Origin of the sequence: Flexithrix dorotheae DSM 6795, assembly GCF_000379765.1 — a bacterium.
Lineage (GTDB): Bacteria > Bacteroidota > Bacteroidia > Cytophagales > Flammeovirgaceae > Flexithrix > Flexithrix dorotheae.
Genome location: NZ_KB903458.1, coordinates 1 through 56,246, shown reverse-complemented (window position 1 = coordinate 56,246; position 56,246 = coordinate 1). Strand labels below are relative to the sequence as shown.

51 protein-coding genes and 2 pseudogenes are annotated in these 56,246 nt (G+C 36.5%); 15 read left to right on the top strand and 38 right to left on the bottom strand.

Going from position 1 to position 56,246, the window contains the following annotated elements:
• Positions 1-16 precede the first annotated feature (16 nt).
• A complete protein-coding gene (locus A3EM_RS0125615; RefSeq protein WP_425402073.1) occupies positions 17-439 on the top strand; it encodes a putative collagen-binding domain-containing protein in 423 nt (140 codons plus the stop codon).
• A gap of 679 nt (positions 440-1,118) precedes the next feature.
• Here A3EM_RS0125615 and porU read toward each other — a convergent pair.
• From porU to A3EM_RS0125545, 11 genes are all read right to left on the bottom strand, one after another.
• Positions 1,119-4,559 carry a type IX secretion system sortase PorU gene (gene porU, locus A3EM_RS0125605; protein WP_020531103.1) on the bottom strand — a complete coding sequence of 1,147 codons (3,441 nt, stop codon included), beginning with the start codon at positions 4,557-4,559 and terminating at the stop codon, positions 1,119-1,121.
• 135 nt (positions 4,560-4,694) lie between these two features.
• Positions 4,695-5,192, bottom strand: coding sequence for a DUF3347 domain-containing protein (locus A3EM_RS0125595; RefSeq protein ID WP_026210589.1), 498 nt, complete (start codon positions 5,190-5,192; stop codon positions 4,695-4,697).
• Between the two features lie 141 nt (positions 5,193-5,333).
• Positions 5,334-7,091, bottom strand: a complete 1,758-nt coding sequence (locus A3EM_RS0125585; protein WP_020531099.1) for an efflux RND transporter periplasmic adaptor subunit — start codon at positions 7,089-7,091, stop codon at positions 5,334-5,336.
• Between the two features lie 5 nt (positions 7,092-7,096).
• Positions 7,097-9,124: a copper-translocating P-type ATPase gene (locus A3EM_RS0125580; protein WP_020531098.1), complete on the bottom strand. Its 2,028-nt coding sequence runs from the start codon at positions 9,122-9,124 to the stop codon at positions 7,097-7,099.
• Between the two features lie 15 nt (positions 9,125-9,139).
• Positions 9,140-9,892, bottom strand: a complete 753-nt coding sequence (locus tag A3EM_RS0125575) for a PepSY domain-containing protein (protein WP_044239801.1) — start codon at positions 9,890-9,892, stop codon at positions 9,140-9,142.
• A 13-nt stretch (positions 9,893-9,905) separates the two neighbouring features.
• On the bottom strand, positions 9,906-11,138 hold the full coding sequence (locus A3EM_RS0125570) for a TolC family protein (RefSeq protein WP_020531096.1): 1,233 nt from the start codon (positions 11,136-11,138) through the stop codon (positions 9,906-9,908).
• Positions 11,135-14,959 (bottom strand): efflux RND transporter permease subunit, encoded by a 3,825-nt coding sequence (locus tag A3EM_RS0125565; RefSeq protein WP_020531095.1) that lies wholly within the window; start codon positions 14,957-14,959, stop codon positions 11,135-11,137. The genes A3EM_RS0125570 and A3EM_RS0125565 overlap by 4 nt, the downstream gene beginning before the upstream one ends.
• Positions 14,960-15,081: 122 nt before the next feature.
• Positions 15,082-15,504 carry an HYC_CC_PP family protein gene (locus A3EM_RS0125560; RefSeq protein ID WP_020531094.1) on the bottom strand — a complete coding sequence of 141 codons (423 nt, stop codon included), beginning with the start codon at positions 15,502-15,504 and terminating at the stop codon, positions 15,082-15,084.
• 105 nt (positions 15,505-15,609) lie between these two features.
• Entirely contained in the window at positions 15,610-16,182 is a 573-nt protein-coding gene (locus A3EM_RS0125555) for a helix-turn-helix domain-containing protein (protein WP_020531093.1), read from the bottom strand.
• A 59-nt stretch (positions 16,183-16,241) separates the two neighbouring features.
• Positions 16,242-16,451, bottom strand: a complete 210-nt coding sequence (locus tag A3EM_RS0125550; RefSeq protein ID WP_020531092.1) for a heavy-metal-associated domain-containing protein — start codon at positions 16,449-16,451, stop codon at positions 16,242-16,244.
• A 108-nt stretch (positions 16,452-16,559) separates the two neighbouring features.
• On the bottom strand, positions 16,560-18,806 hold the full coding sequence (locus A3EM_RS0125545; protein ID WP_020531091.1) for a heavy metal translocating P-type ATPase: 2,247 nt from the start codon (positions 18,804-18,806) through the stop codon (positions 16,560-16,562).
• A gap of 618 nt (positions 18,807-19,424) precedes the next feature.
• On the opposite strand from A3EM_RS0125545, the gene A3EM_RS0125540 reads away from it, so the two are divergent.
• From A3EM_RS0125540 to A3EM_RS0125515, 8 genes are all read left to right on the top strand, one after another.
• Positions 19,425-19,799: an ArsR/SmtB family transcription factor gene (locus A3EM_RS0125540; RefSeq protein WP_020531090.1), complete on the top strand. Its 375-nt coding sequence runs from the start codon at positions 19,425-19,427 to the stop codon at positions 19,797-19,799.
• Positions 19,796-20,449, top strand: coding sequence for a mercuric transport protein MerTP (gene merTP / locus A3EM_RS0125535; protein WP_020531089.1), 654 nt, complete (start codon positions 19,796-19,798; stop codon positions 20,447-20,449). The genes A3EM_RS0125540 and merTP overlap by 4 nt, the downstream gene beginning before the upstream one ends.
• A 2-nt stretch (positions 20,450-20,451) precedes the next feature.
• The gene (locus A3EM_RS0125530; RefSeq protein ID WP_052323388.1) at positions 20,452-20,787 is read left to right on the top strand and encodes a heavy-metal-associated domain-containing protein; all 336 of its coding nucleotides are present in this window, start codon (positions 20,452-20,454) and stop codon (positions 20,785-20,787) included.
• Positions 20,787-21,008, top strand: a complete 222-nt coding sequence (locus A3EM_RS47140; RefSeq protein WP_083925304.1) for a GDCCVxC domain-containing (seleno)protein — start codon at positions 20,787-20,789, stop codon at positions 21,006-21,008. Before A3EM_RS0125530 ends, A3EM_RS47140 begins: the two co-directional genes overlap by 1 nt.
• Entirely contained in the window at positions 21,005-21,127 is a 123-nt protein-coding gene (locus A3EM_RS48400; protein WP_281169838.1) for an FAD-binding protein, read from the top strand. Before A3EM_RS47140 ends, A3EM_RS48400 begins: the two co-directional genes overlap by 4 nt.
• Before the next feature lie 313 nt (positions 21,128-21,440).
• Positions 21,441-22,643 carry a di-heme oxidoredictase family protein gene (locus A3EM_RS0125525; protein ID WP_020531087.1) on the top strand — a complete coding sequence of 401 codons (1,203 nt, stop codon included), beginning with the start codon at positions 21,441-21,443 and terminating at the stop codon, positions 22,641-22,643.
• A 1-nt stretch (position 22,644) separates the two neighbouring features.
• On the top strand, positions 22,645-23,073 hold the full coding sequence (locus A3EM_RS0125520) for a QcrA and Rieske domain-containing protein (protein WP_020531086.1): 429 nt from the start codon (positions 22,645-22,647) through the stop codon (positions 23,071-23,073).
• The gene (locus A3EM_RS0125515) at positions 23,048-24,265 is read left to right on the top strand and encodes a hypothetical protein (RefSeq protein WP_020531085.1); all 1,218 of its coding nucleotides are present in this window, start codon (positions 23,048-23,050) and stop codon (positions 24,263-24,265) included. Before A3EM_RS0125520 ends, A3EM_RS0125515 begins: the two co-directional genes overlap by 26 nt.
• Before the next feature lie 58 nt (positions 24,266-24,323).
• On the opposite strand, the gene A3EM_RS0125510 is transcribed toward A3EM_RS0125515, so the two are convergent.
• The 8 genes from A3EM_RS0125510 to A3EM_RS47130 all read right to left on the bottom strand — a co-directional run bounded on the left by A3EM_RS0125510 (position 24,324) and on the right by A3EM_RS47130 (position 33,612).
• Complete coding sequence (locus tag A3EM_RS0125510) at positions 24,324-25,211, bottom strand: cation diffusion facilitator family transporter (protein WP_020531084.1); 888 nt, start codon at positions 25,209-25,211, stop codon at positions 24,324-24,326.
• 2 nt (positions 25,212-25,213) lie between these two features.
• Complete coding sequence (locus A3EM_RS0125505; protein WP_026210585.1) at positions 25,214-26,014, bottom strand: cation efflux transmembrane domain-containing protein; 801 nt, start codon at positions 26,012-26,014, stop codon at positions 25,214-25,216.
• Positions 26,014-26,613: a methyltransferase family protein gene (locus tag A3EM_RS0125500; protein ID WP_044239810.1), complete on the bottom strand. Its 600-nt coding sequence runs from the start codon at positions 26,611-26,613 to the stop codon at positions 26,014-26,016. The genes A3EM_RS0125505 and A3EM_RS0125500 overlap by 1 nt, the downstream gene beginning before the upstream one ends.
• A gap of 10 nt (positions 26,614-26,623) precedes the next feature.
• Entirely contained in the window at positions 26,624-27,799 is a 1,176-nt protein-coding gene (locus A3EM_RS0125495) for an efflux RND transporter periplasmic adaptor subunit (protein WP_026210584.1), read from the bottom strand.
• 14 nt (positions 27,800-27,813) lie between these two features.
• Positions 27,814-32,184: a CusA/CzcA family heavy metal efflux RND transporter gene (locus A3EM_RS0125490; protein ID WP_020531080.1), complete on the bottom strand. Its 4,371-nt coding sequence runs from the start codon at positions 32,182-32,184 to the stop codon at positions 27,814-27,816.
• 78 nt (positions 32,185-32,262) lie between these two features.
• Positions 32,263-32,592, bottom strand: a complete 330-nt coding sequence (locus A3EM_RS47720; protein WP_157638084.1) for a DUF6660 family protein — start codon at positions 32,590-32,592, stop codon at positions 32,263-32,265.
• A 45-nt stretch (positions 32,593-32,637) separates the two neighbouring features.
• A complete protein-coding gene (locus tag A3EM_RS0125485) occupies positions 32,638-33,039 on the bottom strand; it encodes a Fur family transcriptional regulator (RefSeq protein ID WP_020531079.1) in 402 nt (133 codons plus the stop codon).
• A gap of 399 nt (positions 33,040-33,438) precedes the next feature.
• On the bottom strand, positions 33,439-33,612 hold the full coding sequence (locus A3EM_RS47130; RefSeq protein WP_157638083.1) for a hypothetical protein: 174 nt from the start codon (positions 33,610-33,612) through the stop codon (positions 33,439-33,441).
• Positions 33,613-33,683: 71 nt separating this feature from the next.
• Between A3EM_RS47130 and A3EM_RS0125475 the strand changes: the two genes are divergently transcribed.
• Positions 33,684-34,391, top strand: a complete 708-nt coding sequence (locus A3EM_RS0125475) for an ArdC family protein (protein ID WP_020531077.1) — start codon at positions 33,684-33,686, stop codon at positions 34,389-34,391.
• 132 nt (positions 34,392-34,523) lie between these two features.
• Here the strand turns inward: A3EM_RS0125475 and A3EM_RS0125470 are convergent, their stop codons facing one another.
• From A3EM_RS0125470 to A3EM_RS0125460, 3 genes are all read right to left on the bottom strand, one after another.
• On the bottom strand, positions 34,524-35,573 hold the full coding sequence (locus A3EM_RS0125470; RefSeq protein ID WP_020531076.1) for a tyrosine-type recombinase/integrase: 1,050 nt from the start codon (positions 35,571-35,573) through the stop codon (positions 34,524-34,526).
• The gene (locus A3EM_RS47715; protein ID WP_157638082.1) at positions 35,557-36,312 is read right to left on the bottom strand and encodes a tyrosine-type recombinase/integrase; all 756 of its coding nucleotides are present in this window, start codon (positions 36,310-36,312) and stop codon (positions 35,557-35,559) included. The genes A3EM_RS0125470 and A3EM_RS47715 overlap by 17 nt, the downstream gene beginning before the upstream one ends.
• A gap of 545 nt (positions 36,313-36,857) precedes the next feature.
• Positions 36,858-38,099, bottom strand: coding sequence for a tyrosine-type recombinase/integrase (locus A3EM_RS0125460; protein WP_157638081.1), 1,242 nt, complete (start codon positions 38,097-38,099; stop codon positions 36,858-36,860).
• Positions 38,100-38,286: 187 nt separating this feature from the next.
• On the opposite strand from A3EM_RS0125460, the pseudogene A3EM_RS47125 reads away from it, so the two are divergent.
• The 3 genes and pseudogenes from A3EM_RS47125 to A3EM_RS0125445 form a co-directional block, all read left to right on the top strand.
• Positions 38,287-38,463 (top strand): annotated as a pseudogene (locus tag A3EM_RS47125) (zincin-like metallopeptidase domain-containing protein); the annotation flags it as partial.
• Positions 38,464-38,586: 123 nt separating this feature from the next.
• Entirely contained in the window at positions 38,587-38,787 is a 201-nt protein-coding gene (locus A3EM_RS0125450) for a hypothetical protein (RefSeq protein WP_020531072.1), read from the top strand.
• A 154-nt stretch (positions 38,788-38,941) separates the two neighbouring features.
• Positions 38,942-39,307 (top strand): hypothetical protein, encoded by a 366-nt coding sequence (locus tag A3EM_RS0125445; RefSeq protein ID WP_020531071.1) that lies wholly within the window; start codon positions 38,942-38,944, stop codon positions 39,305-39,307.
• A gap of 6 nt (positions 39,308-39,313) precedes the next feature.
• On the opposite strand, the gene A3EM_RS0125440 is transcribed toward A3EM_RS0125445, so the two are convergent.
• The 12 genes from A3EM_RS0125440 to A3EM_RS0125380 all read right to left on the bottom strand — a co-directional run bounded on the left by A3EM_RS0125440 (position 39,314) and on the right by A3EM_RS0125380 (position 51,702).
• Positions 39,314-39,880, bottom strand: coding sequence for a hypothetical protein (locus A3EM_RS0125440; protein ID WP_020531070.1), 567 nt, complete (start codon positions 39,878-39,880; stop codon positions 39,314-39,316).
• A 4-nt stretch (positions 39,881-39,884) separates the two neighbouring features.
• A complete protein-coding gene (locus A3EM_RS0125435) occupies positions 39,885-40,583 on the bottom strand; it encodes a PKD domain-containing protein (protein WP_020531069.1) in 699 nt (232 codons plus the stop codon).
• The gene (locus A3EM_RS0125430) at positions 40,580-45,238 is read right to left on the bottom strand and encodes a T9SS type A sorting domain-containing protein (RefSeq protein WP_020531068.1); all 4,659 of its coding nucleotides are present in this window, start codon (positions 45,236-45,238) and stop codon (positions 40,580-40,582) included. Before A3EM_RS0125430 ends, A3EM_RS0125435 begins: the two co-directional genes overlap by 4 nt.
• Positions 45,239-45,256: 18 nt before the next feature.
• Complete coding sequence (locus tag A3EM_RS0125425) at positions 45,257-45,835, bottom strand: outer membrane beta-barrel protein (protein ID WP_020531067.1); 579 nt, start codon at positions 45,833-45,835, stop codon at positions 45,257-45,259.
• A gap of 119 nt (positions 45,836-45,954) precedes the next feature.
• Positions 45,955-47,397, bottom strand: coding sequence for a hypothetical protein (locus A3EM_RS43665; protein WP_020531066.1), 1,443 nt, complete (start codon positions 47,395-47,397; stop codon positions 45,955-45,957).
• 44 nt (positions 47,398-47,441) lie between these two features.
• Positions 47,442-47,681 (bottom strand): hypothetical protein, encoded by a 240-nt coding sequence (locus tag A3EM_RS0125415; protein WP_020531065.1) that lies wholly within the window; start codon positions 47,679-47,681, stop codon positions 47,442-47,444.
• Between the two features lie 223 nt (positions 47,682-47,904).
• Positions 47,905-48,366: a hypothetical protein gene (locus tag A3EM_RS0125405; RefSeq protein ID WP_020531063.1), complete on the bottom strand. Its 462-nt coding sequence runs from the start codon at positions 48,364-48,366 to the stop codon at positions 47,905-47,907.
• A complete protein-coding gene (locus A3EM_RS0125400; RefSeq protein WP_020531062.1) occupies positions 48,356-48,718 on the bottom strand; it encodes a hypothetical protein in 363 nt (120 codons plus the stop codon). The genes A3EM_RS0125405 and A3EM_RS0125400 overlap by 11 nt, the downstream gene beginning before the upstream one ends.
• Before the next feature lie 21 nt (positions 48,719-48,739).
• Positions 48,740-49,243 carry a hypothetical protein gene (locus A3EM_RS0125395; protein ID WP_020531061.1) on the bottom strand — a complete coding sequence of 168 codons (504 nt, stop codon included), beginning with the start codon at positions 49,241-49,243 and terminating at the stop codon, positions 48,740-48,742.
• The gene (locus tag A3EM_RS0125390) at positions 49,222-49,935 is read right to left on the bottom strand and encodes a hypothetical protein (protein ID WP_020531060.1); all 714 of its coding nucleotides are present in this window, start codon (positions 49,933-49,935) and stop codon (positions 49,222-49,224) included. The genes A3EM_RS0125395 and A3EM_RS0125390 overlap by 22 nt, the downstream gene beginning before the upstream one ends.
• Positions 49,936-50,089: 154 nt before the next feature.
• Positions 50,090-50,725 carry a hypothetical protein gene (locus tag A3EM_RS0125385; RefSeq protein ID WP_020531059.1) on the bottom strand — a complete coding sequence of 212 codons (636 nt, stop codon included), beginning with the start codon at positions 50,723-50,725 and terminating at the stop codon, positions 50,090-50,092.
• Positions 50,726-50,832: 107 nt separating this feature from the next.
• Positions 50,833-51,702, bottom strand: coding sequence for a hypothetical protein (locus A3EM_RS0125380; RefSeq protein WP_020531058.1), 870 nt, complete (start codon positions 51,700-51,702; stop codon positions 50,833-50,835).
• Between the two features lie 194 nt (positions 51,703-51,896).
• Here A3EM_RS0125380 and A3EM_RS46255 point away from each other — a divergent pair, with 194 nt between their 5' ends.
• Positions 51,897-52,226, top strand: coding sequence for a helix-turn-helix domain-containing protein (locus tag A3EM_RS46255; protein ID WP_020531056.1), 330 nt, complete (start codon positions 51,897-51,899; stop codon positions 52,224-52,226).
• A 17-nt stretch (positions 52,227-52,243) separates the two neighbouring features.
• Here the strand turns inward: A3EM_RS46255 and A3EM_RS0125365 are convergent, their stop codons facing one another.
• The 3 genes from A3EM_RS0125365 to A3EM_RS47710 form a co-directional block, all read right to left on the bottom strand.
• The gene (locus A3EM_RS0125365) at positions 52,244-53,158 is read right to left on the bottom strand and encodes a hypothetical protein (RefSeq protein WP_020531055.1); all 915 of its coding nucleotides are present in this window, start codon (positions 53,156-53,158) and stop codon (positions 52,244-52,246) included.
• Between the two features lie 7 nt (positions 53,159-53,165).
• Positions 53,166-53,369, bottom strand: a complete 204-nt coding sequence (locus A3EM_RS0125360) for a hypothetical protein (RefSeq protein WP_020531054.1) — start codon at positions 53,367-53,369, stop codon at positions 53,166-53,168.
• A gap of 1,443 nt (positions 53,370-54,812) precedes the next feature.
• A complete protein-coding gene (locus A3EM_RS47710) occupies positions 54,813-55,175 on the bottom strand; it encodes a hypothetical protein (protein ID WP_157638080.1) in 363 nt (120 codons plus the stop codon).
• Between the two features lie 18 nt (positions 55,176-55,193).
• Here A3EM_RS47710 and A3EM_RS0125350 point away from each other — a divergent pair, with 18 nt between their 5' ends.
• Entirely contained in the window at positions 55,194-55,646 is a 453-nt protein-coding gene (locus tag A3EM_RS0125350) for a JAB domain-containing protein (RefSeq protein WP_020531052.1), read from the top strand.
• Positions 55,647-55,770: 124 nt separating this feature from the next.
• Here the strand turns inward: A3EM_RS0125350 and A3EM_RS0125345 are convergent.
• Positions 55,771-56,154 (bottom strand): annotated as a pseudogene (locus tag A3EM_RS0125345) (tetratricopeptide repeat protein); the annotation flags it as partial.
• Positions 56,155-56,246 lie beyond the last annotated feature (92 nt).

Sequence of the window (56,246 nt, the reverse complement as noted above, 5' to 3'; positions counted from 1 at the left end):
ATTTTGGGAGGAAGCTATTGAGGCAGCCGGAAGTTTTCAAGTCATTCATCTAAAGAATTTATTCTTATCGCGTCCTTTTCTTTCCCGCATCCCCGATAATTCTGTTATTCTGGGTGATAATTTTTCCATTGCCGACTATAAAATAGCCACAAGGNATGGAACNCNAGGAAAAAATGACGCTACNTATATTATNGCTTATTTCCCAATTGTTAGGGATTTAAAATTAAAAACGGATGTTATAAATTCGGATACAATAAAGGCTTGGTATTATGACCCTAGAACAGGTCTTGCCTATTTTATAGGAGAATTTAAAAATACAGGAACATTTTCCCCACAATGGAAGGATAGGTTGCGTAAATCAATGGGTGGTCCTGATTGGGTTATAGTTATTGATGATGCAAATACTGATTATCCTACTCCAGGGACGGTTTATGACTAAATTGGTAGATATTTAGAGTATCATTTTAGAGTTTTGAAAAATTTGAGACAGATGATTATTTGGCTAAATTGACAGAAACAACGGAAAAGTTGTGTTTGATTATGGTAAAAATATAGAAGCTAATCAGAATATAGATTTTTTAGAATGGAGAAATTATGATTTTTCATTGAAAAAGGAATTTCTTGTTTACAAAAAATGGCCAGGGTTCAAGGAAATTCCATTTGATTTAATAGGATTACTAACAAAAAAGAGGAGGATAATCATCTTTCGCTTATTTTTAGAACTAGATTGCTGGACTGGAATTATTGGCATTGAATACGATGATTAATGTATAGGAAGTGAATAGGCACCATTCGGATAACAATGTATTTAAGATTTTATTAATACAATAGAAAAAGGAATTTATTTCATTTCGATCGTATCCAGGGATAGAAGGACAAGTAGACTTTTGTGTAAAAAAATTTATCAGAGGAATTTTTAGTTAAACAGTTATTTTGAGGAAAAATGCCTCATCGGGATATTGACATGATAGGAGTTATGTTGTACTTAACATAAGTAAAGTTATAAACTTTTAAAATTATTTGAATAATTATGTTTTTTATCGGATTATTTATATTTCTGATTCAGATGATTTTTCTCTAAAATTATAGTAAACACCAAACTAGTCTAAAATTAAAATTTAATCAGTAATTACAAATTTACCACCTTTTGAGGAAGAAGTCCCATCTTTTGGAAGGTAAATATACAATTTATAAAAATATATACCACTTTTAAAATTGTCATTAATATCCTCAGAACGGTTCCATTGGATATTATTAACATCCTCGGTGGCAAACGGAATTTCATGTTGCAATTCTTTTACCAATTTTCCATTCTGGTCATAAATAAATATTGTAACATCTATTTCTTCCCCAGCTCTATTGTGGGAAAAGCTAAATTCAGTCTGTTCTTTAAATGGATTTGGGTGATTTATTACGTCACTAAGCACTACTTCTTTTTGAGCTGTTACATAAAATGATATCTCCGTTTGGGAAGAATTATTATGTGTATCCCATGCTTTTACCCAAAGCGTATGCTCTCCAGGCTCAATATTATTTAACGGAAAATTAATCTTCCCATTTTTATAATCATCCTTTTCAGCCTGGTAATAACTATTCAAAACAAACCTGGTTTCATCATCTAAAATCATCTCAATATCATGACCAGGACTTATTCCAGAGGAGTTTATACCATTTTCATCAAATAATTTCACTATTAATTCTGCATCAGTATTTACGATACCTCCACTTTCAAAACTTTCATTATCCAAATAAAGTTGCAGGTCGGGAGGTGTATTATCCTGCTCAAAGGCTGTTTCACTTCCTCCAATAACCAATTTGCTTTCATGACCAGAAGCATCTCTTAATTCAGTTGCATGCTTTGCATAAAAGCTGATTTTACCATAATCAAATTGATAAGAAATATCTTTAGGTATGACAAATGAAAACTCAAATTTACCATCAACAACTGAAGCCTCTCCCCTAAAAATCATATCCTTAAAAGTTTGGTAATTCATTTTGGTATGAGAACCATCTTCACCTAAGGTTGTTTTTGTTGTCTTCTTATCCAATACTTTCACATATAAAGTCCCATTGAAATCCTGGGACAATACATCACTATTCTGTATTTCTCCTGAAAGTTTTACAGTAGATAAGGCTTTAATTGTATCACTTTCGGTAAGTTCAATATCATTAACTTTTTTCACCACCACACTCTCATTCGAATAGGCCAGTTGCATTGAAGGATCACCTAAAAGCGTGAAGTTTCTATTATTTACACCACTGATACTATTGTTTTTAGTGATTCTTATAATATCTCCTAAACTGGCTTTTCTTCCATTATAAGGTTCAAATACGGTATTGAAAAAGGCTTGATTTACAGTGAAATTGGTATTGGAGAATACAGGTCGAGTAGTGGTAAGAAGACCAATAGCACCACCTCTTGGATTTAGCAAAGCGAACTCAGCACCAGATTTGGTAAAAGGACTATCAAAACGACCGAATTCACAAGTAGCAGTTACAAACAATGGCATTCTGGTGAAATTATCCCACTCAACAATTTGATTCAAGCCAAGAATATCTTTTTTGGACCAGCCATTTTCGGACCCATGTCCGGTATAATTCACTATTAAGGTACCCTTGTCAACGAATTCATTAATTTTTTCTCTTACAATAGGTGAAATACGCTTTCCATTAGTAGTAGAGGTTATTTGAGGATAATCATCAATAAATAAGCGATTTACATCAAACTGTTGATATTTACTTTCTACCAGCCTTGCAAGCCGGTCTGCATGGATTTGATGTGTATTATTATCTCCATCATCAGCTACAAAAACAATTTCCTTTTTCCAATCCCCAATAGCCAATTCATTCGTTGCATAATTGATAAGTTTATCAACTAGATTTTTCGCTTCTGAAACATGTCCTATTGGCAAACGTCCTATTCCCAATTCCAAATTATGAATTACATCAGTTGATTTCTCTGACCAGTCTCCCTCATCCTCATCCAAAAATCCATAAAAATCATCAGAAGAATAGCTGTAAATAGGATGTAATGGTTCATCTGATTCATACACCGGGATGAAGTTGGTATTTCTTGTAGGGCTGGTGCCTTTTTCCATTTTATCCTTGTAATCAAAAGAACCATCCCCAAATAATAACACATACCTTAACCCGGACTCCTGATCACTATTTCTCAGGTATAACATTCTTAAAAAATCTCTAATCGCAGAAATATCCTGTTTACCTGAAGAAAACTCATTATATATTTGAGGCGGAGTAACTACTTCAACAGTTAGTCCATCATGGTTTCTTCTGAATTCAGCAAGTCTTTGCGCCTCTGCTTCAAATTTTGGATAGGAAATAATTATTAAATTAGGTGTGGTTAATCCATGAAGGTTTTGATTATTAATTTTCCCTATACTAATTGGATTGGGAAAACCTGAACCAGAAAAGGCTATAAATTCTTTTAAGCCTTTCGTTTCAGTACTAAAAATTACATCATTCCCAGATAGGGAAAAAAGTTGATTTTTTGGATTTACCGGATTGGAAATATCCCATACAACTGTAGCTTCTCCTCCACCCTTTATTTTGAATGCGGCTTTATCAACAGAAAGACTTTCAAAGTTTCGGAATTGCACCAGATTACTGTAAAGTTTCAAATCCCGTTTGAAATTAACCCCTATATAATCAAGATACCCAACATGGTTTACAGAATTCCCGGTTTTATTGTAAGTCAACTTTGCTTTAAAACCACTTTCCAGATTCAGTTTATCTTCGGGAATAGTTTCCTGCACATTATTTATTCTTCCTTTTATACCATATTGCGTTTCAGCAGTAGCGGCAATGTTCGCATCGGGAAGTTTAAAACCATTTAAAGTTAAAGAGAAAGAACTGGCTGAAGGCGAAGTAGACATCAGTGAAGAGGACACTTTCACAGGATATTGCTTTAATGCTCCCTCCAGTTGAAATTCAAATTCCATTTCATTCAGGAAATCAAACTTTTCCCCAAACCATCTTTTTCCTGCCTTTATTATATTATAAGTTTCCTCTTCATGATACACATAATCGTCAAATGAGGTTATTTCTAAAGCTCCTCCTCCCAAATCGGCAACATCTTCCAGGTCTTTTGCCCTTGTATTTGCTATTTCAATAAAATAGTAATTGGTATCGGCATAGATGTTTTTTTGATGGGAAATCTGATTGTTCAGTGTATCAAAAAGAATTTTATCAGATCCTTCAGCATAAAACAGGATATAGTCGCCATTCTGAAAGTTCCCATCTCCTCCCCCATTTTTTAAAGTTGGATTTTCAACAAGATCATCATATCGAAAACTTGCATTGGCTTGTGGTAAAATTCCTCCTCCGTTTCCATAAACTTTCACATTTTCAGGATCGATTGAACTGGCATTTACCCCAAGAGTATTCAAAAATTCCACATCTATCTTGTAGATCCCATTTTCAGTAATACCAATTTTATAGATCTCTCCCTCTGCCAAAACCGAAGTATTGGCAAATTCCTGTGAGAACCCCACACCTGAGAGAAGCAATAAACCAAAAAGTAGTAATAATCGATTTCTCATATTAGAGACTGGATTTTTGAAAAAAAAACAAGTTGGTGGGTTAAAGTTCCATTAGGAGCAAAAAACTCAAGTTTTTGATCTACACCCACTCCCTGACTTTCCAAATGGCTCTATTTGACATTTTTTTTATCCAGTTTAATTAATAGTTTCTTTTACCATTCCACATTTTAGCATTTTATCTCCAAAATATGGGTTTTTAATATCCTTTTCGCTAGATAACCATGCTCCGCCTGTATTTCCATTTGCCATTGGACAGAATTCAAGATAAACATTACCTTTAGTCATTTTCCCATTTTTCACTAAAACTGTAATTTCGTCACTTAAAGCTGAAAATAACTTTCTCTGATCCTTCAAGGTAGTCACAGTCCTTACTTTATTTGCAATCGAATAAGCTTTTTCTCCTGATTTATAGGAATCTAGAGCTGTAGCCAATGCAGTAGCCCCTTTTTTTGCCTCATCATATTCTGAAGCCACCAACGCATTTTTCAAATGGATGTAATGACCATAAATATCCCCCAGTGTTTTATCTTCAAAAACAGGGTTATCTTTATTCATTTGTGAATGATGATTGTGTTGGGCTAATACACTAAAACTTAAAATAAGACCCATAAAAATAACAATTGAATTTTTCATTTTTTTAAAATTTAAATACATCTATAATTAAAACATAAAATACTATTAAAACAGCAAGGGTAACCATAACTCTATACATCCACTTCTGGATATTTGAAGGAGGCTTTTCATCTCCAGTTTTACAACAGCTTTTCATAGGAGTCAGAATTTCTTTTTCACTTCACCACAGCCAAGCATGGCTGCACCAAAATACGGATTTATAATGCTGTCATCTAGACTAAGCCAATCAGCACCTTTATCGCTGTTGGCCATAGGGCAATGTTGCAAATACAGTGTTTTAGAATAGGGGTTAAATGTGTTTGTTATATTGACCATTACCTTCGAAAGTTGGAAAAATGCAGTTCTGAGTTCCTCAATATCTTTAAAATGATCAAGATGTTCCAAGGCTTTGTTCATGAGTCCACTTTGATCCATCCAAAACTGGTGGGATTTGTTCTTAAATTGCTCCATTGGTACTTTTTGCAATGCTGATTTTAGTTTGGAACCAGCTTTTTGAGCATCATTAAAATCATCTTTAGCCAGGGCATCCTTCATCGCTAAATAACTTTGGTAAACTGGTTCAAGACTTTTTTGAGTCGCCTTGTCAATCGAAAGGGAGGATTGGGTTTGAGATTCCTGAGTCATTTCCCCATGTCTATGACCTGTCATTACAGTGCCACCTTCAGGGTTCATCATACTGGGTTTTCCTGCTAACTGTGCTGCTGCATCAATACTAAAAGTACCATTAACCACAATTTCTTCACTTTCTTCTAATCCTTCCTCTACAATAAAACCTTCCCCTAGAGCGGGTCCCAATTTTACACTTCTCATGACAAAGTTAAAAGCATCCTCCTGACCTGATTTTACATATACTACAGACCTTTCCCCAGTCCACATTACGGCACTTTTGGGTACTACCAATGCATCAGGATATTGTTTTAATTTTTCTTCTACAATACCAGAAACAAACATTTCAGGTTTTAATTTTTGACGGTTATTTGTCATTTCCACTCTGGCTTTTGCTACCCTTGTTTTGGGATCAATTACAGGATCGATGTAACTAATTTTACCTTTAAATTCTTCTCCTGGATATGATTGTACAGTAAATGAAATTTCAGCTCCGGTTTTTATCCATACAACATCCGATTCATAAACATCAAACATCACCCAGACTCTTGAGAAATCAACGATATCAAACAAAGCACTTCCTTCCATAATATAATCACCCAAATTGACTTTTTTTGCGATTACCACTCCATTTAAATCAGAAAGAATAGGAAAACTATTGATAGGAGTACCAGTTTCAATGATATTATCAATCTGGTCGCTGGTTAGCTTCCAGTTCTTCAATTTTCCTCTTGCTGCTGTATAAAGAGCAGGCTGAACATCCATTATTTTATATGCCTCAAATAACTCTTTTTGAGCAAGGACCAATTCAGGAGAATAGATATAAGCAATCACCTGACCTTTTCTTACATACTCCCCTGTATAATTGACTGGAAGTTGCTCTATTCTTCCGGCAATATGAGAAGTTTGAGTCGAAACATTTCGTTCATCGGCTTCAACTTTTCCATTAAGTCTTATTTCCTTTTTTATATTTCCTTTCTGCACCTTTACCGTCTGTATATCTGCCAGCATCATAGCGGTTGGCGACATACTGACTGCCATTGGATCAATTGATCCTGCATCACTTTCCAGAGGAATTAAATCCATTCCACAAATAGGACAATCTCCAGGTTCGTTTTTCCTGATTTGCGGATGCATTGAACAGGTCCAAATCGTTGCTTTCGCTATTTCAGCATCATGATCATGGGTTGAATGAGCATCTTTTGATTCACCAAAAATGATCCAGCCCAGTATAATTCCTACAACTAGAATTATTCCTCCGAAAACGAATTTATTATCCAGTATTTTTTTCATCTTTATTATTTCATTTGTTTTTTTAGAAGCTGTGCATTAACCGCCACAATTACAGTACTTAAACTCATTAGTACTGCACCAACTGCCGGACTAAGAATTATTCCAATAGGAGCTAAAACTCCAGCAGCCAAAGGAACAGCTATAATATTATAACCAGCCGCCCAGAAAAGGTTTTGCATTATTTTCTTATAAGTAGCTGTACCAAAAAGGATAAGGTTTGCGATATCTTTAGGGTTGCTATTAACCAATACGATATCAGCTGTTTCAGCGGCTACATCTGTACCTGATCCAACAGCTATTCCTACATTGGCCTGAGCCAATGCAGGAGCATCATTTACACCATCCCCAGTCATGGCTACAAATTCACCTTTATCCTGTAATTCCTTAATTATTTTTTGCTTATCCTCTGGCAATACCTCCGCATGATAGCCATCTAGCTTAAGAGATTCACTAACCGTTTTAGCTACCTTTTCATTATCACCAGTAGCCATAATTACTTTAATTTGATGTGATTTAAGTGTTTCAATTGCCTCTTGAGATTCTTCCCTAATTTCATCAGCAAGTGCAATATATCCCAAAACAGTATGGTCTTTTAAAATAAAAATCACTGTTTCAGACTCATCCTTAAAAGCTCCCTCAGGTGTAGTCAACTGATTTTCTTTTAAGTAGCCAGGGCTTACAACACTGATGCTCTCCCCATTTAATTTTCCTGTAATTCCTTTGCCAGTAATATTTTGAAAATCATTAGGTTCATCCAATTTCATTTCTAGCTCCCTGGCCTTTTTCAACACCCCTACTGCAATGGGATGTTCAGAATTATTTTCTAAAGACGCAGCAATTTTTAAAATTTCATTTTTGTCATAATCTTCATTTGTGGAAGCAAAACGTGTTACTCCAAACGCTCCTTTTGTTAAGGTTCCTGTTTTATCAAATATGATGTAGGAAAGTAATCTTGCATTTTCAAAGGCAGTTCGATTTCGAATTAATAACCCTTTTTTGGCTGATACAGCAGTAGAAATAGCAACAACCAAAGGTACTGCTAAACCAAGAGCGTGAGGACATGAAATTATCATTACTGTTACCATTCTTTCTAAAGAATATTCAAATTCTTTTCCTAATGAATACCATACAAAAAATGTTACGAATCCTGCACTTAGAGCAATATAAAACAACCACCCTGCTGCCCTGTTAGCTAAGTTTTGCGTTTTCGAATTGGTTTTTTGGGCTTCCTTTACCATATTAATTACCTTGGAAAGATAGGAGTCCTCTCCTGTATGTTTTACAAGAATTTTTAAAGAACCATTATCATTAATTGAACCTCCAATTACTTCATCTCCAGCCTTTTTAGCCACAGGTTTAGATTCTCCTGTAAGCATGGATTCATTCAGGTGACTTTCTCCTTCTTTAATTTCACCATCTGCTGGAATTTTTTCCCCCGGTTTTACAAGTATTAAATCATCCCCTCTTAATTCTCTAACATTTACGTCTTCTATATCTCCATTTTTTTTAATTCTGTGGGCTTCTGAAGGCATCATTTTAGCCAATTCCTGAAGGGCATTTGAAGCACCCATAACTGATTTCATTTCTATCCAATGCCCTAAAAGCATGATATCTATTAGACTGACCAATTCCCAGAAAAATATTTTACCTTCCAGACCAAAAACTACCCCGGAACTATAAAAATAGGCTACCGATATTGCCAGCGCTATTAATGTCATCATCCCTGGAGACTTGTCTTTTAGCTCATCTACCAGTCCTTTCAAAAAAGGCCATCCCCCATAAAAAAAGACTATAGTTGACAATACAAACTGAATATATCGATCACCTTCAAAGCCAAATTCATATCCCAGTATTTCCTGGATCATTGGCGCCATCACCACTATTGGTAAAGTAATGACCATGGAAACCCAGAATCTTTTTTTAAAATCTTCAATCATATGGGCATGATGATCACCATGATTCTCTTTATGATCAGAATGACTCATGGTATCCTCATGATTGTGGTTATGATGATGTTCTTCTTGATTTTTCATTAGTTTTCAGTTAGGTTAAAGTTGTTTTTTTATTTTATAAAATGTTTTTGATGATATCATATAAAGCATAAATCCGGAAAGGATAGTAAACAATCCAAACAAGGAAAAAAGCTTCAACAACCAATTGTTGAAATTATCCCTGCCAGCATAATCCATAGTATGAAACATCCATAGAAAATCAAAAACCCTCCACTGATTATGCCTTATCGTCTGGTATGTACCCATTTCAGCACTTAGGTATACTGTGCAGGCTGGTTTACTAAAAGTGACTGCCCAGGCGGGTAATCTTCTTTCTCTATATTCATGGTGGTTGCCAACTTCAGTCAGGTATTCTATCTTTTCAATACTTGCAGGTGCTTTTACCAAATCAGTCGCCATTTTTTCTGCTTCTACCTTTACTAAGGGCGTCCTTAATTCTCCATTTTTAGCATCGACCAAGACAAAATGTAACATTGAATGGTTGCCATGCTGTACAAAATAGGCTACCTGATAATAAAAGTTTTCTAACACCCGAATTAATTGCACTGATTTTAAGGAATCCACAGGATGGCTTTTCTTCAAATTTCCCAAAACCACTGTTGGAGAAACTAGGTCCAAATTTGCCGGAATAGCCTTTTGAGGTTTTCGTAAATGATCCCCATGAACGCGATCAAGGTCATTCCAACTGAAAAACAAACCACTTATGGTCCATCCTAAAAACTGAATTCCAATAAACAAACCCAGATAGCGATGAATTTTTCGGGTAAAATATTTAAAACTTCGTCTCATAATTCTGGGAGCTTTAGTAGTTTTTAGTGGTGAGATAGTTAATTTTTGCTACACCTACCTGGTATTTAGAAATCGCGATTACTTTCAATTGCTCATATTTTAAAAGTTCCTGCTGCATGCGCAAAACTTCCTCAAATTCTTTCCCTGAAGTTCCATAAGAGGTTAAAAGCAGGTCTAATGCCTGTCTGGTCTCTCTAATCTGTTTTTCATACAAATTAATTAAGTCTTGTTGGCTAATGAGTTCAAAAGTGCTCATCTGATAATTTGCCTGAAGAGCATTGATATAATCCTGCTTTTTAAGAGTAAAACTTTCTTGCATTAGTTTTGCTTCCCGTTTGGATCCATCATATTTTCCCTGATACAAGGGAATACTTACCGAAACCATAGGCATAAATACATTTTTCCCGTTATCAGCTATTTCCATATCACTTCTTTTATCCACCAAAACATAATCAAGCCCTAAACCAATTTTGGGAAGTGCTTGTCGGTTAGCCACCTCAACTTTCGCTTCATAGGCCTGTATTTGCAGATCAAGTTTATTTAAGTAAGGATTATTCTCCATTAGGGAGTCTCTTCTGTAATTCAGGGAAACTGGTTCAAAAATGACGGAATCCCTTATGATCACTTCCTCCTCGGGACCTCTATTTAAAAGAGCGTTAAAAGCAACACGCGATGGTTCCCATTTGGCATGAAGAATTTTCAGGTTTGTTTTGGAATCATTTATCATTAGATCCACCCTTAAAACATCCACCATAGCCCCAGTTCCATTTTCAAATTTAGTTGTGGCAATACGCTTGTAAGTTTCCAGAATTTGCAAATTTTCTTCTTCAAGTTTTATTAATTGCATGAGTTCTTCGAGGGGATAATAAGCTGCAGCTACCTGAAAGAATAATTGACTTTTACTATCCAAAAACTCTTGATATTTTGCTTCTGCCATTAAGGTAGCAGCAGCATCTTGGGCTTTTAAAGTGCCGAACCATGGGAACATTTGTGTCAAAGAAAACCTTGCTCTTTGAGGTCCCACTCGTGTTTCCACTGGAGACACGAAGTAACCAAAGGAAAGATTGGGGTCTGGTAAGCTGCTAACTTGTGTCACCTTTTGTATGGCTGCTTCAAAGGATTTGTATTTAGCCTGCAAGCCTGGATTGTTTTCTGACGCTAACTTGAAATAGTCGTCTAACGACTGAGCATTTGTCAATGTGGAAAAGCCAAATGCCGCGAATATGATTATGATGATTTTTTTCATGATTGGCCTTTTAAAATTTTACGTTCTTCTCTCCAGCAGTAAATCACCGGGACAATGAAATAAGTGATGGCAGCAAATAGCATCCCACCAACAGCAGGCAATGCCATCGGTATCATTATATCTGACCCTCTTCCAGTCGAAGTCAGGATAGGTAGTAAAGCAATGATTGTGGTAGCAGTTGTCATTACTGCAGGCTTTATTCTGCGCTGTCCTGCTTCCACTGTTGCCGCCCTTATTCCTTTTATATTATCTGTTTTATTTCTATCAAAGCTTTGATCCAGATAAGTAGCCATTAATACACCATCGTCAGTAGCTATTCCAAAGAGGGCTATAAACCCAACCCAAACGGCCACACTCAGATTTATGGTATGTATTTGGAATAAATCACGAAAGTTTGTGCCGAAGAGTGAAAAGTCTGCAAACCAATTTTGCCCATAGAGCCACAGCATGATAAAGCCACCGCTAAAAGCCATTGCAATTCCTGTAAATACCATTAATGAAGTAGATACAGAACGGAACTGGAAATAAAGAATGAGAAACACAATGGCTAATACCAAAGGAACAATTATAGAAAGCCGTTTTTCTGCCCTCACCTGATTTTCATAACTCCCTGAAAACTTATAACTCACGCCAGCAGGTACGGTCAGTTCACCTGAATCAATTTTATCCTGAATTGCCCGTTGAGCATCGTTTACCACGGTGACTTCCGAGAAACCATCACGTTTATCAAACAATACATAGCCAACCAGAAAGGTTTCTTCACTTTTTATCGCTTGTGGCCCCCTTACATATTCAAAGTCAATGATTTGAGATAATGGAATTTGTGCACCTGTGGGTGTCGGCATCAGGATTTTACCCAATGCTTCAGGGTCATCCCTCAATTCTCTTGGATAGCGAACCCTAACAGGAAATCGTTCACGACCCTCAACTGTGGAAGTGATTTTCATCCCGCCAATCGCAGTTTCTACGGTCTGCTGAACATCTTCAATGTTCAATCCGTATCGTGAGATTTCATCCCGATTGATATTGAGGTGTATATATGGCTTGCCTACAATTCTATCAGCAAACACTGCTTCTGCCTTTACAGAAGGTACTTCCTTTAGAACGTTCTCCAACTGCAATCCAAAGTTCTCTATTGTTTTCAGATCAGGGCCATACACCTTGATACCCATTGGAGCTCTCATCCCTGTTTGGAGCATGACCAACCGGGTTTCAATCGGTTGCAGTTTAGGTGCTGAGGTGACACCAGGTAGTTTGGTGGCTTTTACTATCTCATTCCAAATATCATCAGGTGATTGAATTTTATCACGCCAATTGCGGTAATATTCGCCATTATCATTGGCAATTAATTCAGTCGCTTCTATTCCCCGTTCCAAACCTTCTTGGTTCGTAAGGGTATCTCCCGAAATAGTAATGAACCGATTCTCTTTATCCACCTTAAACCTTTGTCGATGACCTTTTTGGTTTAGGATATATTCCGATTTGTAATTGATAATATTCTCATACATCGAAATAGGGGCTGGATCAAGGGCTGATTCCACCCGTCCGAGTTTGCCAACAGTAAGTTCTACTTCAGGTATACTGGTCAATAGCATATCTAATTGACCTACTATTTTCCGGTTGAATGTTACACCTGAATGCGGCATAGAAGTTGGCATTAGGAGAAAACTACCTTCATCTAATGAAGGCATGAATTCCTTTCCTACACCAGGGAAAGTTTGGGATATTGCTGACCAAGCTGTGGTCTGATTGATGTTCCAGCCAACCTTTTCAAAACCCTTTGAAACAAATCCAAGAACACTATTAAACCCTAGCCAAATATTAGTACCTAATAGGATCAATACAGATGGAATGATCAAAAACTTGACCTTGTTATTTAAACACCATGTAAGAATTTTTTTATATTGAAATTCCAATAGGGTAAACCCGCCAAGTATAATACCGACCAATAAGGCTACAAAAATGAAGTTGAGAAAAAGGGATTGAGAAGCACCAAGAGGTAACCAATATTTTGCAAGCAACCAGATGACGCCTAATAGGACAATTATTAACTCTGCATAGTTGAGCAAGAACTGGAATATGGCTGGTAATGCTGCTTTTTTGAGTTTTTCAAAATTTTTAACAATCCCAATGACTCCAAACAGAATCAGCAGTACTCCAATCCAAACCTGTCCAATAAAGAGGCTAATAATTCCAATAAGCACTAAGCTGTAATGACCATACTTTTTTAAGAACTTGTTTTTGATATCGAATCCAAAAAACCAATGTGCCAGCGTTGGCAGAATCAGCAATGAAACGATCAATGCGGCTAAAAGAGCAAATGACTTTGTGAATGCCAGAGGGCCAAACAGTTTGCCTTCTGCTGCCTGCATGGTGAATACAGGGATAAAACTTACAATTGTGGTAGAGACAGCCGTTAATATCGCAGTTGCCACTTCTGATGCTCCATTGTAAATTGTGTCGATAAGTTTTTGACCGGGTGGAGCCTCATCTATATGTTTAATGATGTTTTCAGATAAGATGACACCTAAGTCCACCATTGTACCAATAGCAATTGCGATACCTGAAAGTGCAACGATGTTGGCATCCACACCAAAGTACCGCATTGCGATAAACACCATAAGTACTGCTATAGGAAGGATACTCGAAATGAGAAATGAAGCTCTTAGATTGTATACCATCACAATCACTACTAGAATGGTAATGAGAATTTCCAGTGATAAGGCTTCTTCCAGTGTACCTAATGTTTCATAAATCAATTCTGAGCGATCATAAAACGGGACAATTGTTAGCTGACTTTCTCTACCGTCAGCCAATGTCTTCTTGGGAAGACCAGGGGCTATTTCCTTAATTTTGGTCTTTACGTTATTAATCACTTGTAATGGATTTGCACCATAGCGTGCTACCACCACACCACCCACTACTTCAGCACCGTCTTTGTCCAAAATACCTCGTCTGGTAGCAGGGCCAAGAGATACTACACCAATGTCTTTTATCCTTATAGGTACATTGTCTTGCACAGCAACTACTGCCTTTTCTATATCTCCTACTTTCTTGACATAGCCTAACCCTCGAACTAAATATTCAGCTTGATTGATTTCTATGGTTTTAGCACCTACATCCTTATTGGATTTTTGTACTGCCTGCATGACTTTATGCAAGGGAATGTTGTAGGCTTTCAAAGCATCAGGATTCACGTCTATTTGGTATTCCTGAATAAAACCGCCAATGGAAGCAACTTCCGAAACACCTTCTGTTGCATTTAAACCATACTTCACATAGAAGTCCTGAACCGTGCGGATTTCGTGTAAATCCCAACCGCCAGTTGGATTTCCATTTTTGTCCCTTCCTTCAATGGTGTACCAATACACCTGACCCAAGGCAGTGGCATCTGGTCCTAATGCAGGCTGTACGGCATCAGGTAGTAGTCCTGAAGGCAATGAGTTGAGTTTTTCGAGTATTCTGGAACGTGACCAATAGAACTCTACATCTTCCGAGAAGATGATATAGATACTGGAAAAACCGAAGATGGATGAACTTCTGATAGATTTCACTCCTGGGATTCCTAACAAATAGGTTGTTAAAGGATAGGAGATTTGATCTTCAATATCCTGTGGCGAACGGCCAGCCCATTGCGTAAAAACGATTTGTTGGTTTTCGCCAATGTCCGGTATGGCATCTACCGGAACAGGGTCAGAAGGCAATGCTCCTACCTGCCATCCAAATGGAGCAGTTACAATTCCCCATGCTATAAATCCCAACAAAATAAGAACTGTTACCAGTTTATTTTCCAGGAAGTATCGTATAATTTGATTTAACATCTTTTTTAATTGAAATAAAGTTCTAAAACATGACTCAAAGAGCCTAATGAATAGCCAATATTCCTCTTATTCCAAGTCCTTTGAAATGGATGGAAAAACAGGAATTCAATATTTCAATAAAATCAAATTAGAAAGGTCTGAAAAAGCACCTGGAAGTCCTGATTCGGGGGTGGAGGTGATAAATAATCCGGTTGGTAAAAAACCTGCTCTTCAGAAGAAATGAAAGCAGAAAAAAAGGATTGAATGACAATGATAGAAATGGATAAATTTAGATGAATACTGGATTTAGAATTATCTAAATCATCATCATTTTGAAAAAGCTGAAAATTACTGTCACAACATGATTTAGTTTTTAAATCATGCGTTCCTGGCAAACTCTCACAATCATCTTGATTATCCTCTTCCATCCCACAACCTATATTCCCTGCCACAAGCATAATCTGGCTCTCTACGGCTTCCCCAGCACAATAATGAGTAGCCATAGTCAGTCCAACCTGACTAAGTAGCAGAATAAGAGTGAGCAGTATGGATAGAATTTTCTTCATTCAAGGCAAAAATACAAAAAATTAAGATATAGTATTATATGAAATTTTGTTTAAATGTTATAACATTTTGCTCTTTCTAAAATCCAAAAAATTTAAATCATCCCCTTAAAATGAATCCCGTGAATGGTGGCCCGGTTTTTTAAGTTGTTTAAATTCTGAAGGAGTCATCCCTGTTTCTTTTTTAAATTGAGAAGAAAGATAAGCAACACTACTATAATCCATCTTAAAAGCAATTTCGGAAAGGGTAAGTTCATTATAAAATAGAAATTCTTTAACCCGTTCTATTTTTTGTCTTACAATGAATTTTTCAATCGTAATTCCCTCCACTGAAGAAAATAATCGGCTTAAATAACTATATTCGTGATTAAGCTTTTCTGAAATATAATTGGAAAAATTAGCCATCAATTGTTCATCATGATGATGAATTTTATCAATAATAATTGCTTTTATTTGTCCAATTAATTTTGATTTTTGATCCTGAAGTAATTCAAACCCTTTTGATTTCAATTTTTCGTCCAGTGTTTTCTTTAACTCATCAGAAAGATCCTTTTCCAAAATAACTTCTCCTAAAGAAACAGATTTTGTCCCGATATTTAAAGATATTAATAACTCATTAACAGCCTCAATACACCTGGGACAAACCATATTTTTAATATATAAAATCTGTTTTTCTCTCATACCATTTAGTCTTTAAGAATTAAAATTCTTTCGCCTTCAAAAAAGGCAATATAGTATGATTATATTTTTTCAATCTCAAAACCTGCTTTTTTCACTGTTTTAATTACTGTTTTTTCATCTCTATCATCCAGAACCACTTCCAATATTTTGTCAGGATGATTTACATCAACTTTCCATGAATCAATATTTTCCAATTCGTTCAAAAATGGAGATACCGCATTCACACATCCATTACAATTAATAGTTGTTTTATATTTAATAGTTTTCATAATTTAATTGATTGGTTATTTAAAATAATATTTAGCCTTAAAATCAGCTCCCTTAATATGGTTGTTTTCTCTAGTACATCGAGTATAAAATTACCATTATATTAATTATTAGATTGTTCGTTTTTTTAATCTTAAACTATTAGCCAAAACAGATATTGAACTCAGAGCCATTGCTGCTCCGGCAATCATAGGATTTAATAAAAATCCAGAGATCGGATACAATATACCTGCTGCTATTGGGATAGCAATAATATTATAAATAAATGCCCAAAACAGATTTTGTCGAATTGTTTGCATTGTGGCTTTAGAAAGTTTAATTGCCATCACTATGTGATTTAAATTTGAGGTCATTAAGGTAAGTGATGCACTTTCCATAGCAATATCACTTCCACTTCCCATAGCTATTCCTACATTAGCCTGAGCTAATCCATGTGAATCATTGATCCCATCTCCAGCCATAGCTACTACTTTCCCCCTTTTTTGAATTTCCTCAATATAATCACCTTTGTCAGCTGGTAATAAATTCGCTTTATAATTTTCTATTCCGACCTCTTGAGCTATCACTTTTGCCACCGCTTTGTTGTCACCTGTTAACATGACTACTTCAATCCCCATTTTCTTGACCTGCTTAATCGCCATTTCAGCCTCCTTCTTTACTCTATCTGCCACTGCAATAATGGCTTCAACCTGATTATTATTGGAGAAATAAACTACAGTTTTTGCTTCCTTTTCCAATTCCATAGCCATTTTGGTGAAATTTGGAGATATTTTCACTTTATAATGGTTCATTAGTTTTGTGTTCCCAACTAAATATTTGTTTCCTTCATATTTTACTAAAGCTCCCATCCCGGTAAAACTCTCAAAAGATTCGGTATCTTCTTCAACCACTTGATTTTTACGAAGATATATTGTAATGGCCTCCGCTATTGGATGTTCTGATCTGGATTCTATTGATAATAATATTCCTTTAAGTCTCTCAGATGATTTTTCCTTGGACCAGATCATATCTGTTACCATTGGCCTACCCTCTGTTAGTGTTCCAGTTTTATCTAATATTAAGGTGTTAATTTTATACGCCATCTCTAAAGATTGAGCATCTTTAACCAAAATACCCAGTTGTGCTCCTCTTCCAATGCCTACCATTAAGGCTGTAGGTGTGGCTAAACCTAAAGCACAGGGACATGCTATAATAAGAACAGTAATTAAACTGACCAATGCATGGACTATCCTTGGTTCTGGTCCAAAAAAATACCAGATCATAAAAGTAATTATACTAAGTCCTATAACTATTGGTACAAATATTCCTGCAATTTTGTCTACTAACTTTTGTATTTTGGGCTTACTTGCCTGGGCTTTTTCAACTTGATGAATAATTTTTGACAAAAGGGTCTCCTCTCCTATTCTTTGTGAGATGATGAATAAAGACCCTTTTTGATTAATGGTTCCGGCAAATACGGTTTTTCCTTTATTCTTTTCCACAGGAATAGGTTCTCCTGAAATCATGCTTTCATCAACAAAAGAATTTCCTTTTTTTACTTTTCCATCAACAGGAATCCTATCACCTGGTTTTAGCAAAATAAGTTCTCCTCCAATAATTTCATTATATGGAATTACTTGTTCTTCCCCATTTCTAATAACGGTAACCATTTTTGGTTTCAATCCGATTAGCTTTTTTATAGCTAGGGAAGTTTTACTTTTTGCTCCCTCCTCAAGATATCTACCAAGAAGGATAAACATTATAATTACTACTGCTGATTCGAAATATACATGTGCTACAATCCCCTGATTTTCTAAAAAATGTGGAAAAACAGTATTAATAACACTAAAAATAAAAGCAACACCTGTACTTAAAGCTACCAGAGTATCCATGTTGGCAGAAAAATGCCGCATTTTTTTCCAGGCAATGGAATAAAACTCCCTGCCACTCCAAAACAATACTGGAATTGAAAGGCCCATCATGATCCAGTTTTCATAGGGAATTTTTCCCATGAAAAACATTGCCATTACAAATACTGGGAGTGCAAAAATTGCTGAAACAATTAATTTAATTCCATGCCTCTTATGCCTTTCTTTTTCTATTTCATCAATTTTGTCTGAAGCATTTTCCTCCAATATTATTTCATACCCTATTTCTTGTGCTTTTTGTTTTAACTGATTTAAGCTTATCAGATTTTTGTCATAGGTAAGTGATACCGACTGGTTGGGATAATTTACCGAAACATTAGACACCCCTTCTAAAGGTGTTAAGTAAGATTCAAGACTCACCGCACAGGAGGCGCAAGTCATTCCCAAAACCTTTACATTTTTATTTTGAAAAACAACACTTTTATCTGTTAAAATTTGCTCTATTTCCATACCATTATTTGTAATATGATTTTACAAAGATGGATGAGAAATAGCTTACAAAGCTTACAGAATTCGGATATTAATTTATAGGATTATGTCTTTGAGGGCTGATTTACCAATAAGATAAAAAGAGACGAGTCGGCTAGTTTCATAACTAATTGATAAACAATTTTTTGTGTTAAAAAAACAAATATATTATTATTTGAAATAACAAACTCCTGGTATTTATTAAAACGCTTTTTAATACCCTTCTATATTGGAACCATAAAAAACTGAGGAGTAATTTTTAAATATTAAATTTAAAAACTACTCTGTAAATCATGATTTTAATTTTTCGGATAAAAATATTGGTGAATAATTGGAATAATTTTGTAATACTCCACTATTTTTTATGCTTCCATACTATGGAATAGATGACGACTTTCATATTATTATTTGCTGGTATGTTTCTTATAAAAGTATGGCTATAAAGATAACATTTATCTCTTCGACTAACGACTATTACAAGTATGAACCACTACAATGATAACATAGGTTATATAGCAACACTCTATATTTTAGCTTTTTCTAAAATTCTGAAACTTTTATTCCACAATGACGTTTTAGCAATAACTAAAATATTAAAATATGAGTAATTCATGTATAAGAGTATTAGCGGACCCAGTTCAAATTAAGGAGTGTAAGAAAACACTAAATAGACTTGATGAACAATTGAATTTGGCCACACAGATATTCAACCTTTCAGGAAATGCTGTAAGGCTTAAGATTCTCTTTATTCTACATAAAGAAGGGCAAATGTGTCCTTGTGACTTCAGCGATATTCTGGAGATTTCAGTTGGAGGAGTTTCGCAACACCTTAGGAAGTTGAAAGATGGTGGCTTAGTAAAAGATAAGAAAGTGGGTCAAACTGTATTCTACTCTTTGGTTGAAGATAATATTAAGGTTATAATCCCTGTATTAGAGAGTTTAATTGACAAAAACAAAAAAGAATCTATATTATGAATACTTCAAATCAATCAAATACGCCACCTAAAAGTATTGGTGCTGGTTTGCTAGTAGCCTTTACCGCTTCACTTTGTTGCATTACACCCGTTTTTGCCACTCTGGCAGGAATAGGCGGTATTGCATCGACCTTTTCATGGATGGAGCCATTAAGACCTTTTTTAATTGGTCTTACGGTTTTGGTATTGGGGTTTACCTGGTATCAGAAATTGAAACCAAGAACATCTGAAGAAACTGAATGTGCCTGTGAAGAGTATGAAAAGCCCTCCTTTTGGCAGTCTAAAAAGTTTCTAGGAATCGTTACAGTGTTTGCTGCCTTGATGCTTGCTTTTCCCTCGTACTCGGGCATCTTTTTCCCAGATAACAGTAATGCAACTGATGTAATCGTGGTAAAAGAAAATGATATTACGAAAGCTGAGCTCAGTATCAAAGGCATGACTTGCACTGGATGTGAGCATAGCATCACCGCAGCACTTAATAATAGTGAAGGCGTTATTGAAGCTTCTTCTTCCTATAAAAGTGGTACTGCTTTGGTAAAGTTTGATCAATCAAAAGCATCTATTAATAAATTGGCGGCTGTGGTAGAGAAAGCTACGGGTTACAAAGTTACTCACAAGAAAATCCTTAAAGAAGAATCCTTAAATCAATAGAAATGAAACTCATAATTTTCAGTCTGATGTTTGTATTCCTGCTTGCAGGACATGGAATAGCCCAATCAGTCGATTCTCAGAAAGCAGTCAAAACCGTTAAGAAAAGTGTGATGGTCAAGCTAAAAGTTTCAGGACTCACCTGTGCTGGTTGCGCAAGTCATGTTTATAACGTTTTAAAAGAAACCAAAGGCGTTTTAGAGAACTCGGTAGAATATCCAGGAGATATCGCGGTTGTAGATTATGATCCTAAACTAACCCAACCAGAGAAACTTATTGCAGCTATTGAAGAAAAAACTACTTATAAAGCTGAATTACTAAAACCTAAAAACAACCAATAATGGAAAAAGAAATCATATTACAATCAACTATCACCTGCCCGAATTGTGGACACGAAAAAGAAGAAACGATGCCAACAAATGCATGCCAGTATTTCTATGAGTGTGAAAATTGTAAAAAGGTTATAAAACCTCAAGATGGTGATTGCTGCGTTTATTGCTCTTATGGAACTGTAGCCTGCCCTCCAATTCAGGAAGATGGAAAAAGTAGCTGCTGCGCATGAAATACGATGTAATAGTCATCGGATCAGGCATGGCAGGAATGACCATAGCTAACAAATGTGCCAAGAAAGGACTAAAAACTGCCGTTACAGATTCCAGGTCTGATTTACCAATGAGATAAAAAGAGTCGAGTCGTATAGTTTCATAGCTAATTGATAAACAGCTTGTTGTGTTCAAAAACAATAAATTTATTGTTTTTGAACACAACAACTCTTGGTATTTATTAAAACACCTTTCAATACCCTTCTATATCTCCTTTTTTCTAATTTTATCATTCAACTTCTCAAAATCCCACGGATTTATATGCTTTCCAGACACCTCCTATTATTTCTATCTGGGATTTCAAGAATAATCTAATTTTTTAAATTTAGATTCGCCTAATTTTTTATTTTAGTAAAACTAATTTTAAGTTTGCGTTGTCAATATTTAAAATTATGGCTAATATAAAATCGCAAATTTTACTAGTTATTTGCTTCGTATCATCTGTTCATTATGGCTGTGATGAGGTTTTTCCAGAAGCACCAGTCGAAAATGAGCTACTTGACGGACCTATGGAAGGTCTCTCTTTTTCAGAGCAAAACCAGTTTTTGGTTGGAGATATCGCATTCAATGACGAAATATTCACACCCGAAAGCGGCTTAGGCCCCATGTTCGTGGCTACTTCTTGTGGAAGCTGTCATCCTGGTGATGGTAAGGGCCATCCCTTTACGACCCTTACAAGGTTTGGTCAGACATCTCCCGGGCAAAGTACAAATCTGGCTGTAGGTGCTCCCCAGCTACAAAACAGGGCTATTCCGGGTTTTGAACCTGAAAAACTACCTGATGGTGTTCCTTTTATGAAATTTACTCCACCAGCTGTCACAGGGTTAGGGTTTCTTGCCGCGCTTACAGATCAACAGATTCTGGAAAATGTGGATTCGCTGGATGAAGATGGGGATGGTATTTCAGGGGTGCCTAATTATGTAACTCCTCCAAGTTACTTTGAGCAGAAATCAATTCATGAGCCTATCAGTGATAAAATCATTGGGCGATTTGGGAAGAAAGCTGCTGCAATTGATCTGCTTCAACAAACTGTAGGAGCATATAATCAGGACATGGGTATTACTTCTACCTTTGAACCAATTGATCCATACAGTCAGCTTTCTACCGATCCGGAAGTTTCCGATCAAACGATCCGTGATGTTGTCTTTTATCTCCGGACATTAAAGGCGCCTATTCCCCGATCTGAAGAAAACACAGTGGTACTACAAGGAAAGTCAATTTTTACAGAAATACAGTGTGCTTCTTGCCATATTCCAGAATGGACGACTCCTGAATCTGATATTACTGCCTTATCAAACAAAACATTCTATCCATATACTGACCTATTGTTGCATGACATGGGGCCAGAATTAGACGATGGTGTAACTGAAGGATCAGCAGAAACATTTGAATGGCGAACCCCTCCACTTTGGGGCTTGGGCCTTTCACCTGATTCGCAAGGAGGTGAATTTTTTCTCATGCATGATGGCCGGGCTAAAAGCATTGAAGAGGCCATTTTAATGCACGGGGGAGAAGCAAACGATAGCAGGATTAACTTTAAACAGTTAAATGAAACTAACAAACAAAAACTCTTGACATTCCTAAAAGCACTTTAATATGGACAGAAAAAAATTTTTGAAACTCGCAGGAAGTTCGTGTTTAGCAATTACTGGTATTCCAACTTTACTTACTGGTTGTAGTTCAGTGCATCGGGTAAATGCAATAGTCAGAGAAAATAGGCTTACCGTGTCAAAATTGGAATTTATTGAAGGAACAGAAAAGCCAAGAGACGTTGTACTGGTTCGAGAAATGTCACTAGCCTTTCCCATTGCCTTGTATAGGCTCTCAACAGATGATTATATAGCACTTTGGATGGAGTGTACACATCAGGGCTGTGAGGTAAATGCACAACCACACTATCTAGTATGCCCATGCCATGGGAGCGAGTTTGATTCAAAGGGAAATGTGGTACAAGGCCCAGCAGAAACTAATCTTAAAACTTTTAAAATAAGTACAGATCATGAAAATATTGTCATCCATCTATAACATTGCTGGTTACATTTTGGTGTTTGTTTGTTTAAATCACACTATCAATGCCCAGCAGGCAGATAGTTCTCAGTTGCAACTCAACATGGATGCGGTTTACAACCGACCATTTCTCCAAACAGGAAGTTTTCCAGTAGCAATTGGCGGTTATGTTGAAGCACAAGGAGAATACTTTGTCTCTGATGGAATTTCCGAAGGTGTCTCTTTTAAAATTCCAAGAATGACCTTGTTTGTATCTTCCACCATCATTGAGCGAATCAAATTTCTCTCGGAAATAGAATTTGAAGAAGGTACCAAAGAAATCAATATTGAGTTTGCGGCTCTTGATTTTGAATTTCATCCTTTACTCAATTTTAGGGGAGGAATTATCATGAATCCGATTGGAGCATTTAATCAAAATCATGATGGTCCGAAATGGGAGTTTGTAGACAGACCAATCTCTGCTACTACAATTATCCCGGCCACTTTTAGTAATGTTGGTTTTGGTTTCCATGGAAAAACCTATCAAAAGCAATGGGTATGGGCCTACGAAGCTTATGTTACCAATGGTTTTGATGATCAGATAATTGCAAACAATAAAGGACGTACCTGGCTCCCTGCAGCTAAAGAAAATGAAGATCGTTTTGAGGATAATTTTAATGCAATACCACTTATCACTCTAAAAACTGCTATACGTCACCGGAAAATCGGGGAAATTGGTTTTTCCTGGATGGGTGATGTGTATAACAAATACGAAGAAGACGGAGTTGTGCTCGATCAGAAAAGGAGACTTGACGTTTTGGCAATTGATTGGAACACTTCTGCAATAAAAAACCTGAATATTACCGGGGAATGGGTATGGGCATTTGTAGAAGTTCCAGCTACCTACTCACAACAGTTTGGAAGCCAACAACAAGGCGGATTTATAGATTTTGTTTATACCATTTTAAAGCGTGAAATGTTAGGTTGGGAGAAGGCCAGCATTAACCTGGCCCTGAGACTGGAACATGTAGATTACAATATTGGCTCATTCGAGGAAACAGGAGGCAATATTCATGATGATGTACAGGCAATTGTGCCTGCATTAAGCTTCAGACCCTCATCTCAAACTGTGGTTCGTGCCAATTATCGGTATCTGTGGGAGACAGATTTGTTAGGCAATCCGGCAGCTAAAACAGCCGGTTTTCAGATAGGCATATCCAGCTATTTTTAGTATAAAAAATCCTATTTTTTTCAATTAAAAACTCCATCGGTATTAAATAAGGTCTGACTTAGCAACCCTCCATCTCACAATTTTCATCATGCCCTTCAAACTCCATAGTGATGTGATTGATGGCTTCAGATTTGAGTTTAGTACGAACAGTTTCCTTGAGTTTAACCTGTTCTGATAATTTGTAATCTTTATCCAATTGAAGGTGAATCGTAAGGATATTGTACTGACCATCCATCGACCAAATATGGCAGTCATGAATATCCGTTACTGCAGGTATATCCTTCAGCTTTTCTCCAATATAATCAATGGACACTTCTTCAGGTATGCCTTGAAGGATCACAAGCATACTCTTTCGAAGGTTTTTGTAAACATTGTATAGTACAAATAGTGAAATAAGTACAGAAAGTAGAGGGTCAATGAATGCAGCATCTATGTACATCATAATGATGCTACCGATAAGTACTGCTACCCAGCCTAAAACATCTTCTAGTAAATGTAGTGAAACTACCTTTTCGTTTAACGATTCTCCTTTTCGTAGTTTGAATACAGCTGCACCATTAACCACTATCCCAAGAATGGCGAGATAAAGCATCCCTTGGGCGTTGGTTTCTCCTGGGTTGAATAGCTCTGGTATCGCTTTGGTCAGAATAAAAATAGAGCCGACTAACAATACAATAGAGTTAATAATAGCCCCTAGTAATGAAAACCTTTTATATCCGTAAGAAAACTTTTCCGTTCTTCCTTTCTTCGATAGTTTTTGAAAGTACCAAGACAGCCCTAAACTTAAACTATCACCGAGATCATGAAGAGCATCTGATAAAATAGCTAAACTGTTGGTGAAAAGTCCACCTACAATTTCAATAATAGTAAAAATAAGATTGAGGAAGAAGGCAACTTTTACATTCCCCTCGGAATGATTGTGTGAATGATCGTGATGATGTCCCATAATTATTTTGCGAGATTAAGAATTCGAATTGCTCCTTTAATTACTATAAGAAATATGATTGAACCAATTACCAGATCGGGATACCTGCTAGAAGTAAAATGAACCAGGATACCTGCAGTAATTACACCTAAATTAATAACGATATCATTGGATGTAAATATCATTGAAGCCTGTATATGCGCTTCTTTACTCTTTGTTCTCTGAATGAGATAGAGGGATATAGAATTAGCAATTAGTGCAAGGAAAGAAATAATAATCATGGTCTGGAAAACTGGAATTGCCTCAAACCCAACAAACCTTCTTATCACTTCAATTAATCCAAATAATGCTAAGGCTATTTGAAAATACCCACTTAGCTTAGCAACTAATTTTTTCTTGGCAATGGCTGCTCCTACAGCCATGAGGCTCAATCCATATACAATAGAATCCGCCAACATGTCCAATGAGTCCGCTACCAATCCCATTGATTTAGATAACCAACCATAGGTCATTTCCAGGATAAAGAATACAAAATTAATTATGAGCACCCACCAGAGTGCCGTTTTTTGATTACTCTCAGCTTGATTTTTTGCTGGAACTTCCATTTCTTCATCTACCGTCTCCATCAATGAAGCTTCCAATTTTAAATCATATATTCTTTGTTCGAATCGATCAACTTCGGCTGTATGAAATATAGTCAGTTTTCTTTGCGGAATATCAAAAGACAATTGCTCAATTGAATCAATTCCTTCTAATTTCATACGTATCATTTGCTCCTCAGATGGGCAATCCATTTTCGATATTTTAAAAGTTGTTTTTTTCATTAAAGCCATCTTCTAACTTTTGATTTATAGGTTAAATAATCTTGTCCCTGAACACTTTCAAGATATTCTTCTTCTAGTCTAACCTGAGTCTGTATCGTAACAAATGTCACCAGCTGAATTGAAAAACTGAGGATATTTGGGATAATCAAAAAAGTACCCAGGTAAGAAATAAGTATTCCTAGAAATACAGGATTTCGGGAATATTTAAATAGTCCATGACTAATTAATTTTGTTTTCTCTTCATAGTCAATACCAATTCTCCATGAACTTGACATTTGGAGTTGTGCTAAACTTGTCCAGAGAAAAGATATTATTAGAAGTATTAAACCTGATATTCTCAACCATTCAAAGTCCAAATAATCAACCGGCATCAAGTATTGATACCAATTGGGATAGAAAGAATATATACCGATTGAAACCCAAGTCAACAATACCATCACCTTATAAACTCTTCCAATATAATCATGAGCTTTTTCTGTATTTCCGAAAACAAACGGGTTTACACCCGTTTGTTTCCAAAGAATAACTGACCTGAGGACAAATACCAATAGCAGATAAAGGAATGTTGCAATCGGCAGAAATATTTGATAAAAATTCATACTGTTATTTTTAGTGTTCGTGTTCTGTTTCACCTTTCTTCATTTCTGCCAACAAATAGTAGGCATTATTCCAGGCAACCACTGTCCCTTTTTCAATTGTCTTGAGAGGCTTCACCTCTACCCAGCCATCATCTTCATTTCCAGTAGCAATTTCTACGGGCTCAAATTCCCATTCTATTTCACCATTTTCCTCTACTTCTTTTTCTACCATGAACAAATAAAACTTTTCACCATCTCTCACCACGCCTTCTTTGGGTAAGGCAAATGCTTCAATATTATCTACCATTATACGACCTCTCACATACATTCCTGGGATCAACAACCCTGCTTTATTTTCAATTTCTGCATGTAGATGGATCGCTTTTGGATCTTGCTCAAAAGCCTTTCCCACAGCATAAATCTCTGCTTCTAGTTCCTTATCGATTAAGGATTCAACCTTAAATTTTACTTTTTGTCCTTTCTTTACTTTATTCATATCCTTTTCAAACACCATTAGATCGGCATGGATATGTTCGATATTGACGATCTCAAACATTTCGGTTTGAGGCTGTACAAATTGTCCTATTTTTACTTCAACCAGACGAATATACCCATCAATTGGGCTAGTAACAGGAACTTGTTCATAGAGATTTCCTTCTTTCACTTTATTTACTATGAGGCCCATTATACGGAGCTGTGCTTCATATCCATGAACTGCCCCATTCATAGACTGGTATTCTGCTTGAGTCTTCTGAAACTCTTTTCCTGAACCCACTTTTTCACTATACAGTTTTTTTTGCCTCTGATATTCTTTTTCCAAATACTGAAATTGGTTCCATGCATTAACATAATCAGTTTGTAGCTGAATAAGGTCTGGGTGGCTGATATAAGCCAATACTTGACCTTTCCTGACTTTATCTCCTTCAATTACCTTAATAGAGGTTACATTGGCACCTATTATAGCTGTGACTGTCGCTTCATTTTGTGGAGGAACTTCTAATTGCCCGTTGGCTTCCACGAAAGTGGAGAGATTTCTAAATGGGATCGTATCCACTTTCATTCCTAATGATTCAAATTGTTGTACGGAAAAATGAACTTTTTCCGCATGTTCCTCCTCATTATGCTCTGAGCTTTCAGTCACAGAAGATTTTCCACAAGCTGCCATCAATACTATTGATAGCAAAAAGATATTTATATTCGTTTTCATTGATTTCTTATTTTTTATTGACCAATTAAGAATTCCAGGTTAGTAACTGCCTGGTTGTAACCATTTATGGTATTGAGATAATAAAATTTTAACTGTAGTCCTTGATTCAGCCCTTGAAAGTACTCCACATAGCCTATGGCTCCATTTTCAAAACTTTTTTGGGCATTTTGGATCATTAACTCTGCTTGTGGGATTGCCTTGTCTTTGTAGTAATCCAGGCTACTTCGAAACTTAATTACGGCTTGTAGCTGTTGCTCATATTGACCATGTAATACAGTGTTGAAATAATCAGCTTTTGTCTGAGCCATCTGACCATTCAATTTTGCCATCTTCACTTTGGCTTTATCTGATCCGTAAAATAACGGGATCGATATTCCTACCTGAATTCCACTAAACCGGTCTGAAGATGTTGCTATGTCTCCATTTGCATTTTGTGCACCTATTAAAGATTGATTGAAATAGCCAATGGAGAATCCCGGAAGCATTTTAGAAGATTGGACAGCTTGGTCTGCTTCGGCAATTTTAATCTGTTGCAAGATATAATCCATGCGTGGATTATTGAGTAATTGTACAGAATCCTCAACCAAAGTCATACTTTTTTCTTCCAAGGCATCAGGTATAAACTTCATTTCTTCTGATGCATTAAGAAGAGTTCTTAACTGGTACTGCTGAGTGGCTATATCCGATTGTAATAATTGTAATTCATTCTGGATTTCCATAACACTAGTTTCAGCTGTAGCCTTTTCCAGATAACTACTAGCCTCGGTTTCGTACCTGATATTTGCAGCATGAAGAAAACGTTGATATAAACTATCTTGAAAGACCAATAAATCGTGTCGCTCATTTAGATATGCCAATTGATACCAGGCTTTTTTAATGTCACGTTTCAACTCATTTTCAGAAACCTTTAAAAGCTTTTCAGCACCTGCAATTTTTTCCTTTGCCAGCTTGCTTTGATTACTGTAAACAGTTGGAAATTCGAAGTTCTGATTGAGTTCCCAGGCAAAGTCATTTTCAAAACTATTGTACTGACCATATTGGATACCAAAATCTGTTTTTCCTGGATTCAAACTTCCTTTTTTGTTATTTTCCTGTACCTGAATAAGCGTTTTTGCTACTTGAACATTTCCATTATTAACTAAACCAATTTCAATAGCCTGTTCTAATGAAGTAACTTCATTGCCATCTGAATTTTGGGCATTTACTTTACCAGTTGGTAATAATGAAAAAGAGACTAGTATTAGGATTATAAGTGCTGTTTTGGGAACTGTTATATTATTACTATTTTTCTCTACCCATTGATACAACACCGGGAGTACCAACAAAGTAAGAAATGTGGCTGTAACCATACCTCCAATCACTACAGTTGCCAGAGGTCGTTGCACTTCTGCTCCGGCAGAGGTTGAAATCGCCATGGGTAAAAAACCTAATATATCAGTCAGAGCAGTCAATAGAATTGGTCTAATCCTTCTTTTTGCCCCCAAGCGAATACGATCATTTAAATTAGCTACTCCTTCTTCCTTCAATTCATTCCATCCTCCTATTAAAACTAATCCGTTTAATACAGCTACTCCAAAAAGAACAATGAATCCTACTCCAGCTGATATACTGAATGGCATTCCTCTTAGCCATAATGCAAATACTCCTCCTATGGCAGCAAGTGGAATGGCCATATAGATCATCATGGACTGACGAAATGATTTAAGAGCGAAGAATATTAATAGAAAAATTAATCCAAGTGCAATGGGAACCACTACCTGAAGTCGTTTAGTTGCTCTTTCCAGATTTTCAAAAGCTCCACCATATCGAACATAATATCCAGGGGGTAATTCTAAAGAACTGTTTAATTTCTGTTGAATTTCTGTTACCAATGATTTTACATCTCGACCTCTCACATTGATCCCCACATAGATTCTTCTATTGGTATTGTCCCGACTAATCTGCATGGGCCCAGGTTCATAGCTGATTTCAGCTACTTCCTTCAATGGGATTTGTGAGCCATTCGGTACATTAATATAAAGGTTTTTAATATTTGAAATGCTTTTGCGATGTTCCTCGTTTAATCTCACCACCAAGTCAAATCGTTTTTCGCCTTCAAAAATTACTCCTGCCTTTCCTCCAGCAAAGGATGTTTCAAGGATGGTGTTTAGATCAGAAATATTGAGTCCATATTGTGCCAACTTGTTCCTGTTATAAACTACTGTCATTTGGGGTAGTCCTTTTGTTGCTTCTACACGCATATCTCCAATACCTTGTGTCCCTGCAATGATCTTGGCAACCTCTTCGGCTTTGTTGGCTAATACATTAATATCTTCTCCATAAAGTTTGATTGCGATGTCTTCTCTAACCCCTTCCAGCAATTCATTAAATCGCATTTCAATAGGTTGCGTGAATTCGTAATTGACCCCTGGTATTTGAGAGACTGTTTTTTTCATTTCCTCTACTAACTCATCTTTTGAAGAAGCAGATACCCATTCTGACTTAGGTTTTAGGATAACAAAAACATCTGCTAAATCCATTGGCATGGGGTCGGTAGGCACTTCAGCTACACCAATTCTGCTCACGATTTTTTCTACTTCAGGGAACTCCTGTTTTACCAAATTTTCGATTTTGGTGGTAGTTTCAATGGTTTCGGTCAATGAACTACCAGGCTTTAGAATGGCATGAAAAGCAAGATCGCCTTCATCCAATTCAGGAATAAATTCACCACCCATTCGCGAAAAAGTAATGGATGCTATAGCCAATAACAATACTGAAGTGATTACCACCAGCCAACTTCTTTTAAGCACTTTACCTAAAATTGGTTCGTATCTATTTTCTAGCCAGATAACAAACCGGTCACCCCACATCATTTTTTTCTGCTTGCCTATTCGTATGAACCATGCAGACATCATGGGAACATATGTTAGGCATAAGATCATAACTCCAATCATGGCAAACATAAAAGTCAATGCCATAGGTTTAAACATTTTTCCTTCTACACCTTGTAAAGCCAAAATAGGGATGAAAACAATCAAAATAATCAACTGTCCAAAAAAGGCTGAGTTCATCATTTTACTTGAAGCTTTATAGGCTACTTCATCACGTAATTCAGAATTAATGGACTGCTTTTTTAATATTCGATCATGAAGTAAAAAAACAGTGCTTTCTACAATTATAACTGCTCCATCTACGATGATTCCAAAATCAATAGCTCCCAAACTCATGAGGTTTGCCCAAACATCAAATGCATTCATAAGAATAAAGGCAAATAAGAGTGATAATGGGATAGTAGAAGCCACAATTAATCCACCTCGCCAGTTTCCTAGTAGAAATACTAAAACGAAGATGACAATTAAAGCACCTTCAGTAAGATTTTGTCCTACAGTACTAGTCGTTTTAGCAATGAGTTTACTTCTATCTAAAAGTGGTTCTATGATAACTCCTTCAGGTAGGGACTGTTGAATTAGTTCCATTCTTTCCTTAACACTGGATATTACATCATTGGAGTTTGCTCCTTTCAGCATCATCACTAAACCTCCAACTACCTCACCAGTTCCATCTTGAGTAAGTGCACCATAGCGAACGGCTGAACCATGCTGAACAGAAGCCACATCTTTGATGCGTATAGGAAGACCATTGATATTTTTTACAACAATATTTTCAAGATCATTTAGACTTCTGGCCAGTCCTTCACCCCTAATAAAATTGGCATGATGGTCTTTTTCAATATAAGCTCCACCAGTATTTTGATTATTATTTTCCAATGCTTGAAAAATATCCAGAGTTGTAATACCCATAGCATTTAGCTTATCAGGATTTATAGCCACCTCATATTGTTTTATTTTACCTCCGATGGCATTGATTTCCACAACACCTGGGACCATTGCCATTTGACGTTGCACGATCCAATCTTGCATGGTACGTAAATCAGTAGGCGTATATTGATCTTTATGTTCGGCATCTACCTTTAGTGTGTATTGATAAATCTCCCCGAGACCTGTGCTAATAGGTCCCATAGAAGGTTCACCAAACCCTTTCGGAATTTCTTCTTTTACTTCCGTAAGCTTTTCAGCTACCAGTTGTCGGGGAAGATAAGTACCCTGACCATCTTCGAAAACAATGGTTACAACTGAAAGTCCAAATCGCGAAATAGAACGAATTTCAATGACACCGGGAAGATTTGCCATGGCCACTTCTATTGGATAGGTCACAAACTGTTCTATATCTTCTGTTCCTAAATTGGGAGCTTGTGTGATTACCTGTACTTGGTTGTTTGTGATGTCAGGAACAGCATCTAGTGGAACTTTGGTGGTACTCCATATACCTGCCACCACAAGTATTATTGTGAGAAATCCAATTAAGAGCTTATTCTTAATTGAAAACTCAATTAACGCATTGATCATATCAAATGATTTTTGAAATTTGGTTTTGAAATAATATGATTGGCTGATCCAAAACTTGGATCAGCTAAAGAGGTAGAATTACCCTAATATGAGATCATATTTTTCCTGAGGAGGCTGAAGGATGGATGTGCGAAACCCGTTCGAAAACCTGGCAATATACCTTGATTTTGTTATCAACTTAGGTAAGCTTATAAAATCATTATATAAGGCGTATACAACGACAAAATGAGTATGGCAACAGTGGCAAACACAAAATGGCGAACACAAATCTAAACCTGACTCATGATTGGGATCTCTGCTACTTTCATCAAATGCTTCAATATTGTTTTGAGTTACCTCATCATCGGCACAAGGGATTATGGATAACCCTAAAAGAAAAATCGCCATAAATAGTGATGATAACTTCATTTTACAAATATAGATAAAAATACAATGCAACCGATTTGCAAAGTTTTATGCACAGTTTACACACAATCCTTTGTATACCATACTGGCGCTGGAGACTTTGAACCCAATAGGAATTTGAGTTTGAGGTATTTTAGATTTTGTTAAGCAATAGGTTTCACCGCATTGGACACAATGAAAATGAATATGTTGATCCTCAGGTTGGCATTCACATCCTTCCTCACAAAGTGCATATTTGATAGAACCTGTACCGTCTTCTATACTATGAATTAACTTTTTGTCTTCAAAAGTCTTTAGTGTTCTATACAAGGTAACTTTGTCCGCTCGTTCAAATTTTTTTTCCAAGTCTTTTAAACTTATGGTAGCTCTTGATTCCACCAACTGCCTGAGGACTAATAGGCGCATAGCAGTCGGCTTGATCTTTTTATTTTCTAGTGTTTTCTCAAGCATCTTCTAATATAATTTAATGAATCTTCATATTATTAACCTCTAATTAAAGGTTCTCTGATTAAACTTTCAAAGTATAAATGACAATTTTGTATTAGCCTGATTTGAAAGGTTAAGTACGCTTGTAATTGCTACTACAAAAATCCCTGTCTATAAATGTTCTTTTCTATTTACCTTTTAAATTCTGATTTATTAAAATATACTTTGCAATGATGAATTACAATAAAAATATTTGCTTACTACGTAAAGTAATTACGACTTACTTATTTTTCTAATGAAAAATTTAAATTAACCCCAAGAGCAACAACCTACCTCCGATCATCCATTCAATAATAAGGTGTTTTCAGCCATCAATTACCTGGCTATCTCCAGCCAATTCGATAACTGAAAACATCATCAAATCTAGACATTTCGGATAAAGTTCCGTTTTTTTCCCGGAAGAGACCCCGACACCTGTGCTTCATGCCTTCCCAATTCCACCCTGCAAGCCTGCAAAAGACTGCCTGATTTTATCCTGCACAAATCCCGCTCCTGAGTTACACTCCCCAAAGATAAACTCACGCTTCCTGTTTGCACGAATCCGGGACAAAAAACGAGAGGGTAATCCTACACACTAAATTTTTTGTTTCATTTAAACCCTTCTAATCATGAAAAATGATGTATATCAAATCGTTACCACTCAGTTAATCGAACAACTTGAAAAAGGAACTGTGCCCTGGAAACAACCCTGGAACCAATTTGGCCCTGCTGCCAATTATCTTACCAAAAAGCCCTATCGGGGAATCAATGCCCTCATTCTCAACTCCCTTCATTTCAATTATCCTTTCTTTCTCACCTTCAAACAAATCAAAAAGCTGGGTGGAAAAGTACAAAAGGGAGCTAAATCCATTCCGGTGATATTCTGGAATTTTGTATTTAAACATAAAAAAACCGGAGAGATAATTCCCCAAAACAAGCTGGACAAATATCCCGCTGACCAAATTGAGAAAAAGGCTTTTTTGAAGTACTATCGGGTATTCAATATCTCCTGCGTGGAAGATGTACAATTCGATATTCCAGAACTGACTACAAAGGCAGATAACCACCTGGTCTGGGAATGTGAACAAGTATTGCAAAATATGCAAAATCCACCTGCACTCAAACATGAGAAAGCCCAGGCATTTTACAATCCCAAAGAAGATTTCATCAACATGCCAGCTATGGAATTATTTCCGGACCACACTTTGTATTTAAGTATTTTATACCACGAATTGGTTCACGCTTCGGGCCATGTTTCCCGGCTGGACAGAAAAGCGATTTCAGAAGGCAATGCCACTTTTGGTTCTGAAATTTATTCTAAAGATTATCCAAACTAAAATATTATCCAAACCTTTGGTATTAACTATTTAGTTTACAGTGTTTTACTGACCTGAAAATTGGGATAATATTTCTTCAAAAAACAAAGATGACCCTTTTATGGAAAGCCACCTATGCTAATTCTCTTATGTTTATTCCTTAAGACCAAGATACTCTAGAAGATCTTTTTTCTTCCGTATGTTCTTCCACTTTTTACCAGTATCCGTTATCACATCATCTTCAAGAGTTGCTAAAGCTTGATTTTTTTGCTCGGTAGAAACAAAAATATACTGCATGGTTGTGTTTATGTCAGCATGCCCCATCAGTCTTTGGATAGCTACAATATTGAGATGTTGCTCTAGCCAATGACTGGCCCGTGCATGGCGTAACTGGTGACAATGCAGATTATCAGGCACTTCAGGATTAAAACAGTGAGCTTTCTTTGCATATTTTTTTAAACGCTTGTTTACCCCCTCCTGTGTGATTTTCTTTTTCCTACCGTCAAAATGAACAAAGAATAATGGGTCACCGAGATTAGGTTGCTTGCCATGGAACATCTCGATATAGCCTTTTAGGACTAAAGCTACCTCTTTAAGTATTGGAGGTGATCTTCTCTTGGCTCCCTTACCTAAGATAGCAATATAGTTTTTACCATTAGGCTCATTTAAATAGATGTCAGATATTTTTAAGGATAGCACCTCGCCAATACGGGCTCCAATACTGTAAATCAGGTAGAATAGCGTAAAATCACGTTTCCCTATTTTAGTTTTGAGATCGATGACATTGAAAATAGCCTTAATGGTCTCTTGTGTTATTTCCACTTGTGCCGGTCTGATATACCGCATCTGCTTAATTTCCTTGGCTTCCATTCCCATTTGGATAAAACGGGAGTCTTTTTTGCTCAAAAACTTAAGAAAGTTCTTTAAGCCAGCCAGCCGTTGATTACAAGTGGAATTGGAGCAACTTCTTTCTTTTTTGAGCCACAACATCCATTCATGGATATTAGCTATTGAAAAGGTATCACCTGAGAGGTTGTCACAATCGATTGACTTGATATCCTTCATAAAGATGGCATATAAAGTAACAGCTTCATGGTATGAGCGCAGAGTATGATTACTCAGGACCCTTATTTCGGGAAGATATACTTTTTCCCACTCACGCATTGCCTTTGCAATGACTAAAGATTCAGTTAGGTTCTTCATATTCAAAAAAATTAGTAAGATCTGGTAATAGATCATGAAGGGCTTGTCCGGTTAGTTCTTCCAATTGTTTAAAGAAAAGAGGAGCAAGTTTATAATAGTAGCAGGTACTTTCGATTTTTCGATGTCCCATGGAGTGGCTTAGAAATATTAACTTGTCAAACCACTCCGTTCCGTCATATTCCCAACTATTGATGTTGGTCACAGCGTAAAGACTACGGAGATCGTAAGGTCGTGCAGGTGCACTGGTTATGGTTTTCCAGATTTTTCTAAAGATCAGGGCTTGCCAAGCAATTCCGTGGAAATCGTCATTTCTGTCAGGAAAAAATATTTTCCTATCTGGCATAAGTCGTTCCATTGCCTCATTATATTGCTTTAACAAGTTCCACATTGTTGGATGTAATGCCACTCTGTGTTGATCAAGACCTTTAGAATGAGCTATGTTGATTATCCCATTCGTGAGATCTACGTCCTTGCATCTGAGCATACGAGCCTCATTTGTCCGCATACCAGTACTGTAAAGCAATCGGAAGTATACAGGAATTTGCATTCTCCTTAGTTTAAACGTCAATTCGTTTTGCCATCCAACAAGTTTAATTGTAGCGGTGGATTGAAAAAATGCACTTAACTCATCCTTACTGAATCCATGGGGAGTATAGGTGGATTTTTCAGTAGGTAAGTTTTCAGGGATCAACACATTGGTCCACCTGTGTTTGTTGGCGTATTTTAAAAACTTACGCACTGGGAGTATCCGTAAATTCCGTGATTTACATTGTTCTGCCGGTCTTTTCCTACACCATTCATTAACAATATCATCTGTGAGTATTTCTACATTAGGGATAATCGATGCACAGTATTTGTTAAACCGTATTAGAGTCTTATGTGCAAACCTTGACAGATGATTAGATGCCTTCAGGTAAAAGATGTATTTGTTCATCATGTCAGATATGAACGTTTTAACCAAAGGAAGTTCCGTTTCTGAGACAATTCTCTTTGGCCTGGGGGATTGAATTGGTTCCGGAAGGTTTAAAGCCGTATAGCCGCAACTATTAGTATACTTAAGAAATTGTCGAATACAACCAGCTCGACCATTGCGTGAGAGCTCGGTCTCTCCTTGGCGCTTTTTACACCATTCATCAACCAGTTCTTGCGATATATACTCTACTTTTTTTTTATTCATACAGAACCGTGTAAATGTTGTTAGTGGCAAGAAGCTTCCTAATCCTACTATCTTTCCTTTGGATTTGTGGTAATCCACATAGATATTAGCCAGTTCTTTAATCGTTTTCATAACTCGAACACCTCCTTTCCAACAGGATATTTCTCAATACTTAACCCACATTCACGTAGATGCTTGATATCAGTACCGATATATGGATTTAAAGATTCCGGGGATAGGTGTCCCAGAAGGTCACTGATAACTTTAGGTTGAACACCGGATTCCAGAGTTTTAGATGCCAGGTAACGTCTGAACAAACGGAGACCATTTTCTTTATCACTGTTCCTTATTCCTAATTTTTTAAAAAGACGTCTGATGATACCTCCTATGGTACTTGACCTCATCGTATTTTCCGGATCATGGGCATTGGTGAAAATGTTTTTTATTTCCAAGTTTTTCGGACGTCCCTTTAAAAGGTAATCAATCAAGGGATTGCCAACAACAGCCCTAAGTGGTAAAGTCATAGATTGTTGTGTTTTGGATTGAGTAAGATTGATGAGATCCCTTTCCCAATCTATATTGTCAATCTGCATTTGAGCTATATCTGTTCCTCTTAATGCTGTATACATAACCATTGACACAACAGCAATATCCCGTAAAGACAAATTTTTTCTGTTCCCTTCTCGCAAATTCTCTTTAATGACACGAATCTCCTCATCTTTAAGAATAGCAAAATTCTTTCTGCCATTTCTTAAAGGAGGCATATCATCAATGATACGTGTACATTCAACAAAATCCTCAGTTCCTACCTTTGCTTTTAAGACAGTTTTAATTTTAGTCTTGTAGGAACTACCTCGTAGCTGCTTGCATCCATCATAAAAGAAAGAAAGGATCATAGATTCGGAAATACCACATAAATCAGAGGCTCCTTTTCGTTGCATATGATACAAAAAGGAGGATGCAGCATTCGATTCTACTCGGATTGACTTTGCTCTTTTACATTTTTTTGATGCCACCAGCTTGTAATGATCAACAATATCTTTGAATATAGAGTTTAACTGATCATAACTACATTTTCGGTATTGTACAGGATTGAATCTGAGTCTATTAGGGAAGTGATTGAACTCATCAAACCCTTGAATAGTACGTACTGATGTACGGTAATAACGAAGCCTTTCGGTGCTTCCTTCAAGACCTTCCTTAAAAAGAAATTTCTTGTAGAAATCGTTATAAGAAACGTAATTACCTTCATGATCAAACAATCGTCTAAGCATGATCCTGACGCCATCTATGGCGCCTCTGCCAAATCCCTTCGCTTTCATATATTCTAAAAGCAGTGGGTGTGTTTCCTTTAGTTTTTTGATATCCATATTATTATTGAGTGTTGGAGCACAGTAATAATATAGACACATAATTGATAGGTTTTATTCAAATTATTATCCTAAAATTTTAATTATTAAAACACTGTAAACTAAATAGTTAATACCAAAGGTTTGGATAATATTTTAGTTTGGATAATCTTTATTATCCGAAAATTAGGATAATAAGGAAGAGCTTGTAGCAGAGATGGGGGCTTGTTTCCTTTGTGGACATGTTGGCATCCAAAATCAGCAAACTTTGGAAGATTCAGCCGCCTACATTCAGGGTTGGTTGGATGTACTGAAAAGCGATCATAAGTTGCTTATTGAGGCAGCTGCTCAGGCACAAAAGGCTGTGGATTACATCCTGGCTTAAGTTTTTGGAAGGGGAAACCCTTCCTTTTTTTATTTGAGGATTATAGCCTAATTTTGCTTTACCACTCACACAAAGGCTCCATAATCTACTACCGTATTTTTTTTAACTAAAAATTAAATGATTATGTCACAGCCGGAAAATTTTAATCAAAATGCTTTTTCATTTAGGGACGTGGAAAAACGATGGCAGAAGGATAGAAACCTGATTGCCACTGAGTATGATAATCGCCAGATTACTTATGATGAATTCATCGAAAAATTGCTGAATCTCAGGAAGGAATATATGCCTTACTTCCAACAAAAACTGGATAGAGGTAAAAAGTAGCATCATTCAGATTTCAACCAGCAAGGCACATAATTGGCTTTTTGTTTAACCAATTATGGAGAATATAATTTTGTATGGAAATGACCAGATTATTTGCGGCTTAGGAAGCAGATACCTTCTGACGTTTCTCTATATTAACAAATAGTGGTTCACTATGAGAACATTAGCAAGCTTACTAAAAGCAGGATACTCGCCCAGAAATGGCTCCTATTTTTACCGTAAAAATGATGAGGATCCCTACATTTATTTTTGCAGATTTGATTATGGGTATAAAAGAAAACCCATCACCAAACCCTATGACAGAGTTTTTAATCCCAAGGTTTTGTACATCCACCCCTACTTTCCCGATCAGCCCATACAATTAGTAGAGATCATACAATCCTTTCCTTACGGAAAGAGATACCATAAACATGCCTTAGTAGATGGAGTATTGAAACTGGCTGAAAATATATGGTTCACCGAAGAACAGATTTACCTTTACCCCACTTTCTTCAGACCAATTTATTGGGGGTATACCTGATTCCAATTAAAAAAAATACCGCAATCCTCCTCCTCCGAATAGTCTGGCGGTTTGTACGTATTGTTGTTCCAGGTTTGCCAGGATGGCTACTTTTCCTATGGTGTATTCCAGTTCCATTCCTATCAAAACTCCAAAATTGAGCTTTTCATCAAGGGGTTCGTAGGCAGAATATAAATCGTAGGCCATTACTCCTCCGGCATTGAAGTTTAAATAGAAACTGGATTTAATTTTGATCAGGTTATAATGGGGAACTACTTTTACATAATACGCTTCATAAGGGATTTGGAATGGTGAGCCTTTTTCGTAGGCTATTTGTGCTTTCAGGGCAAATCCTTTTAATATATAATGGATGTACCCCCCTCCTACCATAGTGGTTTTTTCCCCTTTGTAAACGAAAAAATCTACTCCGTTTTCTCCGGGCAAATGCTCTACTTTCAGTTCATTTCCATCCAGTCTGGCTTTCTTTGGTTTAAATTTTACCTGCTTTGGCCTTTTATGGGGTTTGGGTTGCTGGGCAAAACTATAGGATATACTTCCCAATAGTATAATGATGGTGATGAGTATCTTTTTCATAATGCTAAAATTCTATCGTGATCAATTCCCTTAATTCTTCGCTCCATTCCCCATCATTGTCCTGTACCTTAAGTTTGATTTCATGTTGACCTTCTTCCTGGAAAATATATTCTACAATGGGATCAGGACTGGGGATTTCTACTCCGTCAATTTCAAATTGGTAATGGACAATATCGCCTCCATACTTTTCATCCTGATCGTAGGAAGGTGCACCGGAAAACTCAAAATGACCTGGTCGGATAATACCTTTTTTGGTGTAGGCATACATCGCCACTGGAGGTAAATTTTCATAGACAATCAAGTTCAAAAAGATATTGGAAGTCGCTCCAAATTCATCTTTGGCTATGATCTTTATTTCATTATTCCCCACTCTACCCGGACGATAAACCGCCTGATATTGATCATTTGTATTTTCCAACTTATCTGAAGATAACATTTCACCATCCGGAGCTTCATAGCTTACTTCACTCAGGTTTTCATCTCTCACTTCGTAGTAAAAGGTGACACTTGTAGCTTTGGATTTTAAGCCAATTTTCAGGCTGTCTTTCATCGTTTTATAGGGCTCTCCGGTTTCAGGATCAATGGTTTCACCATTTTTGATAAAAGTAATTTCCGGAGGAACATTAGCCACCATAGAATCTTCCCACCGGAATTCACAGGAAACGGCTATAAAGCAAATCAATATTAAATAAATGCTTTTCATGATTTGGTTAGTTTAAAGGTCCTTGATTTGATTTTGATGATGTAAATTCCATTGGGTAAACTTTCTGTATTGATCCAAATGGTATTTCCATTGCCCGAAAAATCCTCAGGCTTCAATGGCTGCTTTCCCAGTAAATCAAAAACCTGAATGGCCGATTTTTTCAGATAGATGTTACTGCTTTCCTTAGTATCAATCTCTACTTTCAATACCTCTGAAAATGGATTGGGAAAGATCTTGATGGAATTATTGATGAATTCATCATCTAAACCTGTAATCACATCTGAAGTATCCGGAATGCCATTGACCGAAATTTGATAAGTAAGCGTATCACTACATCCTTTCTTGAGGTTGGCCACCACTAATTTCACCTGATATTCCCCCGGTTTGTAATAAAAAATGGCTGGAGATTTCAGGCTGGATTGCTGATTATCTCCAAAATCCCAGTCATAAGTATTCTCCCCTTCATTAGGATCAAAAACATCAAACTCCACAGATTCCCGAATTTTAATTTTTTGGGTACTGGCGATAATGCTATCCGGGAATTCGTAAGTATTGAGCACAATGGTAGCCGGGTCAGACTCACATCCTTTGGCATCGACCCCTTTGCAGGAAATGATATCACTTTTTGTGGCCTGAAAATCCAGTGTAGTGCCTTTGCCAATCAACTCATTATTGTCATTGTACCAGTGGTAGTCCTTATTATTTTCAGAAAACCCAGCGAATATACTCACCAAATCATTTTCGCAAACCTCAATTACCGATTCGGATAACCTTGGTTTCACAGCAAAACTTTTAATCACTTCGACCGCTTGTTTGGCCATATACACACAGCCATTTATTTCCACCTGATAATCCAGATGGTAAACACCAGGAGCAAGCACATTAGGATCAAAAACATTGGAGGTTACGCCATCTCCAGCCCAGGTGCTTTTCGCCACATATCCGGAATAGACATATTCATCCAGCGAGATGGGATCGGCATTTTCACACACCTGAATCAATTCATTTTCCAGTGTTAATTCCGCTGTGCCTATGCCATTGGTGATCTCAATTTTCCGGCTCCCAAAAGCCTTGCAGCCTCCTTTGTTATAAGTATATTGAATTTCATAAATACCTTCTTCCAGGCCTTCTGGTAAAAATAAGGAATCATTAATCACACCTTTTCCAGTAAAAATTCCTCCTTTCAGATTCGGATTAATATCATCACTTAAAAGATAAGGTTCACCCCATTTACACAGCGAAATATCCTCTCCAATTGCCACAGGTTCATCACTGATGATAATGGCCTTTCCGCTTCCCAAATCACTTTCACAATTCTCCTTTGAAATCGCTTTCACTTTATAACTTGTAGTGGTGGTCAGGTAAGGGGTTGGGAAAGTAGGACCTGTATGTAACAACTGACCTGATGCCGCATACCATTCATAGGTGAGATCCGCCATTGGATTTTGGATACTTAGAGTTGTTTGCCCCGCTCCTCCGCAGATATATCCCTCATTAATTAGTGGCACTTCGGGAATTTCATGAATGAATGCCGTAACTTTTACCCTTTCACTTTCGCAATTCTGTTTGGAAGTCACCGATACATAGTAGGAAGTGGTTTGTGCCAGCTCATTCTGGCTAAACCTGCTGCCAATAAACAAAGGCGTTTCCGCTTCCAGACTTTCATACCATTTATACTGGCTACCAACTGACCCACCACTGGCTGAAATGCTGATGCTACTTGTTCCGCAATAGGCTACATCTTCCACAAATGGCACATTGGGCACCGGATGATAAGTCACTTCCATACCCTGTTGCTGTCCTTCACAGCCTTCCACTACCTGACTTACAAAAAACCGGGCTTGTCCCTGAATGTAAGGGGTATAAGTAGCGCCTTCATACAAATAATTATCCCGGTCATTTACACTGTAAAACCGGAAAATTGCTCCTTCCTCTCCTTTGGGAGTAACGGTGATATTTCCCACTCCACATTTTTCCATATCACTTACCTGAGGCAATGGCGGAGTGGCATTGTAGGTAATATTTACTTTCGCCTGCTCACTTTCACAGCCTTCTGCAGTGGTGGTGGAATAATAAAATATCTCATTTTTACTCACCTGCCCGGCTTTGAAATATCGCCCCTCCCCTACTTTAATATTGCTGGTATTGTACCAGGTATAATTCTCCCCAATTCCCCCTTTTCCCTCCAGTTCCACAAACTCAATTCCGCAGGTGGTATAATTGATTTCCTCAGGCTGAGCCGGAATCCCATAAACTGTTCCGGTGATTTTCATGCGCTCCCCTTCACAATCGAAGGTCCCAATTCCAGGGATATCTCTTCTATTCACCGCAGCCACAAAATAGACTGTGGTCTGGTTTAAAAATGGCGTGTAAGTTTTGCCTTCATGGATAATTTCAGTGCTTGTTTCGCTTTTATACCATCGGTAAAAATCCCCATCGTTGCTGGTAATTTCCAGCCTGATTTTCCCCGGACCGCAATGTGTTCCGCCTTTAATTTCAGGCTGATTTGGAGGACTTAATTTCATAACTTTTACTTCCTCCTGTTCTCCTTCACAGCCATTGATTACTGCACTCACATAGAATACCGCATCTTTGGTCATGCTGGTGGAAGTGGTAAAAGTATCATCCAATCCCGTAGCATCATTGAGTAAATTTCCCGACTGATCATACCAGTTGAAATGGGTAACTGCACCGGAATGACTGGCTTTGAGTGTCACTCTTTCCGGTTGGCAAATGACCACATCATCCACCGAAGGTTTTTCGGGCTTTGGAGTAATTTCCACTTCCACTGTTTTGATTTCCTGACAGGTATTGTTCAAAGGATTGCTGGCAATGATTTGATAATTGGTGTTTTGAGTAAGTAATCCGGTAGTATATTTCCCGCCATTTGCCCCTATGATTTTCTGGTTATTTTCATACCAATCGTAGGTAAATTTCGAATCGTAATTTTCAATGGTAATGGTAGTTTGCCCGCTGGAACAAATCTGAGTATAGTTCACTTCCGGCACTTCTGGCTGATCAAAAATGGTAAGTGTGCGGACATCACTTCCCTTACAGCCATTGGCATTTTCATAAGTATAAGTCAGTTCGAAGGTCTTTTCCAGATTCCCTTCAAAATCTATTTCCCCGGTCAGGACTATATTTTGGTTAACCGTTATCTGATTGCTATTGGCCTTCCAGGTACCACCTTGTGGAGAAGCCCCTGTGAGTGTAATTTGCCCCTGACCACAAAATTCAATATCAGCTCCGGCATTCACCTGAGGCTGGGATAACAGACTTACTTCTTCTGTAACTTCTTTAGTGCAAGCCCCATTTTCTACTTTATAAACCACCTGATAAGTATCGGAAGGATACTTGTCCAATTCCCAATTTCCTCCTGCGACTACAGAACCATTAATTTGAAACTCCCCTATCCCATTTTGAACACCAGTGGTATAGCTATACAAATCAATGGTTTTCCCATTTTCCTTACAGAAGGAAGGTGGCAAATCGAAAGTGAAATTTACCTCAGGAAAAATATTGATGATGTGGGATTGTTGAGCTGTACAATTATTGCCATTGGTAAAGGTGTAAGTAATGGTATGTGCCCCTTCTCCGGCAATTGAAGGATCAAGCATATTTCCAGAAACACCTTCACCCGACCAGGTACCACCAGTGGGTGCAGCTTCCAAAGCCAGTTTCCCATTGGCTATGCAAATATTATCGGGAAGATTTAAACTCACTAAGGGACTTTCCTTTAAATGGATCGTTAGGAATTTTTGTTCTGCTGTACAACCAACCTGGGTAGAATTATAAGTCACCACCAGATAGTCTTTAGCCAGATTTTCCGGAATATCATTTACCTGCAGGGTTGATCCGGTGGCAATTTTTACCGCTGTTTCACTGCCATTTTCCATTACACTGGCCCAAACTTCTATAGACAGATTTCCCTCCTGTTGTAAGATAAACTCCTCCAGATCCAGGCTTTCTTCATCCAGACACAAATTGGTTTCTGTTTGTTTTAGGGAAATTCCCGGTCTTTGCAGAATGGTAAGGGAACCCGTGACTTTAGTACCGTTCAAAGTATAATTGTCGGGATTGGTAAAGGCCTGAATGTTGTAAGTACCCGCAGGATCATTGATTGCCTGCTCATTGGAATAGCTCTTGTTCAAAGTCAGGTTGATCCAACTCACCTGAAATTCTTCTTCCAAAATATCGCTTTCCAGCACCGTTTCAGCCCATCGGTAACTATCCAGAAGGTTTCGCCTCAACCATACCGAGCCTTCACATCCTTCCACATCATCCATTTGGGAATCTATGACCAATACCGATACTTTTCCCACCGTTCGCAGGTCATCACAAACCAGGCAGGTGCCCTGTTTCACTTCAAAGGAAAAAATGGTATTGGCGGGAATCTGGTCCACATTTATCCATTTGGAAGCCAACACATAAGTCCCTCCTTCCACTCCCTGAATAGGATGGCTGTTGTAAAAACCCACCATGGTGCCCTGATTATAGGCAAACCCTTCCCACCCGAATAGATAAGAATTCAGTTGCCACCGTTGCTGTTGTCCTTTTTCCAGAATCACATACTCATCAACATCCGACAGTTGCTGTGAAAATGAAGCATAGGAAGTCCAGCCTATTATAGCAATAATAATGTAAATACTCTTCATGAAAATGCGATTGGCAAACTAGAATTTTATTCCAAGCCCAATACCTAAACCTGTATTCAGATTAGTCTGATAAACATTATCCATATCCAGAAATCCCTGTCGGCAAAATCCTTCTACAAAAAGGGCTTTTGATACTTTGTACCGCAGCTTGATCATCAATAAAATATCAAAATCACTGGTTTCATACTGCGCTTCAAAATGCTCTTTAATTTCGGTAGCCTCCTGATTCAATAAGGTGGTAAAATGCAATCCTCCACTAAATTCTACCCGTGAGGAAGCATTGTAATAAAAATCTCCACCAAGGGAAAGCCCATCCTGGCTCAATTCATAGGTTTCAAGATTTCCGTTTTCTCCCTGTTTGCTTACCTGGCTTCCCAATTCACTGTAAGTAATCATGGGCCTGATGCCCCATTCATCTGTTTCAGTCATGGAAATACGGTAGCCGGCATTCACATAAAAGGTCGGTTTATAGTCTGGATTATCAAACCCGATCATCTTATTTCCCGCATATCCCCCTCCTATTTCAATCTGACCATAGGCATTGATAAATAACAACTGGAATAAAAATAAAATAACAACGAGTCTAATTTTTTCCATCTTTTTATAGGTTAAAAAATGATTGTTAAAAATTTAAATACAACAAACTCTATACAAAAAACATTTTTATTTTTTAAATTCCTATAAAATTTCGTGAAACACAGAAAAAAGTTCGTGAACTAAACATGTAAAGTCTCTTTTTTCCTCCTTTTATATGCTTTTTGCCTACACTTTGAAGAACAATATTCTTTTTTATCAGTGAGGTTATGTAATGGTTTTCCACATACCTTACAGGATTTTTCTGCCACTTCCCCATTACCTACAAACTCATAGCTGGCTGCTCTTTTGATCTCCGGAACCCTCTCCAATAATTCCTGTACAGTCTGTTCTTCTTCAATTTCCTCCAATTCACTTTCCAGCTCCTGCAATTGCACTTTATACTGCAATTCCTTCCTTCTCATTTCCAGTTCCTGAATTTTCGATTTCAATGCACAGGCCACTTTATCTGCTTCATAAGCTGTCTGAAGCTGAAGTTTACTCAGGCTGGATTGATGCTCAATTGCAGAAAGTTTCAGTTCATGGTCTACCAGAAACTCGGTTTGTTTAGCAGCTGTTTCATTGCAGGCTCTTTCCACCTGCAACAGACATTCCGCACTACTCAAAATGTAATTGGAGACGATTTTGAAAGCAAAAGCCTTGTACTGGTCGAATTGCAAAATATTGATCATGATACTGATGAGGATTAATCCCAGCGTCCAGTAATTGACAAGGTGTGTAACCACCTGGATAGCCTCTGATAAGATAGATTCGTACTGTCCTTTTTGCTCTTGATGTTCCATATCTGAAGCAATGAGTTGTTCCTTCTTTTCATTTCTCAGAAAACTCAAAGTAGCCAATTCCTCTTTCCGCAATTCCTCCAGACTTCTTTCCAATGTAGTGATTTTGGTATCTCGTTCTTTTCGGAAATTGGCTTTTTTCCAGTCATAACTGGTACCGGAAATTTTCCGGGCATAGTCCTTTTTGGTCTGATCAAGCTGGTTTTTGAGACTTTCCTTTTCCTCCTTAAAGTAAGTTTGCTGATCTTGTATATTTTGATCAAAAGTATTTAATATTTTGTCCTTCTTTTCCACCAGCGATTGAGGTTTGAGTTTTTCATCTACATTATTTCGCACATAGGAATATCCTCCGGACTGGGACAATTTCCATGAACCCAAAATGCCAATCGCACAGATAATGGACAGGGTAAATACCTGAACAATTTTGATGATTAAAAAAGATTTATACTTTGTTATTTTGACCACTTTTGCCTTTATTTCCTTATCTGCCACTGTAAGAATAATAGCAGTTAAAATCAGGAAAAGGGAATTACTGGTAAATAAAGTCAGCGGATCCAAAATGAAAACCAGTACGTTCATGAACCAGTGCAAATACGGAATATCATATTCCAGCGCACTGATAGCCTTCAGATTGGTGGAGATAGACAGGCAAATGATCAGGGGAATGGTAAAATAAAAAATCAAACATCCGGCAACCGAACTAATGTTGTTGCTATTCCAATGCGGCAACAATAATTTAAGCAGGACAGGCTTACGCCTACCCACAAAAAATGCAGGGAATTTCATGGTAAAAATGGTTTTTTAATAAGAAATATTTCAAACCTGACAAGTCAGGATTTGTTTCGTAAACGCTTATAATAAAATCTATCTAACCCCTTTTCATATTCTTCAACTACCTCTGGAAATTCTATTCTTATCTTATTTTCTTCATCTCTAATTTGAGCAACAAGTTCAGGTCCTATAGTTGCATTTCCTAAAAACTCCCACCCTAATTGATGACACAATTTTGGTAAAATTTCAGCTTTTGATACATATTCAATTCTTATCTCTTGCCAATATTTCTCTGACAAATCCTTTCCATAAAGAAGATATTCAATAATTTACTAACCTCCAATAAATGCCAAGATTCTAAAAGAATCACGTTTTTACAATTTTCAATATCCTCTTTGGCATACCAATTAATTATTACTGCAGATGCTCTAATTACATGGTTAAATGATGCATCAATTGGGTGTGGAGGCATAATTTAATATCTTTTAGTTTACTTATTTTTAAATTTTCGGTTTCATCCATTCAATGATTATTAATCTCATCTAATACTTCTAAAGCTAAAAATCCATCTGTTTTTCCAATTCCTTTTTTATGCTGGGATATTTCATAATTACTTGTCACGTCATTCAGGTAATTCAATTTTACCAATAAAGTTCTATCCCTGTTAAATTCTACTTCAAAATCAAAGAATATTTTATCTTCAGTCAGAATCGTTCCATAATCACTATAACGGCTCTCATTTTCATTAAAATCATTATAGCTAAATTGATAGTCATCATCTTCATTATATGCAAAGACCATCATTTTTTCAGTGTTTATTCCCTTTTGAGCTAAAAAATCTGAAAAGCATTTTGGAACTCCTTTTTTTCTCCAATACTCTGCAGTAGTTTTAATTCTAATTTTTCTTAAAAAAATTTGTTCCTGCACATTTAAATGGCTTTTCCTTTTTAATCTTTCAATATCAAAATTCTCTTCATTTTCCATTTTTCCGCTTACAAGTTTCAACAAATTTGAGAAATGAAAGTCTGTATCCACATTCCGGGCAAAATTTATCTTTCCTTAATGCTTTATCTGAGATCTCCTTAATAAAATTGAAATCCTGGATTCCTATCTTCGTTCCGGGGGGAAATCCAAAATAAGTCGGATCAAATGACCCAAAATCAACCTCACAAAAATTACAGAGTATTAGCCGTTGCCCAAAATACAATTCATACTCCGCATACTTGTGTTCCTTATAATGGTCCAGCTCAAAATCATCACCCCCACATTCCATACACGGAGTCACTTCTTTGAATTCTAAAGCTGAATAACACAAGGGGCAAAAAGTTTCTTTCATGAATTAGTAAATATATTACTATTAATTTTTTCCAATCGCTACCATTTTAAATTCATTATGATCTAAACCCTCAGTTTCACCAATGTACTCAAATGTCATGTACACCTGGTTCTTAAGTTTTAGTGAAACCAGTCCTATCGGGTTTGTTTTTTTAATGAAGTCAAGTTTCCTTTTATTTAAATATTCGATGGTTTCCATCAAATTAGGAGCCTTTTTTCCATTTTTAAAAATCCACCAATCCTGAATTTTAATACTCTTTCCTCCATCAAACTCAGGAACATAATCATTAAAAATTCCAGATACTTTTAATCCATCATCAAAATGCAATTCAAAATTTCCGTATTTCCATATTCTAGAAGTTTCTGGTGTATCACCATTTAACCAATCTTCTGGAGGAAAGAAATTTTTTTCAAGTTCAGGTTTACTCATACCCAACTTAACAAAACCAAACTTTCCTGTTTTAATAAATTCAGTAAAATTGAGATCTAAGTGTAATGTCTTTATCATAACATTTTCTTTTTCCACTTTTTATATTCCTTTTCCAAATGTTCTTTAAGCTGATTTCCAGAGTGACCTCCAGTTAAAGGCTCGGCATCAATCAAACTTAAAATCATTTCCTGTATTGAAAAGTTTTTTAATTCCCATTCGGAATCAACAACTTCCTGCAACGACATCTCACTTAACTTTTTTTTAATCCTCTTAAGCAGAATTAAACTCTCATCAAGCCAGCTTTCATAAATTTCAAGAATAGTTTTATTTTCAATCTTCTCAAATCTACCGTCACAATCAAAGAAAATTAATCCTTCTCTTTCTTTTCCATTTACGATTAAACATTTTTCCATTCCACAACCATAATCAAATAGCTTAATGTAGCCTGAAATTTCATCCAGTTCTACCATATCGAAACCTATTTTCTTTGGATCTTCCCAATTTCTAAGAAGTTCTTTGGTTCCAATGTACGGAGGTTTAATATTTTTCAAAGTCAAAGGTTCCAAACCGTAACCACAACCCGCACCTCCATTTCCCAAATATCTAAGGATTTCTCGATACTCTTTGGTAAGAATAATTCCATTCTCCGCTTCCAAATGCCTTATTTCCTCTTCTGAAAGGGTTGAATTGAATTCATATTTATGCCGACTAGAACCAAAAATGGAGTATCTCTTATCAAGACTTTTTAGTTCTTTAAGCTTTTCTTTTATGGTATTAATTCTCTCCATTTGCGAAAAATTCTAATCTTATATTTACCTTTCTAAAATTCCCAAACTACTTATCTTAATTCAGGTAATTTGATTATTAATATTTGTCCCATTTATTGATAAGTCAAATCCTCCAATAATAACATTAATTAAAACCGAAATACAGCGCTATTTCCTATTGAAAACTATTCCAGATGTTATACAACTCTTTTAGTTCTTCCTCATTTAAATACTTATCAAAAAGTTTACAATATTCAAAGTAGGCCATACAATCACCAAACTTTAGATATTGTGATTGGGGAATATTTCTTTTTAGTAAGGTTTTTTTTAATAATTCAGCTCTTTTTTTTTCATCAAGATTAATAATTTCATCGATTTGATTTATTTCAGCAATTGATAGCCTCCTTGATAATAACTGGTTTTTTTTAAGTCTACTCCAATCTTTTCTTGCACTCATCCCTTGATGAACATTTCTAAATCGTCCTTTTTCTAAAGCAAATTTTAATGAATCTTTTCTGATAAAATTTAGTGAATTCTTTTCCAATTTATACCAAAACTCTTCAATATCTACCCCTACACTTTCATTCCAATAGGTAAAATAGGGGTCAACTAAAGACTTTAGACCAGCGGAATTCAGATTTTGGTCCTTTATTAATTCTTTAATATTGCTGACGTACCATTCATCACTATTTTTAAAAGCTTCTTTTGTTTTTGCATCAATCACTTCGGATTTAGCCATTATTTTGCTTCCAATCTCAATTACATGGAGAAAATCAGTTGCTTTCCTTTTTGTTGTTTCCTTTAATGGCATTTTTTAAGAGGTTACATAATCCACTATAAGATCAGGACTTAAAATTTTTTGATTTACTCATACTTTCAATATTTGGATCATAGTCAAATCCTAATTTCGTTGCTTCTTTATTTCTTAAATGTTAGCAGCTCTTTATTCCTATCTCGCCTTCTTTTCCAATTTAAAAAGGAGCAGACTAATCTATTTTTTCCAAAAATTCCTAAACGCTTTTTTAACTTTAATTCTTGATAATGATCAGGTACAAAATCTTTCTTTAATTCTTCAAGGTATGAAATAGCCAACTCTTTATTTTCATGTGAGAAAGAAGTAAATTTATCTGGAAGCGCTAACTTTATATGGTACCTCAAATCAGTGTCATGGTTAGACAAAAATTCTTCAATCAAAAGTTTTCTTCTCTTAGCCAAGAGTCGGTTCGTAATTTTCTCGCATTCTAGAACTTTAAGTTCTTCCATTTCAAAATGAGAGTCTGTATCCCAATCATAGTCTCCATAATAATTACCATTCCATTTAGATAAATAACCTTTTGTCTCCAAAGGGCCATTTCTATTACTTACATAAACCAAAGGAGACCTCGCCCAATAATAAGCATTGCAGACACCAATTTTTATAGGTTTATTACCCTCTAAAAATCTCTTATCAAGTAACTCAAAAACTTTCTCAAAACCGAAAACCCTTAAACAAGGATTAATAAATTTCCGATTAAAACTTGGGTCAGGTTCATCAATTGCAGCATTTATAAATGGTTCTAATAATTGTTCAGGAATATTTTCTTGGAGAGCAAATAAGTTTGCTACAAACCATTTATAATCATTGTTTTTGAGGTACTCTGTAAAACAATTAATGTCCTTATCATTCCAAATTTTATTTGATTCTCTGATTTCATAAACAATTTCAGGAAAACTAAATATTCCATCAGCTCGAATTTCTCCTCGTTTCAATTGATCATTCCACTTATTATATAATTCCTTTACTGTCATTTTCCATGTATTACAATAAAATTATAAAAAAGGTCCATTCATCAAAACTGAAATACAGTACAATTATAACCATAATTCCTTTAATAAAAAATGCAAAACAGTTTTATTTTTCAGTTTTTAACTGAATTACAGTATTTAATCACTGAATTATAGCCCTCTGAAATGAAATACAGTATTATTTTCTAAATTTGATCATGGATTTTCAGGAAGAAATTGAACATATTTTATCCACGATTAAAAACAAGAGAAAGGCTTTGGGCATTACCCAAAAACAAATGGCAGAGCATATCAGCTTGTCTCAAAATGCTTATAAGGATATCGAGATTGGAAAGACTAAACTGACTTTGGTCCATCTGTTTAAAATTCTGGAAATCCTGAAAATTGATTTCTCCGAATTGTCACTGAAAACCATCACTTCGGAAACTCCCGAAGATGAAGAGGACATCAAAAAACTACTGATTCAGCAGACCAAAGAAAATCGGGAAATCAAAGCCATGCTCAAAAAGCTACTGGATAAATCTTAAGCGATTTCCCCACTCCTCTAGCAAAACTCAATATTATACTTCACCTTCCCCATTCGGTCTTTGCCTTCTTTTATGCTTTTCACCAAATCCAGTTTCTTCGCCAGATCAAATGCTTTTTGAATAGTAGGTTTGATGTGTTTGTGATTTTTGTTATCAATCAGTTTTTGCAATTTCATCAACTTGAAAACCGTATCGTAACTATATTCTACAGTGTTATTTTTAGTACAGTGCTTCGCCTGATACAGACATTTGATGAACAATTCCACCTGGGCATTGGGTCGGCCGGTAGAAAACTTCCTGATCTTCTTATTGATATCCCCCGGTAAATGGAAATAAGATTCCTTTTCAAAATTAAAGAAACAACCTTCCACCGTAATTTTCAGCTTATTGGGATTTTTGCCATCCACCTCATGGACCTGCACCAGGTGGGAAATGGAAATACTGGCATTTTTAATCAGTACATACTTTTTCTGATTCAGCCCAAACAAAGCCTCTTTTACCAAAGTCCTCAATTTTCCCTTCGAATTCCCTACCCCCATCATCTGGTACAGATCCGATAAATCCAGTTCGAAATAAGCCCGGTTAATCTGATCAAAATAAACCAGTTCATTTTTGGCTTTGGCATACTGGGCAAGCGCCACAATTGCAGTAATCACCCGAACCTCACTGGAAGTGATATCCTTGGAAATCTGCTTGAGCAATTGCTTGGGTAATTTTTCCTCAATCTCGTTGGGTAAATAGATGTAGTATTTCTCCTGCCCTGTTTGTTCTACATGCAGAATATCATCAATGGTATTATTGACCTTCGACAAAATCATGGGATTCATCTCTCCATCTTTATTCAATAAGTTGAGATGTTTGTTCTTGGTCAGTTGCTGTCCCGTCTCGATATTTAACAACCGATTGGAATAAATAAATTTACCCGTTGTCATAATCCATCTATTTGTTTATTACCTTAATTATTCTTTCCAGCTCTACGCCTGTGAAGGCTGTATTCTTCATCTTCCGATGAAATGATGTAATAGAAATTCCCGATTCCCTTGCTACATACGATCCTGACAGGCCATAAAACTTTAAAGTTTGAGGTAAGTCTTTTTGGATTTTTATAAATTCCCTTACGGAGTTCTCCGGAATTCTAGACATATATTAAAAAATGTTTCTTGCCAAATATGAAATGAATTCTTTCAAAAAACAAGTTTATATGAATAGAAATTTACGGTAGTTTTAACACCTGGTGTCACTTTTTACTACCAGGGTGTCACCTTTTACTACCAGTGGTTCACCTTTTACTACTCAGGGTTCACCTTTTACTACCCAGGTGTCACTTCTTACTACCTTAAAATTCATAAATAGCTGATAATCAAATTTTAGTGTGCTTTGTTACAAATGTATAACTTTTATAAATTATAGAACTACTATAATTTATAGAGCAAGATTAAATTTTTTTGAGAAAAATATTAATCTCTCAAAAAGAAACTCAATAATACGGATTATAAAATTTTATTAGGTGAAAATTCCATTCTCAGTATTTTTTCGAAAGTTACAGATATCCATTTGTAAATCAGCAGGTTATCCGTTTTTATTAAAAAAGGCAAACAACCGATCGAATAGGTGTCACCTTTTACTACCTAAGAGATATAAATACCTGTTTTACAGTAAAATATGAGGTGAAAATTGAGTAAAAAAAGATTCCTCAGTATCCGTTGTAGTATAATTAAGTGTCACCTTTTACTACTAACTACATTTAAAATATTGATTTACAGGGATTTATAATTACTTCTTTCCAGCAAAAATAGTAAAACTCGACCGGCTATTGATCAAAAGGGTGTCACCTTTTACTACTAACAAGCATATAACTCATTGATTTACAGTATAATAAGCATTATTCATTCAATAAGATTTTCCTTTGGATGGGAAATTCAGGTGTCACTTTTTACTACTAAATATCTATAAGTAGCTGATAAACAGTTAAATATGTGTTTTTATTAATAGGTTAAAATTGCACTGTAATGCATATTTTCAACGGAAAGGTGTCACCTTTTACTACTATTTATTGTTAAAATATTGATAACCAATAATTTATACTTATAAAATAAGTAATTCTAACTAGATTTTGGTGTCACCTTTTACTACCAATTGATGCCTAAATCATTGTAAAACAATCAAATAACCATAATGGGCAGTAGTAAAAGGTTAAGGTTTTACTACCAAAGTGTCACCTTTTACTACCAGTATATTTTTAAGTTATTGATAAACAGTAAGTTAATAAAAACCTACTCACCAGTTTTCCCTCTTAAATTGATGTTTTGATAACCAGGGTGTCACCTTTTACTACTTTTTAATTGTAGTAATATGATCTGGCAAAACTGACCCTAATGTCAATGACCTTCAAGTAATACTTTTACTACCAGGGTGTCACCTTTTACTACCAGTAATTTCCTTAAAAACAGCCTGAATTTTTTTTTGATTTTTTTTAAAATTTTTTCAGAAAGTTTTCATCCACCCCGGTTTTTTGGGAAAAATTGGAGCACCACAAGAGAAATTCCTTCTCCCCGATGGACAAATTTTGCGTTCCATTGCCAACTTTCAGGTATGCTTCGCCTGCTGAAAATTGGCAATGGAACAACCATTCATTATAGTATTTGGGCAAAGTTCAGTTTTTTGGCTGGTATGTCCCCTACTGCCATGCGCAGCTCCAGCCCCATTCCACCCTGCGAACTGCAAAAGACTGCCTGTTTTTATCCAAACACAAGTGTTTTTTATGATGGAGAAAACTATCCCCACAGTTTCAGCCTGAAGTGGCAACTGGTCTGATGCTTCCCTCTGTAGGAATTTAACACTTTGCCAGCTCCTGAATGAAAATTCCCCCAAGATAAAAACACGCTTCCTTTTGCACTTAACCAGCCAAAAAACTGAGGAGGAGAAGCCAAAACTAAAATTTCTCTTCACTTTTAAATCTTATGAATTATGGAATTTTCAAATCAAATTGCCGAGGTAAAAGTTTCTTACAAGCCCAATGTACCCACAAGCAAATTACCCAAAATAGCCTGTTCCAAGGATGCCTACTATCTTTTAAAGGCAAATTGGGATATGGACAGAATTGGCTTTGTGGAAGATTTTAAAATTATATTACTCAACCGGGCCAACAAGGTAATGGGAATTTTCCATGCTTTTAGCGGAGGAGCATCCGGAGTAGTAGCCGATCCCAAAGTGATATTTGCAACAGCATTGAAGGCTGGCAGTTGTGGGATCCTGGCCGCTCATAATCACCCATCTGGAAACCTAAAACCAAGTCATCAGGATATTCAGCTTACCAATAAGCTCAAGGAAGCAGGTAAATTTTTAGATCTTCCATTACTCGATCACCTGATTTTAACGGAGGAGTCGTATTATTCCTTCGCAGACGAAGGGATGCTCTGAATTAAAATTAAAGGTTGCCCCGGTAGCCTTTTTTTTGTGGATGAAGGGAAAGCCAGGCAAGCACAAAAAAAAACCTGATCAATATACTTAATCAGGTTTTCGATATTTAATTTACGATTGATAATTATCTTGGGTTATTTTTTTGAGTTAGAATTTTTTCAACTCCATCTAACCAGTTTTTGCAATTCTTAGTTGTTGGATGATCTACACCTAGGTTATTTACAAAAATAGGATAGGCGGTGGCAATCATTTTTTTGGCTTTTTCAGGAAGTTTTAAATCAATATAAACACTGCCCAAATTCCACATCCTTATTGCCACTGTAGGATGCTTGTCCCCAAAGTTATTCTGATCAGAGTCTAAAGCTTTTTCTAAGAGTTGAGCGGCCTTGTTATACTCCCCCAAGTCCTTATACACAGTTGCCAGGTTGGACATACTTACTGCCACATTAGGATGATTCTCCCCAAAGTTATTCTGATCAGAGTCTAAAGCTATTTCTAAGAGTTGAGCGGCCTTGTTATACTACCCCAAGTCCTTATACACAGTTGCCAGGTTGGACATACTTACTGCCACATTAGGATGATTCTCCCCAAAGTTATTCT

What these genes read in the sequence shown, in the direction of transcription:
- porU (WP_020531103.1), bottom strand. Translation starts at nt 4,559, where the DNA reads ATGAGAAATCGATTATTACTACTTTTTGGTTTATTGCTTCTCTCAGGT.
- A3EM_RS0125595 (WP_026210589.1), bottom strand. Translation starts at nt 5,192, where the DNA reads ATGAAAAATTCAATTGTTATTTTTATGGGTCTTATTTTAAGTTTTAGT.
- A3EM_RS0125585 (WP_020531099.1), bottom strand. Translation starts at nt 7,091, where the DNA reads ATGAAAAAAATACTGGATAATAAATTCGTTTTCGGAGGAATAATTCTA.
- A3EM_RS0125580 (WP_020531098.1), bottom strand. Translation starts at nt 9,124, where the DNA reads ATGAAAAATCAAGAAGAACATCATCATAACCACAATCATGAGGATACC.
- A3EM_RS0125575 (WP_044239801.1), bottom strand. Translation starts at nt 9,892, where the DNA reads ATGAGACGAAGTTTTAAATATTTTACCCGAAAAATTCATCGCTATCTG.
- A3EM_RS0125570 (WP_020531096.1), bottom strand. Translation starts at nt 11,138, where the DNA reads ATGAAAAAAATCATCATAATCATATTCGCGGCATTTGGCTTTTCCACA.
- A3EM_RS0125565 (WP_020531095.1), bottom strand. Translation starts at nt 14,959, where the DNA reads ATGTTAAATCAAATTATACGATACTTCCTGGAAAATAAACTGGTAACA.
- A3EM_RS0125560 (WP_020531094.1), bottom strand. Translation starts at nt 15,504, where the DNA reads ATGAAGAAAATTCTATCCATACTGCTCACTCTTATTCTGCTACTTAGT.
- A3EM_RS0125555 (WP_020531093.1), bottom strand. Translation starts at nt 16,182, where the DNA reads ATGAGAGAAAAACAGATTTTATATATTAAAAATATGGTTTGTCCCAGG.
- A3EM_RS0125550 (WP_020531092.1), bottom strand. Translation starts at nt 16,451, where the DNA reads ATGAAAACTATTAAATATAAAACAACTATTAATTGTAATGGATGTGTG.
- A3EM_RS0125545 (WP_020531091.1), bottom strand. Translation starts at nt 18,806, where the DNA reads ATGGAAATAGAGCAAATTTTAACAGATAAAAGTGTTGTTTTTCAAAAT.
- A3EM_RS0125540 (WP_020531090.1), top strand. Translation starts at nt 19,425, where the DNA reads ATGAGTAATTCATGTATAAGAGTATTAGCGGACCCAGTTCAAATTAAG.
- merTP (WP_020531089.1), top strand. Translation starts at nt 19,796, where the DNA reads ATGAATACTTCAAATCAATCAAATACGCCACCTAAAAGTATTGGTGCT.
- A3EM_RS0125530 (WP_052323388.1), top strand. Translation starts at nt 20,452, where the DNA reads ATGAAACTCATAATTTTCAGTCTGATGTTTGTATTCCTGCTTGCAGGA.
- A3EM_RS47140 (WP_083925304.1), top strand. Translation starts at nt 20,787, where the DNA reads ATGGAAAAAGAAATCATATTACAATCAACTATCACCTGCCCGAATTGT.
- A3EM_RS48400 (WP_281169838.1), top strand. Translation starts at nt 21,005, where the DNA reads ATGAAATACGATGTAATAGTCATCGGATCAGGCATGGCAGGAATGACC.
- A3EM_RS0125525 (WP_020531087.1), top strand. Translation starts at nt 21,441, where the DNA reads ATGGCTAATATAAAATCGCAAATTTTACTAGTTATTTGCTTCGTATCA.
- A3EM_RS0125520 (WP_020531086.1), top strand. Translation starts at nt 22,645, where the DNA reads ATGGACAGAAAAAAATTTTTGAAACTCGCAGGAAGTTCGTGTTTAGCA.
- A3EM_RS0125515 (WP_020531085.1), top strand. Translation starts at nt 23,048, where the DNA reads ATGAAAATATTGTCATCCATCTATAACATTGCTGGTTACATTTTGGTG.
- A3EM_RS0125510 (WP_020531084.1), bottom strand. Translation starts at nt 25,211, where the DNA reads ATGGGACATCATCACGATCATTCACACAATCATTCCGAGGGGAATGTA.
- A3EM_RS0125505 (WP_026210585.1), bottom strand. Translation starts at nt 26,014, where the DNA reads ATGAAAAAAACAACTTTTAAAATATCGAAAATGGATTGCCCATCTGAG.
- A3EM_RS0125500 (WP_044239810.1), bottom strand. Translation starts at nt 26,613, where the DNA reads ATGAATTTTTATCAAATATTTCTGCCGATTGCAACATTCCTTTATCTG.
- A3EM_RS0125495 (WP_026210584.1), bottom strand. Translation starts at nt 27,799, where the DNA reads ATGAAAACGAATATAAATATCTTTTTGCTATCAATAGTATTGATGGCA.
- A3EM_RS0125490 (WP_020531080.1), bottom strand. Translation starts at nt 32,184, where the DNA reads ATGATCAATGCGTTAATTGAGTTTTCAATTAAGAATAAGCTCTTAATT.
- A3EM_RS47720 (WP_157638084.1), bottom strand. Translation starts at nt 32,592, where the DNA reads ATGAAGTTATCATCACTATTTATGGCGATTTTTCTTTTAGGGTTATCC.
- A3EM_RS0125485 (WP_020531079.1), bottom strand. Translation starts at nt 33,039, where the DNA reads ATGCTTGAGAAAACACTAGAAAATAAAAAGATCAAGCCGACTGCTATG.
- A3EM_RS0125475 (WP_020531077.1), top strand. Translation starts at nt 33,684, where the DNA reads ATGAAAAATGATGTATATCAAATCGTTACCACTCAGTTAATCGAACAA.
- A3EM_RS0125470 (WP_020531076.1), bottom strand. Translation starts at nt 35,573, where the DNA reads ATGAAGAACCTAACTGAATCTTTAGTCATTGCAAAGGCAATGCGTGAG.
- A3EM_RS0125460 (WP_157638081.1), bottom strand. Translation starts at nt 38,099, where the DNA reads ATGGATATCAAAAAACTAAAGGAAACACACCCACTGCTTTTAGAATAT.
- A3EM_RS0125450 (WP_020531072.1), top strand. Translation starts at nt 38,587, where the DNA reads ATGTCACAGCCGGAAAATTTTAATCAAAATGCTTTTTCATTTAGGGAC.
- A3EM_RS0125445 (WP_020531071.1), top strand. Translation starts at nt 38,942, where the DNA reads ATGAGAACATTAGCAAGCTTACTAAAAGCAGGATACTCGCCCAGAAAT.
- A3EM_RS0125440 (WP_020531070.1), bottom strand. Translation starts at nt 39,880, where the DNA reads ATGAAAAAGATACTCATCACCATCATTATACTATTGGGAAGTATATCC.
- A3EM_RS0125435 (WP_020531069.1), bottom strand. Translation starts at nt 40,583, where the DNA reads ATGAAAAGCATTTATTTAATATTGATTTGCTTTATAGCCGTTTCCTGT.
- A3EM_RS0125430 (WP_020531068.1), bottom strand. Translation starts at nt 45,238, where the DNA reads ATGAAGAGTATTTACATTATTATTGCTATAATAGGCTGGACTTCCTAT.
- A3EM_RS0125425 (WP_020531067.1), bottom strand. Translation starts at nt 45,835, where the DNA reads ATGGAAAAAATTAGACTCGTTGTTATTTTATTTTTATTCCAGTTGTTA.
- A3EM_RS43665 (WP_020531066.1), bottom strand. Translation starts at nt 47,397, where the DNA reads ATGAAATTCCCTGCATTTTTTGTGGGTAGGCGTAAGCCTGTCCTGCTT.
- A3EM_RS0125405 (WP_020531063.1), bottom strand. Translation starts at nt 48,366, where the DNA reads ATGGAAAATGAAGAGAATTTTGATATTGAAAGATTAAAAAGGAAAAGC.
- A3EM_RS0125400 (WP_020531062.1), bottom strand. Translation starts at nt 48,718, where the DNA reads ATGAAAGAAACTTTTTGCCCCTTGTGTTATTCAGCTTTAGAATTCAAA.
- A3EM_RS0125390 (WP_020531060.1), bottom strand. Translation starts at nt 49,935, where the DNA reads ATGGAGAGAATTAATACCATAAAAGAAAAGCTTAAAGAACTAAAAAGT.
- A3EM_RS0125385 (WP_020531059.1), bottom strand. Translation starts at nt 50,725, where the DNA reads ATGCCATTAAAGGAAACAACAAAAAGGAAAGCAACTGATTTTCTCCAT.
- A3EM_RS0125380 (WP_020531058.1), bottom strand. Translation starts at nt 51,702, where the DNA reads ATGACAGTAAAGGAATTATATAATAAGTGGAATGATCAATTGAAACGA.
- A3EM_RS46255 (WP_020531056.1), top strand. Translation starts at nt 51,897, where the DNA reads ATGGATTTTCAGGAAGAAATTGAACATATTTTATCCACGATTAAAAAC.
- A3EM_RS0125365 (WP_020531055.1), bottom strand. Translation starts at nt 53,158, where the DNA reads ATGACAACGGGTAAATTTATTTATTCCAATCGGTTGTTAAATATCGAG.
- A3EM_RS0125360 (WP_020531054.1), bottom strand. Translation starts at nt 53,369, where the DNA reads ATGTCTAGAATTCCGGAGAACTCCGTAAGGGAATTTATAAAAATCCAA.
- A3EM_RS0125350 (WP_020531052.1), top strand. Translation starts at nt 55,194, where the DNA reads ATGGAATTTTCAAATCAAATTGCCGAGGTAAAAGTTTCTTACAAGCCC.